This is a genomic window from Corynebacterium sp. KPL4015, from assembly GCF_040225725.1.
GTDB classification, from domain to species: Bacteria; Actinomycetota; Actinomycetes; order Mycobacteriales; family Mycobacteriaceae; genus Corynebacterium; species Corynebacterium rhinophilum.
Window position 1 is genome coordinate 56,157 of sequence record NZ_JBEHGF010000001.1, and the last position, 57,671, is coordinate 113,827.

Annotated in this window: 49 protein-coding genes and 1 tRNA gene (2 of these 50 cut by a window edge); 25 read left to right on the forward strand and 25 right to left on the reverse strand. The window is 59.7% G+C overall.

All coding sequences use genetic code 11. The features are described from left to right. The 4 genes in view from ABRP64_RS00280 to narI are tightly spaced (at most 10 nt apart) and all read left to right on the forward strand, a layout consistent with a single transcriptional unit that may run on beyond the window. Nucleotides 1–217: the 3' portion of a nitrate reductase subunit alpha gene (locus tag ABRP64_RS00280; RefSeq protein ID WP_349865014.1), read on the forward strand. It extends 3,521 nt beyond the left edge of the window; the window shows 217 of its 3,738 coding nt (coding positions 3,522–3,738); its start codon lies beyond the left edge, outside the window; its stop codon occupies nt 215–217. Then, nucleotides 217–1,809: a nitrate reductase subunit beta gene (gene narH / locus ABRP64_RS00285; RefSeq protein WP_126318814.1), complete on the forward strand. Its 1,593-nt coding sequence runs from the start codon at nt 217–219 to the stop codon at nt 1,807–1,809. Before ABRP64_RS00280 ends, narH begins: the two co-directional genes overlap by 1 nt. A gap of 8 nt (nt 1,810–1,817) precedes the next feature. Then, on the forward strand, nt 1,818–2,645 hold the full coding sequence (gene narJ, locus ABRP64_RS00290) for a nitrate reductase molybdenum cofactor assembly chaperone (RefSeq protein ID WP_284769850.1): 828 nt from the start codon (nt 1,818–1,820) through the stop codon (nt 2,643–2,645). A gap of 10 nt (nt 2,646–2,655) precedes the next feature. Next, nucleotides 2,656–3,435 carry a respiratory nitrate reductase subunit gamma gene (gene narI / locus ABRP64_RS00295; protein ID WP_005280178.1) on the forward strand — a complete coding sequence of 260 codons (780 nt, stop codon included), beginning with the start codon at nt 2,656–2,658 and terminating at the stop codon, nt 3,433–3,435. A 291-nt stretch (nt 3,436–3,726) separates the two neighbouring features. Here narI and ABRP64_RS00300 read toward each other — a convergent pair whose 3' ends face one another. Genes ABRP64_RS00300 through ABRP64_RS00310 form a run of 3 tightly spaced genes read right to left on the reverse strand, consistent with a single transcriptional unit; the run spans nt 3,727 to nt 7,375 of the window. Continuing rightward, nucleotides 3,727–5,109, reverse strand: a complete 1,383-nt coding sequence (locus ABRP64_RS00300; protein ID WP_284782555.1) for a multicopper oxidase domain-containing protein — start codon at nt 5,107–5,109, stop codon at nt 3,727–3,729. Continuing rightward, entirely contained in the window at nt 5,110–6,309 is a 1,200-nt protein-coding gene (locus ABRP64_RS00305) for a beta-carotene 15,15'-monooxygenase (RefSeq protein ID WP_349865017.1), read from the reverse strand. Next, nucleotides 6,299–7,375, reverse strand: a complete 1,077-nt coding sequence (locus tag ABRP64_RS00310) for a DUF8744 domain-containing protein (RefSeq protein ID WP_284782554.1) — start codon at nt 7,373–7,375, stop codon at nt 6,299–6,301. The genes ABRP64_RS00305 and ABRP64_RS00310 overlap by 11 nt, the downstream gene beginning before the upstream one ends. Nucleotides 7,376–7,444: 69 nt before the next feature. Here ABRP64_RS00310 and ABRP64_RS00315 point away from each other — a divergent pair, with 69 nt between their 5' ends. The 4 genes from ABRP64_RS00315 to ABRP64_RS00330 all read left to right on the forward strand — a co-directional run bounded on the left by ABRP64_RS00315 (nt 7,445) and on the right by ABRP64_RS00330 (nt 11,075). Beyond that, nucleotides 7,445–7,705: a DUF2249 domain-containing protein gene (locus tag ABRP64_RS00315; protein ID WP_284769854.1), complete on the forward strand. Its 261-nt coding sequence runs from the start codon at nt 7,445–7,447 to the stop codon at nt 7,703–7,705. A gap of 84 nt (nt 7,706–7,789) precedes the next feature. Then, a complete protein-coding gene (gene modA, locus ABRP64_RS00320; RefSeq protein ID WP_284852160.1) occupies nt 7,790–8,551 on the forward strand; it encodes a molybdate ABC transporter substrate-binding protein in 762 nt (253 codons plus the stop codon). A gap of 3 nt (nt 8,552–8,554) precedes the next feature. After that, the gene (locus ABRP64_RS00325) at nt 8,555–10,411 is read left to right on the forward strand and encodes an ATP-binding cassette domain-containing protein (protein WP_349865019.1); all 1,857 of its coding nucleotides are present in this window, start codon (nt 8,555–8,557) and stop codon (nt 10,409–10,411) included. A 4-nt stretch (nt 10,412–10,415) separates the two neighbouring features. Next, nucleotides 10,416–11,075, forward strand: coding sequence for a helix-turn-helix transcriptional regulator (locus ABRP64_RS00330; protein ID WP_284796325.1), 660 nt, complete (start codon nt 10,416–10,418; stop codon nt 11,073–11,075). Here ABRP64_RS00330 and thrB read toward each other — a convergent pair. From thrB to argS, 4 genes are all read right to left on the reverse strand, one after another. Next, nucleotides 11,062–11,991 (reverse strand): homoserine kinase, encoded by a 930-nt coding sequence (thrB, locus tag ABRP64_RS00335; protein WP_284852162.1) that lies wholly within the window; start codon nt 11,989–11,991, stop codon nt 11,062–11,064. The genes ABRP64_RS00330 and thrB overlap by 14 nt on opposite strands. A 23-nt stretch (nt 11,992–12,014) precedes the next feature. After that, the gene (locus tag ABRP64_RS00340) at nt 12,015–13,358 is read right to left on the reverse strand and encodes a homoserine dehydrogenase (RefSeq protein ID WP_284769858.1); all 1,344 of its coding nucleotides are present in this window, start codon (nt 13,356–13,358) and stop codon (nt 12,015–12,017) included. 178 nt (nt 13,359–13,536) lie between these two features. After that, a complete protein-coding gene (gene lysA / locus ABRP64_RS00345; protein ID WP_349865022.1) occupies nt 13,537–14,874 on the reverse strand; it encodes a diaminopimelate decarboxylase in 1,338 nt (445 codons plus the stop codon). Next, nucleotides 14,875–16,527 carry an arginine--tRNA ligase gene (gene argS, locus ABRP64_RS00350; RefSeq protein ID WP_349865024.1) on the reverse strand — a complete coding sequence of 551 codons (1,653 nt, stop codon included), beginning with the start codon at nt 16,525–16,527 and terminating at the stop codon, nt 14,875–14,877. A gap of 224 nt (nt 16,528–16,751) precedes the next feature. Here argS and ABRP64_RS00355 point away from each other — a divergent pair, with 224 nt between their 5' ends. The 6 genes from ABRP64_RS00355 (at nt 16,752) to ABRP64_RS00380 (ending at nt 21,760) form a co-directional block, all read left to right on the forward strand. Next, a complete protein-coding gene (locus ABRP64_RS00355) occupies nt 16,752–17,537 on the forward strand; it encodes a (Fe-S)-binding protein (RefSeq protein WP_023026328.1) in 786 nt (261 codons plus the stop codon). After that, complete coding sequence (locus ABRP64_RS00360) at nt 17,537–19,042, forward strand: lactate utilization protein B (protein ID WP_284784698.1); 1,506 nt, start codon at nt 17,537–17,539, stop codon at nt 19,040–19,042. The genes ABRP64_RS00355 and ABRP64_RS00360 overlap by 1 nt, the downstream gene beginning before the upstream one ends. After that, nucleotides 19,039–19,659, forward strand: coding sequence for a LutC/YkgG family protein (locus tag ABRP64_RS00365; RefSeq protein ID WP_284769862.1), 621 nt, complete (start codon nt 19,039–19,041; stop codon nt 19,657–19,659). Before ABRP64_RS00360 ends, ABRP64_RS00365 begins: the two co-directional genes overlap by 4 nt. A gap of 111 nt (nt 19,660–19,770) precedes the next feature. After that, nucleotides 19,771–21,327, forward strand: a complete 1,557-nt coding sequence (locus ABRP64_RS00370) for an alpha/beta fold hydrolase (RefSeq protein WP_284796323.1) — start codon at nt 19,771–19,773, stop codon at nt 21,325–21,327. Between the two features lie 53 nt (nt 21,328–21,380). After that, nucleotides 21,381–21,454, forward strand: a tRNA-Arg gene (locus ABRP64_RS00375). A 147-nt stretch (nt 21,455–21,601) separates the two neighbouring features. Beyond that, on the forward strand, nt 21,602–21,760 hold the full coding sequence (locus ABRP64_RS00380) for a hypothetical protein (protein ID WP_005282354.1): 159 nt from the start codon (nt 21,602–21,604) through the stop codon (nt 21,758–21,760). 516 nt (nt 21,761–22,276) lie between these two features. On the opposite strand, the gene ABRP64_RS00385 is transcribed toward ABRP64_RS00380, so the two are convergent. Beyond that, the gene (locus ABRP64_RS00385) at nt 22,277–22,726 is read right to left on the reverse strand and encodes a Panacea domain-containing protein (RefSeq protein ID WP_284769864.1); all 450 of its coding nucleotides are present in this window, start codon (nt 22,724–22,726) and stop codon (nt 22,277–22,279) included. 196 nt (nt 22,727–22,922) lie between these two features. On the opposite strand from ABRP64_RS00385, the gene ABRP64_RS00390 reads away from it, so the two are divergent. Both ABRP64_RS00390 and ABRP64_RS00395 read left to right on the forward strand, forming a co-directional pair. Continuing rightward, the gene (locus tag ABRP64_RS00390) at nt 22,923–23,822 is read left to right on the forward strand and encodes an ABC transporter ATP-binding protein (RefSeq protein ID WP_284853510.1); all 900 of its coding nucleotides are present in this window, start codon (nt 22,923–22,925) and stop codon (nt 23,820–23,822) included. A gap of 18 nt (nt 23,823–23,840) precedes the next feature. Continuing rightward, nucleotides 23,841–24,995 carry an ABC transporter permease gene (locus tag ABRP64_RS00395; RefSeq protein WP_349865026.1) on the forward strand — a complete coding sequence of 385 codons (1,155 nt, stop codon included), beginning with the start codon at nt 23,841–23,843 and terminating at the stop codon, nt 24,993–24,995. A gap of 57 nt (nt 24,996–25,052) precedes the next feature. On the opposite strand, the gene ABRP64_RS00400 is transcribed toward ABRP64_RS00395, so the two are convergent. The 7 genes from ABRP64_RS00400 to ABRP64_RS00430 form a co-directional block, all read right to left on the reverse strand. Next, on the reverse strand, nt 25,053–25,256 hold the full coding sequence (locus ABRP64_RS00400) for a hypothetical protein (protein WP_005282344.1): 204 nt from the start codon (nt 25,254–25,256) through the stop codon (nt 25,053–25,055). Nucleotides 25,257–25,328: 72 nt separating this feature from the next. Next, complete coding sequence (locus ABRP64_RS00405) at nt 25,329–25,649, reverse strand: molecular chaperone GrpE (protein WP_284782544.1); 321 nt, start codon at nt 25,647–25,649, stop codon at nt 25,329–25,331. After that, nucleotides 25,636–26,142 (reverse strand): MarR family winged helix-turn-helix transcriptional regulator, encoded by a 507-nt coding sequence (locus ABRP64_RS00410; RefSeq protein WP_023026318.1) that lies wholly within the window; start codon nt 26,140–26,142, stop codon nt 25,636–25,638. Before ABRP64_RS00410 ends, ABRP64_RS00405 begins: the two co-directional genes overlap by 14 nt. 5 nt (nt 26,143–26,147) lie before the next feature. Then, nucleotides 26,148–28,736 carry an AAA family ATPase gene (locus ABRP64_RS00415; protein WP_349865028.1) on the reverse strand — a complete coding sequence of 863 codons (2,589 nt, stop codon included), beginning with the start codon at nt 28,734–28,736 and terminating at the stop codon, nt 26,148–26,150. 5 nt (nt 28,737–28,741) lie between these two features. After that, the gene (locus ABRP64_RS00420; protein WP_284769869.1) at nt 28,742–29,857 is read right to left on the reverse strand and encodes a metallophosphoesterase family protein; all 1,116 of its coding nucleotides are present in this window, start codon (nt 29,855–29,857) and stop codon (nt 28,742–28,744) included. A 2-nt stretch (nt 29,858–29,859) separates the two neighbouring features. Next, nucleotides 29,860–30,681 carry an SWIM zinc finger family protein gene (locus ABRP64_RS00425; RefSeq protein WP_284769870.1) on the reverse strand — a complete coding sequence of 274 codons (822 nt, stop codon included), beginning with the start codon at nt 30,679–30,681 and terminating at the stop codon, nt 29,860–29,862. 4 nt (nt 30,682–30,685) lie between these two features. After that, a complete protein-coding gene (locus tag ABRP64_RS00430) occupies nt 30,686–33,703 on the reverse strand; it encodes a DEAD/DEAH box helicase (protein WP_502880494.1) in 3,018 nt (1,005 codons plus the stop codon). A gap of 180 nt (nt 33,704–33,883) precedes the next feature. On the opposite strand from ABRP64_RS00430, the gene putP reads away from it, so the two are divergent. The 3 genes from putP to ABRP64_RS00445 are packed head-to-tail and all read left to right on the forward strand — an operon-like array spanning nt 33,884 to nt 36,556. After that, a complete protein-coding gene (putP, locus tag ABRP64_RS00435) occupies nt 33,884–35,455 on the forward strand; it encodes a sodium/proline symporter PutP (RefSeq protein WP_349865032.1) in 1,572 nt (523 codons plus the stop codon). 34 nt (nt 35,456–35,489) lie between these two features. After that, nucleotides 35,490–36,056 carry an HNH endonuclease family protein gene (locus tag ABRP64_RS00440; protein ID WP_284769873.1) on the forward strand — a complete coding sequence of 189 codons (567 nt, stop codon included), beginning with the start codon at nt 35,490–35,492 and terminating at the stop codon, nt 36,054–36,056. A 56-nt stretch (nt 36,057–36,112) separates the two neighbouring features. Further along, entirely contained in the window at nt 36,113–36,556 is a 444-nt protein-coding gene (locus tag ABRP64_RS00445) for a DUF2269 domain-containing protein (protein WP_284769874.1), read from the forward strand. A gap of 8 nt (nt 36,557–36,564) precedes the next feature. Here ABRP64_RS00445 and ABRP64_RS00450 read toward each other — a convergent pair whose 3' ends face one another. The 4 genes from ABRP64_RS00450 to hutU all read right to left on the reverse strand — a co-directional run bounded on the left by ABRP64_RS00450 (nt 36,565) and on the right by hutU (nt 42,715). Then, nucleotides 36,565–37,803 (reverse strand): HNH endonuclease signature motif containing protein, encoded by a 1,239-nt coding sequence (locus ABRP64_RS00450; RefSeq protein ID WP_349865034.1) that lies wholly within the window; start codon nt 37,801–37,803, stop codon nt 36,565–36,567. A 147-nt stretch (nt 37,804–37,950) separates the two neighbouring features. Beyond that, nucleotides 37,951–39,822: a DEAD/DEAH box helicase gene (locus ABRP64_RS00455; RefSeq protein ID WP_023017755.1), complete on the reverse strand. Its 1,872-nt coding sequence runs from the start codon at nt 39,820–39,822 to the stop codon at nt 37,951–37,953. Nucleotides 39,823–39,868: 46 nt separating this feature from the next. Further along, a complete protein-coding gene (gene hutI / locus ABRP64_RS00460) occupies nt 39,869–41,038 on the reverse strand; it encodes an imidazolonepropionase (RefSeq protein ID WP_284769877.1) in 1,170 nt (389 codons plus the stop codon). Continuing rightward, complete coding sequence (gene hutU / locus ABRP64_RS00465) at nt 41,039–42,715, reverse strand: urocanate hydratase (RefSeq protein WP_284769878.1); 1,677 nt, start codon at nt 42,713–42,715, stop codon at nt 41,039–41,041. It lies immediately after the preceding gene. A 181-nt stretch (nt 42,716–42,896) separates the two neighbouring features. Here hutU and ABRP64_RS00470 point away from each other — a divergent pair, with 181 nt between their 5' ends. Continuing rightward, nucleotides 42,897–43,697 (forward strand): SGNH/GDSL hydrolase family protein, encoded by an 801-nt coding sequence (locus tag ABRP64_RS00470; RefSeq protein ID WP_349865036.1) that lies wholly within the window; start codon nt 42,897–42,899, stop codon nt 43,695–43,697. Here ABRP64_RS00470 and hutH read toward each other — a convergent pair. Both hutH and ABRP64_RS00480 read right to left on the reverse strand, forming a co-directional pair. Then, nucleotides 43,678–45,228, reverse strand: a complete 1,551-nt coding sequence (gene hutH, locus ABRP64_RS00475) for a histidine ammonia-lyase (RefSeq protein ID WP_349865038.1) — start codon at nt 45,226–45,228, stop codon at nt 43,678–43,680. The two genes, ABRP64_RS00470 and hutH, sit on opposite strands and share 20 nt — an antisense overlap. A 74-nt stretch (nt 45,229–45,302) precedes the next feature. Beyond that, complete coding sequence (locus tag ABRP64_RS00480) at nt 45,303–46,046, reverse strand: IclR family transcriptional regulator (RefSeq protein ID WP_349865040.1); 744 nt, start codon at nt 46,044–46,046, stop codon at nt 45,303–45,305. A gap of 62 nt (nt 46,047–46,108) precedes the next feature. On the opposite strand from ABRP64_RS00480, the gene hutG reads away from it, so the two are divergent. Beyond that, nucleotides 46,109–47,047, forward strand: a complete 939-nt coding sequence (hutG, locus tag ABRP64_RS00485) for a formimidoylglutamase (RefSeq protein WP_349865042.1) — start codon at nt 46,109–46,111, stop codon at nt 47,045–47,047. A 3-nt stretch (nt 47,048–47,050) separates the two neighbouring features. Here hutG and ABRP64_RS00490 read toward each other — a convergent pair whose 3' ends face one another. Further along, nucleotides 47,051–48,397: a YjiH family protein gene (locus ABRP64_RS00490; RefSeq protein WP_349865044.1), complete on the reverse strand. Its 1,347-nt coding sequence runs from the start codon at nt 48,395–48,397 to the stop codon at nt 47,051–47,053. 127 nt (nt 48,398–48,524) lie between these two features. Here ABRP64_RS00490 and ABRP64_RS00495 point away from each other — a divergent pair, with 127 nt between their 5' ends. The 3 genes from ABRP64_RS00495 (at nt 48,525) to ABRP64_RS00505 (ending at nt 53,432) form a co-directional block, all read left to right on the forward strand. Then, nucleotides 48,525–48,911: a (deoxy)nucleoside triphosphate pyrophosphohydrolase gene (locus ABRP64_RS00495; protein WP_284769884.1), complete on the forward strand. Its 387-nt coding sequence runs from the start codon at nt 48,525–48,527 to the stop codon at nt 48,909–48,911. Between the two features lie 12 nt (nt 48,912–48,923). Then, on the forward strand, nt 48,924–52,046 hold the full coding sequence (locus ABRP64_RS00500; protein WP_349838832.1) for a DUF3427 domain-containing protein: 3,123 nt from the start codon (nt 48,924–48,926) through the stop codon (nt 52,044–52,046). Between the two features lie 93 nt (nt 52,047–52,139). Continuing rightward, entirely contained in the window at nt 52,140–53,432 is a 1,293-nt protein-coding gene (locus ABRP64_RS00505) for an Nramp family divalent metal transporter (protein WP_349865046.1), read from the forward strand. Nucleotides 53,433–53,523: 91 nt separating this feature from the next. Here the strand turns inward: ABRP64_RS00505 and ABRP64_RS00510 are convergent, their stop codons facing one another. Further along, a complete protein-coding gene (locus ABRP64_RS00510; RefSeq protein WP_284782518.1) occupies nt 53,524–54,762 on the reverse strand; it encodes an MFS transporter in 1,239 nt (412 codons plus the stop codon). 112 nt (nt 54,763–54,874) lie between these two features. On the opposite strand from ABRP64_RS00510, the gene ABRP64_RS00515 reads away from it, so the two are divergent. Further along, entirely contained in the window at nt 54,875–55,387 is a 513-nt protein-coding gene (locus ABRP64_RS00515) for a hypothetical protein (RefSeq protein ID WP_284782517.1), read from the forward strand. A 4-nt stretch (nt 55,388–55,391) separates the two neighbouring features. Here ABRP64_RS00515 and ABRP64_RS00520 read toward each other — a convergent pair whose 3' ends face one another. After that, entirely contained in the window at nt 55,392–56,246 is an 855-nt protein-coding gene (locus ABRP64_RS00520) for a DNA primase (RefSeq protein WP_284782611.1), read from the reverse strand. A gap of 80 nt (nt 56,247–56,326) precedes the next feature. After that, a protein-coding gene (locus ABRP64_RS00525) for a carboxylesterase/lipase family protein (protein ID WP_349865048.1) crosses the window boundary here: on the reverse strand, nt 56,327–57,671 show its 3' portion. The gene runs 359 nt beyond the window's last position; the window shows 1,345 of its 1,704 coding nt (coding positions 360–1,704); its start codon lies off the right edge, out of view; the stop codon is at nt 56,327–56,329.

Here is a 57,671-nt window from a genome sequence, read left to right on the forward strand (position 1 = left end):
CCACGCACAGGAGCGCACCGTGGGCACGCCGATCAACGAGCACACCGGCCGCCGCGGCGGCACGCACAACTCGCTGACCCGCATTTCCATCAAACCGGTGCACATCGCTGGCGGCTATGGCCAGCTGACCTACCACTTCAACTACATCGGCCCTACCGGCAATAACCGCGATGAAGTCACCCGCGTGCGCCGCCGTTCCCAGGAGGTATCCTACTAATGAAAGTCATGGCCCAAATCTCCATGATCATGAACCTGGACAAGTGCATTGGTTGCCACACGTGTTCAGTTACCTGTAAGCAGGCATGGACCAACCGCGAAGGCACCGAGTACATCTGGTTCAATAACGTCGAAACCCGCCCCGGCCTCGGCTACCCGCGCACCTGGGAGGACCAGGAAAAGTGGAAGGGCGGCTGGGAGCGCACGGCATCCGGCAAGATCAAGCCCAAGGCCGGCGGCCGCCTCAAGAAGCTGGCTACCCTCTTCCACAACCCCAACCTGCCCACCATCCAGGATTACTACGAGCCCTGGACCTACCAGTACGAGGACCTGATGGGCGCCGAGGCGGGCCAGAAGACCCAGCCGACCGCCAAGCCGGTCTCCCAGATCGACGGCCGGGACATCGGCAAGATTGAATGGTCCTCCAACTGGGACGATAACCTGGGTGGCTCTACTGCCACGCTTGACGATGACCCCGTGCTCCACAACATGAACCTCGAGGTCAAGAAGGAAATCGAAGACTCGTTCATGTTCTACCTGCCGCGTATTTGCGAGCACTGCATGAACCCGACCTGCGTATCCTCCTGCCCCTCCGGTGCGATGTACAAGCGCACCGAGGACGGCATCGTCTTGGTGGACCAGGACCGCTGCCGCGGCTGGCGCATGTGCGTATCCGGCTGCCCGTATAAGAAGGTCTACTTCAACCACAAAACTGGCAAGGCCGAAAAGTGCACGCTGTGCTACCCGCGCCTCGAGGTGGGACAGCCCACCGTGTGCTCCGAGACCTGCGTGGGCCGCCTGCGTTACTTGGGCGTCATCCTCTACGATGCCGACCGTGTCGCCGAGGCCGCCTCCACCGAGAATGAGCAGGACCTTTTCGAGGCCCAAAAGTCGATCATGCTCGACCCACACGATCCAGAGGTTGTCCGCGCAGCTCAGGCCGAGGGCATCCCGCACTCCTGGATCGACGCCGCGCAGCAGTCGCCGATTTACGATCTCATCTTCAAGTACGGCGTCGCTCTGCCGCTGCACCCGGAGTATCGCACGCTGCCGATGGTCTGGTACATCCCGCCGCTGTCGCCCATCGTTGACAAGGTGACCGCAACCGGCAACGACGGCGAGGACCACAAGATCCTCTTCTCGGCGCTATCGAATATGCGCATTCCGCTGGAATACTTGGCAGGCCTATTTACCGCCGGCGATACCGTCCCGGTAGAAAAGTCGCTGCGCCGGCTCGTCGCTATGCGCTCGTATATGCGCGATATCAACCTGGGCAACGAACCGCAAGAGGAGATCGCCCAGGCAGTCGGTATGACGGGCAGGGACATGGAAGGCATGTACCGCCTGTTGTCCATCGCTAAATACGATGACCGCTACGTCATTCCCACCGCCTCGCCGGAATCCCCGCGCGGCATTACCGATTTGGATCCGTTTGGCGATGTGGACCCAGCCAAGGCCTCCGAAGACGTCTTCCACGACCTTGGCATGGGCGCGCCCGAGGCCTGCACCCACGGCGCCGAACCGCAAGGTAAGGTCTCGCTGCTCTCCTGGAGCGGCGACCGCCCCGATGCCATGTTCCCGCCGCGGAAGTAGGTGAAGCCGTGAATATCTTCGATAAACTCCGCAAACGCCAGGAATCCCTGCAGCGGCAATCGGCCCAGCAGGGTGGCGATGCCCCCGTGGCAGGATTCGGAACACCCGCTGGCATCGGTTCCATGGGCGGTGCCAAGGACGTCGAAAAGACGCTGCGCACCCACACAGGTCAAGTCCCCAATGAATTTGTCACGCCGGTCGAGGTCACTGAAGACCAGCGGCGAATCGTCGCCATGGCCGTGTCCGTGCTGCTGAATTACCCCGGCGAAGATATCTTTGACCGCCTCTCCGCGGTCGAAGACCAAGTAGATGACCTGCCGCTGGCCATTGCCACCGACTTCATCAACTTCGCCGAATGGGCCCGCAGCATCGGCCCCCGCGGCTTGGAAGAACACTACGTCGAGACCTTTGACCAGCGCCGACGCTGCGCGCTGTACCTGTCCTACTTTGCTGTTGGCGATACCCGCCAGCGTGGAATGGCCATTTTGTCCTTCCGCCAGCAATTAGAATCGCTCGGCTTCGAGATTTCGGATGCAGAGCTACCTGATCACCTCTGCGTCGTCCTCGAAGCCCTCGCCATGAGCGAGGGGGATACGCACGAGCGCGCCGTCGAATTAGTGGCCAGCTACCGCGAAGGAATCGAGGTGCTGCGCGCGGCCCTCGCCCGCGAGCGTTCGCCGTATGTCAGCTTGATCGTCGCGCTGTGCAAGGCCCTTCCAGAAGTCGATTCTGATACCGCGCAAAAGTACGTCGATCTCATCCGCACCGGCCCACCCGCCGAGATGGTCGGCATTGCAGACCTTCCCTTCCCCACTACCCAACCAGACCTCGTCTAGGAGCCACATCATGTTTGATAACTTCCTCTGGGGTGCCTTCCCGTGGTTAGCCATCGCGGCGTTCTTTGTGGGCATCTTCTGGCGGTGGCGTTCCGACCAATTCGGCTGGACCACCCACTCCTCCCAAATCTATGAATCCAAGCTGCTGCGTTTATCCTCGCCGCTTTTCCACTGGGGCATGGTCTTCGTGGTCATTGGCCACCTAATGGGCTTGGCATTCCCCAAATCTTGGACCCAGGCCGTTGGCATCAGCGACCACGCCTACCATCTCTTGGCCACCATCCCCGGCTCCATCGCCGCTCTGGCGGTCCTGCTGGGCTTTGCCGGTTTGCTGTACCGCAGGCTAAAGAACCGCTCCGTATTCTTGTCCACCTCCACCTCGGATAAGGTCATGTACGCGCTGCTCGGCCTCGCACTGGTATCGGGTTCTTTTGCCACCTTTACCCTGCAGCTTTTTGACCTCGCCGGCACCGGCGGGTACGACTACCGCGAAACCATTTCCCCGTGGCTGCGCCAGCTGTTGATCTTCAACATCCAGCCAGACCTCATGGCCAGTGCCCCGTGGCAATTTAAGGTCCACGTCCTCTGCGGATTCACCATCATCGCCGTGTGGCCCTTTACCCGCCTTGTCCACGCGTTCTCGGCGCCGGTCGGCTACGTTACCCGCCCGTACGTGGTCTACCGTTCCCGCGATGAGCGCACCACCCCGATGCGCTCCAATACCGCGTGGGAGCCTATCCGCTCCAACCGGAAGCAATTGGAAGGAGAAACCCCGGGCCACGGTGCCTAGGTAGTTCCTCGGTCCTTTCACCGCTGCGCGCTGTCCAATATTTGGATGGCCCGCGGCGGTTTCCTTATGTCTACGTTTACTCCGGCGCTCCCCATGCACCCACCACTCGCCTCCCACGCGCCCTTCGCGCTCACCGGCAAGGCGGTGCGCCCGTAGATACTTCCACCCAGTGAGCGCCAAGGAGAGGCTAGCAATAAAGAACCCCGCCCCTTCGCGCTCACGGGGAGAGGTGGAACTACCTATCGGCAGTGCCCTGGTGAGCGCGAAGGACGGGGTGGGGTTGGCAACGCTTTATTCGGTAACGACGAACTTGCCGTGCTGTCCCTTTTCCGCGTTGGTCATGATGTGGTTGACAAAGGAATAGGTTCCGGGCTCGTTGAAGGTCATTTCCACAAACCCGCCTTGCGCGGGAAGTAGGTCGAAGGCCTGCGAACCGGTCTTATCCTCGTCCTTGATGAGGTAAGCACCTTCCTTATAGGCGGTATCAAATTGCTCGCCCACCACGTGGAAGCTAAGCGGCTGATCGGGGCCCACGTTCAGGATCCACAGGCGGACGGTATCGCCTACCTTGGCCTTGATGGGGTCGACGTCGTACTGGCTGGGGTAGTAATTAAAGGCCATGAGGTCGAAGTCGCCGTCGGCCACGCGCTGGGCGTCAGCGCCGGTCTTTTCCTCACCGAGGAATACATCGTTGGCGATGAAGTTGTACTCGGCATCCACGTCCTTGAGATCTGGTGGATCGATGATGACGTTGCCGGCCATGCCGTTGGCGATGTGCAGGGACATCGGGGCGGTTGAGCAGTGGTACATCCAAATGCCGGAGCGATTCGCGGTGAATTCGTAGGTTAGTTCTTCCCCGGGCTGGATGGACTTCATGTTTTCATCCGGGTTGACCTCACCGGCGTGGAAGTCGATGGAATGGGCCATGCTGCCCTCGTTCTTGATGGTGATCTTGAACTTATCGCCCACCTTGCCGCGCAGCGTCGGCCCTGGCGCCTGGCCATTAAAAAGCCATTGCATCTGCTTAACTCCTGGGGCTACCTCAACGATTTCCTCGGTCATCGACCAGGTTTCTTCATGCGTGGTGGTATTAGCCGCCGGCGCCAGGGAGGCGTCATAGGCGCTAAAACCTTCGCGGGAGGCACCGAGTTCGGCGGCGCTCGGAACATCAACGTGCGGGTTGGATGCCCCTGCCACGGCATGGTGGTGATCGTGCCCGCCGGTGCTTGGCGCGGAATCGTCCACGTTGACGTCAAAGGTCATACCTTGCAGGCGGTGACCGGCAATGGTGCAGTAGCCTTCGATGCTGGATTCGATGACACCGGCATCGAGCTGCACGGTATCGCCGGGATCGACGCGGCCGGTTTCGGCATCACCAATCTTTAGATCGTGGACTTGGTCCCCGGTATTGGTGAAGTTAACCACCAAGTGGGTGCCGGGATCGATATCAACGTGGTTGGGGACGAAGGCCATACCATCGACTTCTACGTCAATGGTGTGGGTTTCACCTTCGGCAACAGAGCTTGATGGCTGGGAGTCCTTAGAGGTGGTATTGACTAGGGCGAGCGCGATTACCGCGGCCAGCGCGATACCGATAAGTAACCACGAGGCCCATTGGGAGTTGCCGGACTCCGGCGGCTTATCCTGTGGCTGTGGGGAAGAAACACTAAGCATTTAATTCTCCAGATTCTGTTGTTGGTAGACGGCGCGGCCCACGGCAAGCACGTTTAATGCTAAGCCCATCCCCATGAGGATAAGCCCAGCAGGCAGGGCGTTGACAAGGCTCAGCAGGGCGCCGAGGTTGATGAGAACGAGTCGGGCAAAACCGGCGCGGTCCGCGGTATCCCGGCCGTGGTGCACCTTGGCAGGACCGCCTCCCACCAGCGTGGGCAAGAGGTGGTGCAAGACGCCGGTGACCAGCTGCAAAATGCCGCCGCCGATGAAGGCCGGAACCAAAAACAGCGTGATGACGCGCGGGTAAGCGCCGAGCGCTGCGGCGACGGCATCGCCGGCGCACAGGGCCACCATCCACAGCAGTCCTGCGATAACGGATACCGATGCTGTGGTGAGCCGAGGGTTGCGCCCCAGCACGGTGGCCAGGACGGGTTGGATGATCATGATGGCGGCGAGCACGACGAGCAGCTGGGCGATGCCCGCCGCGCGCGTCCACCCCACCGCGCCGCAGACCATGGTCAGGGCTAGCCCGGTGCAGTGGACGATGAGCCCGCGCGTACACCTGGTGCGCGCGGTGGGCGAAATCGCGGTGCTGGACAAGGTGGGAAGGAGCGTCACGATGGTGCCCACGATGGTCAGCCACGCAAACCCCCACACCATGCCGCGCGAGTGGGCGGCCACCAGGAAGGAATAGTTGCCTACGCCATTGCCGCTTAAGATCACCAGCACCACGGAGGCAATCATGAAGATGGATGCGGCCGCATAAAACGGCACCGTCACCGCAAACGATCCGGAAAGCGAGCCGCGCAAGCGCGTGTAGATAAAGACGAGCTGCCAGGCAAGGGCGGCGATGATGAGGAGGGAGGCGGCATCGGCAAGCAGGCCCCAGTCATATCCGGCGCGATCGATAATGAGCAGGACAAGGCCCACCTGGATGAGTACCACGCGTGCGCCCACGCCCCGGTATCCGTTATTGGCGGTGCGTGTAAGCGCCTCGGTGAAGTGGGTGGAAAATACAACGATGGCCGTGGTCAGCGCGCCGATGGTCAGCGGGTGGATGAGGTCCCACCACACCACGGGCGCGCCCAGGTGACCCGCCACGTTGATGCCGATGCCGATAAGCACCCACGCGCCGATAAGGGCTGCGGTCACGATGTGCCAGCGGCTGCGGGCGGCCAGGGAAATGTCATTAATGTGCACGGTGGGCCTCCTTCACCGACAAAGTAATGCCGCAGGCGAGGAAAACCAAGATGGCGGCGATGGTAGTCAGCCCGCCTACTTGGTAGGCGACGGTGTGGCGGGCGACATCGGCAAGAATGCGCAGCGCCAGCCCGCCGTGCAGGACCGCTACGGGGAGGAACAGCACCGGATGGTAGGGCAAGTGGCGGCGGATGACAGAGGTAATAATGATGGGGGCATGGGCGAAAATCATGGACATGACAAAGCCCAAAAAGATGGCGTGCACCGAGGCGTCGTAGGCAAAGCCGGAGCTTTCGCCATAGAGCAGCCAGAAATAGCCGCCGAGGGCCAACCAAAAATACCCGGCGAGCATGCACGCGGCGGAATAGCGCGGCAGCCCGCGCGAGCGCACTAGGTTCTTCGCCACGTCCACGCGCACGGTAGAAACCGCAACGCCGATAAGCGCCGCGCCCATCGCGCGATAGCCCACTGCCGGGGAGAGGATATAGACCACGCTGAGCGCCGCCAACCCCAAAACCCACAGCGTAATCCGCTTTTCCGCCTGCGTGCCGGCCATGGTGATGCGGGCCAGCTCCATGCGCTCGCCGATGATCGTCGCTACCACGTAGAGCACGCACAGCGGCATCGCGGTAGAAAACGCTGGCTCCATGGCCCACAGCAGTGCCGCCGCTACCCCGCCGATGACGCCGGTGGCCTGCACAATGATGGACAGGGCGGGCTGGCGCCGGTGGATGGTGGCATAGATAAACCCCAGCACGATGAAGCCGGCGGCAAAACACAACGCCGGAACCTGCCGCGGCAGGCCGGCCACGATGCCCACAAAACCGGCGGCGTGGAAGATGGGGCCTGCCCAGGCCCACCGCGTACGCACGGCGACGGCGCGCTCCAGCCCGATAGCGCCGCCGACAAAGCCAAAGACCATCAAGGGACCATGATCTGCGGCGACGGAGGCAGCCGGCGAGAACCCCACGCCGAGCAGGGATGCTCCCGCGGCGAGCCCAACCAGCAAGGACAGCCCGGCGCAGGCGAGGAAGAAGAAGCGGTGCGCGAGCCTATTATTTATCACGGTTTTAATCGTACTAATATTGGTGGCAAGGTAAAACCTCACCCCACCTCCGAAAGGATGATCCTCACCATGGAACTTCCCATCACCGATTCTTCCCAGCAGAACTCCATCCCCACGCTCAACGCGACCGAAATCCCCCACGCCGTGCGTCACGGTGCCATCCACGGCGCTTTGGGCACCCTGAACGTGGGCCAAGCCATGATCCTCATCGCCCCACACAACCCCCTCCCCCTACTCAAGGAAGTAGAAGAGCGCGCGGAGAAATTTGAGCTGTCGTACCTCAAGGAAGAAGAAAACGACTATCACATCAAGTTCACGCGAATTTCGTAGTGTATTTCCGTGCCAATCGATAGGCTATGTGCTGATAACTTCATCTCTCATACTAAGTTGCCTACATAACACGGAACATTCACTATGAATAAGAAATTTGCCGCAGCCGCCGTGGCTGCGACCGGGCTGGCGCTCTCCGCCTGCTCTCCCGATACCTCCACTACCTCCGATGCGGAGGAGACCAGCTTGAACCTACTGGCTGCATCGTCCACCCGCGTCATCAACGATGAACTGGAAAAGCGCGCTTCCGAGTTCGACGCCCCGGTAAACCTCGAGTTCCAAAATGGCGGCTCTTCCGACTTGGTCAATAAGCTCAGCGAGGGCGCTCCTGCGGACTTGCTGCTTACCGCGTCCAAAAAGACCATGGACAAGGCAATCAATGACGGAACCGTCAAGGACCCGAAGGTGCTTGCCACCAACGTCATGGTGATGGTCGTGCCGAAGGGCAACCCGGGCAATATCCACTCCATCGAGGATCTGCAGAACGAAGACCGCTTCGTCATCTGTGACCCGCAGGTTCCCTGCGGAGATATCTCTTCCCAGATCATCGAAGAAAACAACCTGGACGTAAAGCCCGCCTCCCAGGAGCAGCAGGTCGCTGACGTTTTGGGCAAGGTCGTCTCCGGTGAGGCCAATGCCGGCTGGGTCTACTCCACCGACGCCGCAGCCGCTGGCGATGATGTAGAGGTTATCGAGATTCCGGATGCTGATAAGTTTGCCAACCAAATCCTAGGCGCAGTCTCCGCCGAGGCTGAGCACCCAGAAGAGGCACAAAAGGTCCTCGACCTATTGGCCGATGACTTTGATAAGGCCTGGGAAGAGTACGGCTTTAACCCAGCAGATTAATCAATGACCCCTCCCCAGCCCATCCGCCTTAGGTATCCCCTCGTTATCGGCCTTATCGGCCTCATCGCGGTCGTTGTCATCCTCGTTCCCGTAGCCTCCTTGGGGCTGCGCGTACCGTGGGACCGCCTCGGCGAATACCTCGCCAAACCGGAGATTTGGGACATGCTCAAGCTGTCTTTCACCGCGGCATTCCAATCAATGCTGCTGGCGATGGTGCTGGGGACCGGCCTTGCCCTTTGGGTCCAACAGCTTGGCCGGGGCAGCGGCGTTATCCGCCTGTTCATCTATTTGCCCTTGGCCATGCCACCCGTGGTGGGCGGTTTGGCGCTGACCGCCGCCATCGGTCGCCGGGGCTATTTGTCCCCGCTTCTTGACGCCGTAGACTTCCATTTTGCTTTTGCTTTTCCCGGCGTCATCGCCGCGCAGTGCTTCGTCGCCTTGCCCTTCGTCGTGGTGGCGGTCGATTCCGCTCTGCGCCAATTGGATCAGGAGATTTTGGCCTCTGCCGCCAGCGTGGGGCTTTCCCGTTGGGAGGTACTGCGCAAAATCACCATCCCCTCCATCGCCCCTGCCTTGGCCACCGGCGCCGGCCTTGCCTTTGCGCGGTCCCTCGGCGAGTTCGGCACCACGCTGACCTTCGCGGGATCCCAGCCGGGCGTGACCCGCACGATGCCGCTCGGCATTTACTTGGAACGCGAGGTCGATACCGATGGCGCCTACGTCTTGTCCGCCATCCTCATCGCGATGGCGATTGTCTGCCTCGCCCTCGCAGGGCTGCCCTCGCTCCTCCAGCGTTCCTATCAGGCGCAGGCGCGCGAGCTGCACAGCATGGACTACGAAAAGCTCAGCGCCCTGACGGCCCCGGAAAAGGCCCCCACCCTAAACGTCACGGCGGACGGGGAAACCACGGAATTTACCCCGCGCGCGATCACGGCCATCGTCGGTTCCAATGGCTCGGGCAAGACCACACTCATGGGGCGCATCGCCGGGCGGCTGACCGGCGCGGAGATTACCGCCGATCCAGATGAGATCGTCCTGCTTACCCAGCGCCCCGGCCTGCCGCCGCGGGCCACCGCCAACCAGGCCATTGCGATGGTCACCCGCGATAAGCACCGCGCCACGGAATTACTGGAGGCAGCAGGATTACGGGAGCTTAACGATGTCCCCGTGCCCGCCCTCTCTGGCGGCCAGGCCGCCCAAGTGGCCCTCGTCCGCGCGCTTGCCGCACGGCCCACCATCCTGATTCTGGATGAGCCCTTGGCGGCCATCGATGTGGAATCCGCCAGCAAGTGGCGCCGCTTCCTGCGCGCTACCCGCCGCGACCGCACCACCTTGCTGGTGACCCACAATGCGTTGGATATTGCCGGGCTTGCCGATGACATGGTGGTCATGAATTCCGGCCGCGTCACCGCCCACGGGCCTGCCGCAGACCTCCTCGATGTCCCACCCACCGGCTTCGTGGCTAATATCGCAGGCCTCAACCGCGTGGAAGGCACCGTCACAGAGGCGACTGCTACCGAGACCGTCATTACCTGCGGGAATGCCACCATCACTGGCGGGCCCGCCGATCTCCGCGCCGGCGATAAGGTAGCGGTCACCTTTAAACCCAGCGACGTGCACCTTACGGCTGAAGCCTCTACCGGGGTCAATCACTGGTCCACCAAGGTCATCGCGGTAGAAGCTGCCAGCATGGCTGATGCTCGATTAAGCCTAGATATGGACGGGCACACCATCACTGTGCCGGTGAGTAGGCAGGTAGCTTTAGGTATTGATACGGACGATACCGTATCCTATAGCGTGGCTAAAGATAAGATTTCTGTTAATCAAGCCCCTCATCAGCACTCAGAGATACGAAGTTAATCGCATGCCTAATTCGCTCCCCCGCCCCAGCACCGAACTCTTCCCAGAAGCACTCAAGCTTTCCCCTAAGCAGCGCGAGGTGCTCACGCAGCTCCAGCACTACCCGCGAGGAGCCCGTGCGGCGGAGGTAGCAAAAGATTTAGGCATGCACGTCAATACCGCGCGCGGGCATATCGATGAGCTCATTCATGTCGGTGCCGTCACCGCCGTTCCAGAGCACAGCACCGGTCGCGGACGCCCGTCCCTGATTTTCCAGGCGCGCGTGCCAGATAACCGCGCCATCGCAGACGAATACGTCAGCCTCATTAGCGTGCTGACCTCGATGCTCGCGGGCAAAGAAGAGCTCGATGATTTCTCTTCCCCACAGGCCCGGGAGCTGGGACGCCAATGGGCGCGCGCCACGGGCGCGGACATTCACAGCGGGGCGCTCGATACCCTTTTTGCCACCCTACGCGATATGGGTTTTGATCCTTCGCAGGGCGCAGATCCTTCCGAAATCGAGTTGAATGCCTGCCCGTTCGTCTCCTCCGGAACCACCCCGAGCCCCTTTGTCTGCGCCATACACGCTGGCTTTTTGCAGGAAGCCAGCGGTACGGACGCGGACATCGCCTTAACGCCGATGCAGCGCCCCGAAGTGTGCCAGATCGAGATTAAGCCTGTGTAACTTCCACGCGAACCGGGCCCGCGACCTTGAGATCGAAGACGCGCAGGCCCTGCTCGCGGGCATCATCGAGAATACTCTCGTCGATGTCCTCCGTGTGCAGCACCATCACCGTTGGCCCCGCTCCGGAAAGATAGGCGGCGTACCCGCGGTTGCGCAGGCGGTTCACCCACTCCGCGGTCACGGGAAGCACGTCGGCGCGATACGGCTGGTGTAAGCGGTCGCGGGTGCCTTCCCACAGTAACTCCGGGTAGTTCTGCAATGCGGCTACCTGGACGGCGGTGCGGGAGACGTTAAAGGCGGCATCGGAATGCGTCACGTGCGAAGGCAGAACGCGACGCACCGCCTGGGTGGAGGCGTGGGAATCCGGCACCAGCGCGGTCGCCCGAATATCGGGATGCACGTTGATGGTAGCGGCCTTGTATTCCGGTAAGGATCGGCCATCGACAGGAACCGTCGTCCACGAGACCACGGCACTGCCCAGTACCGAGGCGGCGGCATTATCCGGGTGGCCCTCAAACGCCGAGGACAATTGCACGAGCTGATCTTGGGTCAGCGGGCTGCCCGCCAAGGCATTGCCCGCGGCCACGCCGGCGACCGCTGTAGACGCCGAAGAACCCAGGCCGCGCGATTGGGGAATCGTATTATGCGAAACCACGCGCAGCCCCGGCACCGTAGCTTCGGCCGCAGATAGGGCGGACCGGATGGCCTTAACCATCAGGTGCGAGCCATCGCGCGGGAGGTCTTCTGCCCCCTCGCCAAAAATCTCCACCTCAAGGCCGGAGGGAATGACCTCCACCTCGGCGGTGTCATACATGCTCAGTGACATGCCCAGGGTGTCATAGCCCGGCCCCAGGTTCGCCGTGGAGGCGGGGACGGTGACTATCGCTTTGGTGCCGACTTCAACTTCGATGCTCATGGTGACTAATATATCGAACCGGTTTAGCTGCCCAGGCGGATGACCGAGTGAACGGCCTTGACCTCATCGAGCTCGCCCAAGGCGGAGACGATGTTTTCCAGGGTCGCTTCCTTGGCAGCGTGGGTGACCACGATAAGGCGCGCGGTGTCCTCGCCGTCTTCCTGGCGCACGGTGCGCAGGGATACCCCATGCTGTGCGAAAAGCGCGGAAATAGCCTCCAAGACGCCAGCGCGGTCCTGGACTTCCATATCGATGTGGAAACGGGTATCAACCTCGCCGAAGTCCGCAATCGGCAAGTTAGCGTAGGTATTCTCGCCAGGCGCGCGGCCGCCGTGGACGATATTGCGGGCGGCACCGACGACATCGCCAAGCACGGCCGAAGCAGTGGGGTTGCCGCCAGCACCATTGCCGTAGAACATGAGCGATCCGGCTGCCTCAGCCTCGACGAAGATGGCGTTATAGGACTCGCTGACGGTAGCCAGCGGGTGCTCCTTGGCCACCAAGGTCGGGTGCACGCGCGCGTTGACCACTTCGGATCCATCCTCGCGGCGCAGGCGCTCACAAATGGCCAGCAGCTTGATGGAATAGCCGGCATCGTTTGCCGCGGCAATATCGTCTGCCGTGATATCGGTAATTCCCTCGCAGTGCACGTCCTCGAACTTCACGCGGGTGTGGAAACCGATGGAGGCCATGATGGCGGCCTTGGACGCCGCGTCATGCCCCTCCACGTCCGCGGTGGGATCCGCCTCGGCATAGCCCAAGCGGGTGGCTTCTGCCAGGGCCTCGTCATAAGTGGCGCCGGTGGATTCCATGGCATCCAAGATGTAGTTGGTCGTGCCGTTGACGATGCCAGAGATGCGCTCAATCTGGTCACCTGCCAGGGAGCGACGCAGCATACCCACGACGGGGATGGCGGCGGCCACGGCGGCCTCAAAGTAGAGGTCAACGCCGGAGCGTTCCGCTGCCTGGGCCAATTCATCAGCATGCGCAGCAACGAGCGCCTTATTCGCCGTCACCACGGACTTGCCGGAATTAAGCGCGGTCAACACCAACTCGCGCGGGAAATCTATCCCACCGATGACCTCCACCACCAAGTCAATATCATCGCGGGAGATCAGGGCCTTGGCATCATCGGTCAACAATTCGCTGGGCACGCCCGGGCGCAGCTTATTCTTGTTCTGGATGGCGATGCCACGGATCTCTGCTGGCCCACCGATGCGATGAGCAAAGGCATCCGCATTCTCATCTAAGAGGCGGAAAACTTCCGCGCCCACGGTGCCGAATCCAAGCAGCGCGATGCCAACGGTTTCGCCTTCACCCTTGCCGGTACGCGAATGTAGCTGTAGCTCACTGTTTGAAGCATCCATAGTCCGTCTCCATGTCGATTTAGTGGTGGAAAATGTCTCCCGCTGTATGCGGCTACAGGTCACTATACAGAACGAGCTGTCTATATTGCGACATGCGGGGGATAATATTCGTTTAGCTACAGAAAACCCCCGCCGCACGGGCCGAATGTGGCCCCTGCGTTGCGGGGGTAGTACTGGCTTAATCCACTTCCAAGGACAAAAGATCCTCGATGGTTTCGCGCCGCAACATGGGCTTGGTATTTCCCACGCGCGTGGCAACCACGGCTGGGCGCACCGCGCCGTTGTACCGAGAGGACATCATGTACTGATACCCGCCGGTGGCCGCGAAAGCGAGCAAGTCCCCCGGCTGGATATCATCGGGCAATTCGCCTTCCTCCAACAGAATATCGCCGGATTCGCAGTGGAAACCCACGATGCGCGAGGGCACCATCTCGCCGTCGCTAAAGCGGTTAACCAGGCGCACATCGTATTCGGAACCGTAGAGGGCGGGGCGAATATTATCGGACATTCCCCCATCGATGGAGATATACCGGCGCACCGGCAAATCGGCCTTGCCGGTTTCCACGTCCTTGACCGTACCCACGCGGTAGACGGTCACGGCAGACCCGGCCACCAAGGAGCGCCCCGGCTCCACGAGGAGGAACGGCGCCTTAATGTCGAGTTCTTCCGCAGTCTGGTCAACGGCCCGCAGCATGTCCTGGGCCACGCGGTCAATATTCAGGGCTTCCTCATAGGGCATATACGGAATACCAAAGCCGCCGCCCAAGTCCAGCTCGGCTAAGTCAACGCCCAGCTCGGTGTGGATTTGACGGTAGAGCTCCAGCACGCGCTCGGCGGCGAGTTTGAAACCCTCGGCATTGAAAACCTGGGAGCCTACATGGCAGTGCAGGCCGCTCAAGTGGAGGTTGTTCACCTCAAGGCAGCGCTTCGCGGCGGCGAAAGCCGCGCCCGTGGCCAGGGAAATACCGAATTTCTGGTCCTCGTGCGAGGTAGCAATGAATTCGTGGGTATGCGCATCCACACCCGGCTTGACGCGAATCATTACCGGCTGCACCACGCCTGCCTCGCCGGCGATGCGGTTGAGCTCTTCGAGCTCCTGCTCATTATCGATGACCACGTGGCCCACGCCCGCATCCACGCACAGGCGCAGGTATTTCTCGTCTTTATTATTGCCGTGCGCCGTAATGCGCGCTGCCGGGAACTCTGCGGCGAGCGCAATCTTTAGCTCATTGAGCGCGGCAGCATCGAGGCACAGGCCTTCTTCGTTGACCCACTGCACGACCTTTTTGGAAATGAATGCCTTGGAGGCATAGTGCACGTGATCGGGTCCACCGAAAGCGCGAGCCATGTCTTGGCAGCGCGAGCGGAAGTCATCTTCATCGAAGACGTACAGCGGGGTCTGGAATTCCTCTGCCAAATCCGGCAAGGGGACTTCCGCCACGGTAACTACGCCATCTTCCTGGCGGCTCGCATTCCGCGGCCACACGTGGGCGGGAAGCTCATTGAAATCAGTCATTTACATCTTCTCCGGTGCGCTCACGCCAACCATGGTCAAGGCATTGGACAGGACGACGCGGGATGCTTCCGCCAATGCGAGGCGTGCGCTGTGAATGGGCTGCTCTTCCTCCCCTGCCTTGGGCAAAACCTGGCAGGTGTCATAGAAACGGTGGAATACGCCAGCCAACTCTTCGGCATAGCGCGCCACGCGGTGCGGCTCGCGCAGTTCCGCGGCATCTGCCACTACGGCAGGGAACTCACCCAGGGTGCGGATGAGGTCGCCTTCGCGCTCATGCTCCAGCAGGGAGAGGTCCGCCCCCTCGGAGCTCACTCCTAGCTCCGCGGCCTTGCGCCCAATCGAGCACAACCGGGCGTGCCCGTATTGCACGTAGTAGACAGGGTTATCCGAAGACTGCGACTCCCACAGGCCCAGGTCGATATCGATGGACTGATCCACGGACGAGCGCACCAGCGAATACCGCGATGCATCGATACCGATGGCGGCGACCAAATCCTCAATGGTGATCACGGTGCCCGCGCGCTTAGACATGCGCACCGGCTTGCCATCGCGCAGCAGGTTGACCATCTGGCCAATGAGCACCTCGACGCCATCGGCGTCATAGCCCAGGGCGGCTGCTGCCGCCTTCAAGCGCGGGACATAACCGTGGTGGTCAGCACCCAACATGTAGATATTGAGATCGTGACCGCGGTCGAATTTATCGGCCACATAGGCGATATCGCCCGCGATATAGGCCGCATTACCGTCCGATTTCACCGCGACGCGATCCTTTGAATCGCCATAATCGGTGGACTTTAGCCACCACGCATTGTCCGCCTCATAGAGGTGGCCTTCAGACTTCAGGGTCTCAAGCGCCTTGTCTACCGCCCCAGATTCAAAAAGCGAATTTTCGTGGAAGTAGACATCAAAATCCACGCCGAATTCATGCAGGGACTGCTTAATCTGCGCAAACATCATCTCCACGCCATCGGCGCGGAAGGCCTCTTGTACCTGCGCAGCATCGCCCTCGAGCGCGCTTGGATTCTTTTCCACAACCGCGTTTGCGATGTCGTGGATATAATCTCCGCCGTAGCCGTCCTCCGGCGTGGGCTCGCCCTTTGCGGCAGCAACAAGGGAGCGGGAGAAGCGGTCAATCTGGCCGCCGTGGTCGTTGAAGTAGTACTCGCGGGTGACCTCTGCACCGGAAGCCGTGAGCACCCTACCCAGCGAATCGCCGACCGCGGCCCAGCGCGTACCGCCCAAGTGAATCGGGCCGGTGGGATTGGCAGATACGAATTCCAGGTTAATCTTCTTGCCCGCAAAGGAATCATTGGAACCGTAGTCCGCGCCTGCCTGCAGAATCTGGGCAACAATCTCGCCCTGCGCAGCGGCGGCTAAGCGAATATTAATAAAGCCAGGACCGGCAATATCGGCCTCCGCGATAGCATCGTGCTGGGCCAATTTTTGTGCTAACCAGCCACCAAATTCGCGCGGATTCGCGCCGGCCTTCTTGGCCACCTGCAGTGCAAGGTTGGTGGCGTAGTCACCGTGTTCTGGGTTGCGGGGTCGCTCTACCGTGACAGATTCCGGCAATACGGACGCGTCTAGGTCATGTTCTGCCATGACCTCGGTGGCGGATTCTTTAACTAAGGTGGCCAAATCAGCTGGAGTCATGTGGCAAGAGTCTAGTTCACTGCCCCGGCACGTGCGAAAAGAAGCACTGGCTAACATTTCAGAGGGCAAAATTTACTCATTTTCTAGACCTCTTAGGCAAACCTATATTGCGATATATATTACAAAATATATGCTGGTAGAACGTGATTCACACTACATTTCACGTGATGAATGTGTAGGGTTAGTTGCACCTCCATGACTTAAAAACTAATAAGGAGCACCGTATGCGCATTGCGCTTTTTTCTACTTGCATTGGTGACACCCTTTTCCCGGACGTCCAAAAGGCGACGGCATTGGTTCTCTCGCGGTTAGGTCACGAAGTTGTCCTTCCGGAGGAGCAAACCTGCTGCGGCCAGATGCACATCAACACCGGCTACCAAAAGGAAACGCTGGGGATGATCCGCTCTTATGCGGATGCCTTCGCGGATCCTTCCATTGACTACGTCGTGGCAGCCTCCGGTTCCTGCGTGGCAGCGGTTCGCGACCGCCACGAAAGCATTGCTGACCGCTTCGGCACGTCCGCCGATGTCGATGGCGCGCAAAAGACCGCACAAAAGACCTACGATCTCACCGAATTTTTGGTCGATATTGAAGGCGTGACCAACGTCGGCGCTTTCTTCCCACACCGCGTGACTTACCACTCCGCTTGCCACGGCCTGCGCTTCCTCAAGCTGGAAGACCGCCCCTACAAGCTTTTGCAAGAAGTCGAGGGCATCGACTTGGCACCGCTAGCCAATAGCGAAGAGTGCTGCGGCTTCGGTGGCACCTTTGCCCTGAAGAATGCGGAGGTCTCACAGGCCATGGTCTCCGATAAGACTCGCCACATTAAAGACACCAAGGCTGAGTACGTGACCGCCGGTGACTCCTCCTGCCTGATGAATATCGGCGGCGCCCTGCACCGCCAGCGCTCCGGCATTCGCGCCCTACATATGGCAGAGATTTTGGCCTCCACGAAGGAACACCCGTGGCAGCCAGACTCCGCCGCTTACTCCAAGGAGACGATGCTCTAATGACCTCTTTCCTCGACACCACCCCACCACGCGCCCCTGAAGGCTACGGCAACCTGCGTGGCAGCAAGGCCTTCGTCCCGCTCGCGCACGTCGGGCTGAATAACGCTACCCAGCGTCACAACCTGCAGCACGCGACCACCACCATCCGCCAAAAGCGCGCCAACACCGTGCAGGAAGTAGATGACTGGCAGCAGCTCCGCAACGCCGGGTCTGCCCTCAAAGAGGACGTCACCGCCCGCATGCCGGAATTGCTCGAGCAATTTGAAAAGGCAGTGTCTGACCGCGGCGGCATCGTCCACTGGGCCCGCGATGCCAAGGAAGCCAACGAGATCATTGAAGGTCTCATCCGCGAAACGGGTGAAACCGACGTGGTCAAGGTGAAATCCATGGCTACCCAAGAAATCGGCTTAAACGAGCACCTCGAAGAGGCCGGAATCCACGCCCAGGAAACCGACTTGGCAGAGCTCATCGTCCAGCTTGGTGACGATATGCCATCGCACATTCTGGTGCCCGCAATTCACCGCAACCGCGCGGAAATTCGCGATATCTTCGTCGATAAGATGCCCAACACGGATGACTCGCTGAAGGCCGAGCCCGCCGAGTTGGCCGAGGCATCCCGCCAGTTCCTGCGCCAGCAGTTCATGAAGGCCAAGGTCGCCATTTCCGGCGCCAACTTCGGCGTTGCTGAAACCGGCACCGTCAACGTCGTGGAATCTGAGGGCAATGGCCGCATGTGCCTGACGCTGCCGGAAACGCTGATTACCGTCATGGGCATCGAAAAGCTCGTGCCTACCTTCCAGGACCTGGAAGTCTTCCTGCAGCTGCTCCCCCGTTCCTCCACCGCGGAGCGCATGAACCCGTATACCTCCATGTGGTCCGGTGTGACAGAGGGCGATGGCCCGCAGAACTTCCACATCGTCTTGCTGGATAATGGGCGCACCGCAGCGTTGTCTTCGCCCGTTGGCCACCAAGCACTGAAGTGCATCCGTTGCTCGGCCTGCCTCAATGTCTGCCCCGTGTACGAGCGCGCCGGCGGACACGCCTACGGCTCCGTGTACCCGGGCCCCATCGGTATCTCCCTGACCCCGCAGCTAACTGGCATGAAGGACCACAACGATCCATCGGCTAGCTTGCCGTACGCCTGCTCGCTGTGCGGGCGCTGCGACGACGTGTGCCCGGTGAAGATTCCGCTTTCTGATGTCATCTTAGAAAACCGCCACCAGAAGGTCACCCATGCTGCCTCGCCGATCGAGCCAAAGCTGTTCAAGACGGTGCAGCTGCTCTGGGACAACCCGAAGATGTGGGATAAGGTCACCCACCTCGTGGCACTTGGCCGCGTGATGGGCGGATTCAACGGCACCATCGAGTCGCTGCCGCTGTTCATGTCCGGTTGGTCCGATGGCCGCGATACCGCGATTCCGCCAAAGAAATCCTTCCGCCAATGGTTCGACTCCGAAGAAGGCAAAGAGCTGCTGTCCAATGCCCGTAAGGAGGCCTCCAAGTGAGCGCAAAGCAAGACATCCTAAACCGCATTCGCTCGGCACAGAAGCAGGCTGGGCTGCCAGATCACGTCGATGTGCCCCGCGAATACCAGCGCGAAGGCACGCTGAATGATGATGAACTGCGCGAGATGCTGGTCGATCGCCTCGAGGACTACAAGGCGGAAGTCCACGTCACGGAGGAAAGCGATCTCAAAAAGACGCTGGATTCCATCGTCAACGATCGCAACTGTAAGGACATCCGCTACGCCCCGGGCATGAATGCCGATCTTTTTGATGGCCTTCCGGCCCGCCCGGACGACGAGGAAGCGGATCCGCGCGAGCTTGACGATGCCGATGCCGTCGTCACCGAGTCCCTTGTGTCTTCTGCGCAGACCGGCACCATCGTATTGCAGTCCGATTCCCGCTGCGGCCGCCGCGCCTTGACGCTGGTACCGGACCGTCACATCTGTATCGTCCGCCGCGACGAGGTTGTCTACGGCATCACTGAGGTCATTTCCCGGATGAACCCAGATAAGCCCGCAACGTGGATTTCTGGCCCTTCCGCGACCTCCGATATCGAGCTCTCGCGCGTTGAGGGTGTGCACGGCCCGCGCGATCTCATCGTGATTATTGTGAAGTAACGAGGCTAGGGTGCCGAGTTAGGGCACCCGCCGCGTGGCAATTACTGCCACGAACCTGAAAGAAGCATAAGCTAACTCTGACGAACGTTATAGGAGTCGGAGCTTTAGCTTATGCTTTCTTTTTCTCGAAAAATTTCTACCGTAGTCTGCGCTAGCGCCCTCGCACTGGGCGTGGCAGCCCCCACCGCCGCCGCGGCGGATCCAGAAATCACCTGGGAGGATTGCCCCGCACAGGTCAATCTGGATGGCGCCGAGTGCGGCCGGATAGAGGTACCTACCTACTACGATAACCCCGAGGCCGGAACCATTAGCGTTGGTTTTGTCCGCGTACCTGCGGCACAACCAGACGCACGCCGTGGCGCGCTCTTTACCAACCCAGGTGGCCCTGGCGGTGACGCCTATTCTTGGGCTGGCAACGATGCCGTCGAATGGCCCGAAGAAATTCGCAACGAATGGGATCTGATCGGCGTCCAACCGCGCGGGCTGCCCGGTTCCACCCCGGTAGACTGCGCCGCCACCCCGAATTTCAATCCCATCGAGGCCACTACGCAGATCGGCAAGGCCACCCGCGATGCCTGCGAGCAGAATACCCCTGGCTATACCAACTCTTTGACCACCTCAAATACCGCCCAAGACTGGGAGAAGGTGCGCCAAGCGCTGGGTGAGGAGGTCATCGACATCGCCGGCATTTCCTACGGCACCTATCTTGGCTCCGCCTACGCCACCCAGTATCCGCAGCACACCGGCAAGGTGCTGCTCGATTCCGGCATGAGCCCGCAGCTGGCATGGAACGGCATCTTCACCTCGCAGCAACAAGGGTACGAAAATGCGCTGCACGATCTTTTCCAGTTCATCGCGGATAATGACGCCACCTACCATTTGGGCACTACTGCACTCCAGGTCTATGAAAAGTGGTCGCAGAAAGTCGCCATGGAAGCCGGCGCCCGCCCTACGGTCTTGCCACCGGATGCGAAAATCGGTGACCTTCCCCCAGGACTCGAATTCGCCGGCCAGCCGGGCGCGGACATCATGACCGCCACGGGTGAGCTGCGCGTGCAGGCAGAATTCCTCGCCAACAAGGCGCTTAACCCACAAGCGGATCAGCGCGCCTCTGTGACCTTAGGCAAGACCCGCGAGGTCGTTCCCATGCCCGCGCACTGGGATGAGTTTGCCAAGTACTTAAACGGCAGTAAGCCTCTCGAGGTCGTCGATGATCCGGAGCTTGCCCGCGCGGTGCAACAGCAAACAATCCAGATGATGAATATGCAGAATCTCATCGTCTGCAACGAGAACACCGTCGCTGGTAACCCGTGGCTCTTCCCCACCTACCTGTGGTCCAACTTTGTCACCGGCGATATTTTCTCCCTGGTTAATTCCATGTACGGATCTGGCGCCGGGTGCGGCGGACGCGGACCCGTTACCGGCGGGGCGCCACTCGATGGGTCGCACCTTGCCACAAAGCCGCTGCAAATCCAAGGCACGGGCGATCCGCAGACCCCGTACCAGTACCACGCGGCCCTCTCCCAGCCCATGCAATCGCACGTCGTCACCGTCCACGGCCCCGGCCACGGGCACTTTGCGCTGGGTAATAAGGCCGTCGATGAGATTGGCGTGCACTATCTGCGCACCGGTGAGGTAACCACCGCTGACGCACCGGGCCTGATTTAGTTCCCGAGCGGGAGATGCGCTAGAATCACATCGTTGGGAATTTTCCCAGCGATGTCTCCGTAGCTCAGCGGATTAGAGCATCGGTTTCCGGTACCGAAGGTCGCAGGTTCGATCCCTGTCGGGGACACAAATTTTTAGCCCCTTCGCTTTTGCCAGCGAGGGGGTTTCAATATACGCCCCGTTTGCGGATTAAGTAGCCACCGGAGGTTCAGGAAGCCCTTACCATCCTGAACCTCCGGGCTACCCCTCCAATTCTAAACGGAAGGATAAACCCATGACCACACGAACTCTCTACTTCATCGCCCTGGCCCTACTAGCCATATCTTTGATCATCAACGTCATCAACGGGTTCGCTATCTTCAGCACCATCCTCACCGGCGTTGCGGTGGCTACACTTGGCTGTGCCACCTACAAGAAAGTGTGGAAAAAATAAGCCCGCGAATCACGGACGCAAAAGCCGAGCGAAAATTGTGAGACGGGGCTAGGGCCAGCGCGTGGCAGGTGTCGCGGGCCCCGCTTTAATGTGAGTAAAGATCCCCATACTTAGTCTCTATCCATAGAACGTAGAAAATTCCACCGTCTTTCCAGCCAACGAATGGAAGGTTCTCTTGGTGCCGGAACACGCGGAATTTGGTTAGCTCTTGGAACTGCCTAGGTATTTGAGCTTTGATTTCGTTTTTTGGGATAAATTCCGAGCCGAGCCCGTGCCTGTGGTGATTAACGAGATCTGTCCAAGAAATTAGTGAGCGTTTGTGCCATTTATCGAGGAATTCGCGGCGCATCCTATCGGTCATTTGCCCGAATCCCCATCCGCTCTGCAGAAACCTAGTGGACAGGAGCGGGTATTCGTTTGATGCCGCTCGTATTGCGCTCAAGACGCCTGTATCTGCACCACTGTGATTCTTCGAAACCGGGCGCGTGCCACGTCTCTTACTTTTCTTTGCCATACCTAGTCGAAGTACTCTTTAAGGTCGGCATCAGAAATCTCAAGCCCCCGTTTTTCTTCAACGAAGTTTTTCTTCCAAGGTGACTCCGTATGGGTTTTATTACGTAAAGCCCACGCCGAATAGGGGCCATACTTATTCCATACGTCAATCAGGGTATCTTCTACAGGCCGATAATCATCCCAATTGAAGTCATCAGAAATAAAAGTATCGGGGTCGATCGGGCTCTTACCGTACTTTTTAAGTTCGCGGTAGATGTCTACAACGACAGGTCCGTGGGCCCATGCTTCCATCCGTTCATTGAAGAGCGGCACCCCTCCGGAGGCTCGCATGTAAAGGCCCTTTGCGTAGTAAAGAAGCTTTTGAATTTTCAGCGGTGTGAGCTCGGCTTCTTCGGTTTCTTCAGCCCAAGCTACGAGCCATTCTGCGATTTGATGAGCAGTGTATTGCTTCATTGTGCACCTCCTTCCTGCTTGTTTTAAACGCTACAGCACGTGGAGAGCACTTTCTATTCCTACCTACTCGGTGGGGCTTGACCCATGCAACCTGGCTTTCAATGGATTCCATAGCCAAACTGTTAGGTTTATGAAATACTAAGGTATCTAGAACCACGAAAGTTATGCAGTATAGGCGAGCCATGGAGGATCCCCCTTGCCCACCTTAGAAATCGACCATCTCAATAAATCCTTTGGCAGTGTCCGAGCGCTGCGGGATATGACCTTTAGCGTGCAGGAGGGCGAAATCTTCGGCTTCGTCGGTTCCAATGGTGCGGGCAAGTCCACCACCATGCGCATCGCGCTGGGAGTGCTCGCGAAAGACTCCGGCGAAGTTTATTTCGATGGCTCCCCCATTAATGACGATAACCGCCGCCGCATTGGCTATATGCCCGAAGAGCGCGGACTCTACGGCAAGGAACCGCTGCTTAGCCAGCTGACGTTCCTGGGCACCCTGCACGGCATGAGCAAGCAGGCCGCCCAGAAATCCGGCACGGAGCTACTGGAGCAGCTAGGGCTAGGTGAACGCCAGAAAGACAAGCTGGATGACTTGTCCTTGGGCAACCAGCAGCGCGTGCAGCTGGCCGCCTCCCTCATCCATGACCCCGATATGTTGATCCTGGATGAGCCCTTTTCCGGCTTGGACCCCGTTGCGGTCAATGTCATGTCTGACATGCTGCGCGAGCGCGCCGCCCGCGGGGTGCCGGTGGTCTTTTCCTCCCACCAGCTGGACTTGGTGCAGCGCCTGTGCGATCACGTGGGCATCGTCACGCAAGGCCGCATGGTGGCAGAAGGCACGGTAGACGAGCTGCGCACCCAAGGCGCCTCGCGCTATGCGGTGGAAACCCCTGCGCGCGGGTGGTACCCGGAGGGCACTCACTTGGTTGAGGAAACTGACCAGGGCGTGGTGCTCGAGGCCGATGACGGCACCGATGACCAAGCCATCTTGCGCGCTGCCATGGCCGCTGGCCCTGTTCACTCCTTCGGCCTCAAGGTCCCAGACCTTACCGAGCTTTTCCAAGACGTCGTCACCAGCACCACCACCGAGGAGGCCTAGCCCACGCAGTATTCGGCAATGAAGACCATAGGGACCGTCGCCAAGCGCGAAATGGCGGTTGCTCTTAAGACCAAATCCGTTGTCATCATGATGCTGCTGCTTATCATTGGTGCCATCGCCACCCCCATTATCATTGACTTGCTCTCCGGTGGTGACGATGAACCAGATTCCGTCGCCGTGGTGGGCATGGAGGCAGACGCATTCGCTGATTCCGGGCTGGAGGCCCAGGCCGCCGATGACCGGGATGGCGCGGTGCAGCTTATCGATGCCGGCGATGTCGACGCCGCGCTCGTGCCCGCCGGCGACGAGGGGTGGGAGCTTTTGGCCAACGGCACTGCCTCCACCACCATCTCCACCACGGTCAATCAGGTGGTCGCAGCGCAGGCGCAGGCAGAGGCCTTAAATACGCTGAATATTGATGCCCAAGAGCTTGCCGCCGCCACCCCATCAGCCGAAGTGACCGCGGTCGATCTGGAAGCCGATGAGACTTCCGAGGCCCAGATGGGCACCGTTGCCATTGTCCTTATCGCCTCCATGGTGGTGGTCTTTTCCATCATGACCTTCGCCGGGCTCATCGGTGGGCGCGTTACAGAAGAGAAGTCTTCGCGCGTGGTCGAAATCATCCTTTCCACGGTGCGCCCGGTGGATTTCTTGGCCGGCAAGGTCATTGGCAATACCATCATCGGGCTGCTCGGCACCTTCCTCATCCTGGCCGGCGGCGTGGCTTCCCTGGCATTTACTGGCGCAGCGAGCGAAATCCAGCTCGATTATGGTCTAATCGCTGCCCTGCTCGTCGGGGAAATCCTCGGCCTCTTGTTCTTCGGCAGCCTCTATGCCGCAGCTGGCTCCATGGTGCAGCGCACCGAGGATCTGCAATCGACGCAGACGCCCATCCTGCTCCTCGTCTTTGCCACCATGTATATCACCATGTTTGGCTGGACGAACTTGGATGCCACCTGGATGCAGGTCATGGGCTGGGTGCCGCCAGTCTCCATGTTGGTCGCTCCCCTCCAAGTCGCGAGCGGCAATATGAGCTGGCTGGGCTTAACGGGAAGCTATGCGGTCCTCGCTGTAGTTACCGTGCTGATTCTCATCGTTGTTGCGCGCATCTACCGCCGCGCCATCTTGAATAATGGCAAGAAGATGACCTGGCGCCAGGTGCTCAAGAAATAAAAATAAGTCCGGCCTCCCACTTTCTAAGGGGAGGCCGGATTGTTCTACTGCGCAGGATTACTCAACGATGAATTCGTTGGTGATCGGCTGGGTGATATCCAAGGTGCCGTGCTCGATGTAGTACATGCCAAAGAACATGGCGCCAACCAGCACTAGGGCTAGCAGCATGCAGGGGATCCACTGGACAAAAACGGAAACCCAGCCCTCGGATTGCTGGCGGGCCGCCGCCTCGCGTTGTTCTTGAGCCTCGCGCTCGTTCATAATGATAAAACCTCTCGCTTCACCGAAGATTAACTAAAAGTATCTTAACAGTTTATGGTCTCCGCGGTGGCATTAGATCCCTGGATCTTCATCATTCAATAAAGCCTCGAGGAACGCCTCGCGGTCCGCGAACATTTTCTCGATGTCCTCTTCCGCGCCCATGATCCAGGCATCGGCATCCTCATCAAAGGTCACCGCGGAATCGGGATAGGCTTCTAAGGCTTCTTCCATCGCGGCAATCTGATCGGCATCGGCGCGATCCTCGGCAAAGGCCTCCGGATCACCAATGCGCTGGCCCAGCTCGCCCAAGGCCGTCAAGCCATACGTTTTATACTGCTTTTTAGGGTGCTCGAAAAGTTCTTGTCCCATCATGGCGGTATTATTTTCCTCCATTCAATAAAGAATCCGGGACGAATCCCGAATAGCCGGGGATGTTATTGACCTGCAATACCCCATGGAAAAAGCGCTTGAGTGCGGGAACGTCATCCTCGTGGAGGTGGTCGAAGACCAAACGGCGGACGGATTCCACGTGCTCGGGGGCCGCGCGCTCGAGGTGGTGGAGCCCTGCCTCCGTGATATGCACGTTGACCCCGCGGCCATCATCGGTGGTTTTTTCTTTAACCAAGAGCCCGCGCTTTTCCATGCGGGTGACCTGGTGGGAGGCGCGCGAGCGATCCCAGGCGAGCTCCGTGCACAGGTCGCGCAAACGCAGGTGCTGATCTGGGGCTTCCGAAAGGGATACCAAGACCGCGAACTCGGAGACGGAGATCTCCCCGCCAGCCTTGAGCGTCTCGTCCATGCCCCTATCTATCTTGCGGGTCGCGGCCAGTAATAGGCGCCATAGCTCCTGTTCATCATCGTTTAACCAGCGGGTTTGTTCAGACATAAGGACTAGATTACCTCCTTCAGCGTGGCGATGTCGCGCTCGCTGCGCCCAGGCACCCGGGAATAGCGCTGCGGCATGCAGGTAAAGACCAAAACCTGGTTCTCGCGGCCTACCTGTGAGAACAAAGTGGACATGAGTTGCAGGCGGTGCGCGTCGGTAGAACCCAGCGCGTCATCGACGATGACCGGCACGGTTTCCTCCCCCGCCACCAAGCGCGCGATGGCAAAGCGGGTAAGGATGGCCAGCTGCTCGCGCGCGCCTCCAGACAGGCTGGTCATGGCCACCGTTTCATTATCGCGGGTGCGTGCGGTGACGGAAAGATCATCTGCCAGTTCAAAGCTGATGTCCCCGCCGTAGATGGTGCGGGCCAGCTGGGCGAGTGCCGCCACGAAGGGCTCGGCATAACGCTGGCGCGCGGCATCGCGGTGTTTGAGCAGCAGCTCGCGCAGGTAGCGTGCCGCCAGCGCGCGCTTTTTCACGCTTTCTAGCACTGCCTGCGCCATTTCTGCTTCCGCTTGCGCCTGCTGCTCGCGCTCTGCCGCGCCGGAGTGATAATTAATCTCGCTCGACAGCTTGCCCAGTTCCACCTTGGAATCTTGCACCTGATTTTGCAGGTACTCCAGGTGCGATTGCGCGCCCTCCACCAAGCTCTGAGCGGTGGCTAGGTCCACGGCCTCCATCTCAGATAGCTGTTCCTGCATTCGGGTTACCAGCGCACCCAGCCGCTCCGCTTCTCCTTCCAAACCAGCATCGGAGGTTTTCTCCCGCGCTTCGGTCAGCTCGCGCTCGGCGCGCTCGGCCTTCTCGGTGGCGGCCGCGAGCTCGGCCTCCAAGCGCACCACGTCGTGGGCGATGCGGCTATCGCGGAAGGGAATAAGCTCGCGGTCGAGGGCATCGACAAGCTCGCGCGCCTCTTCCTCCGTTTCTTCTGCAGCGGATAAATCCATGACCGGGGCATCATCGAGCCCGGCGACCTTCTCCTTCAGCGCCGCGTGTTGGGCGCGCAGTTCGCCCAAATCATCCGGCCCCAACTCGCTCTCGAGCTTGCGCGTGGCGGCATCCAACCCGGCATTCTGCTCGCTGTGTGCCTTGTACAGAGCTTCGGCGGCGGCGATGGATGCCACGCCGGTGGCATCGAAAAGCTCCTGCAGGCGCGTCTCGGCCTGATCCACCTCGCGCTGGGTCTTATCGGAAGAGTACGCACCGGCCACAAAGCGGGCGGTGATATCGCCGATGGTGATCTCGCGGCCATCGACAAGCTCAACTGCAGGCTGCTTGCCGATGTCCACCAGCTTCCCATCCACCCCAATCTCCGCGCCCTCGGGCCCGGAAAATTCCACCTTGGCGGCGGTGGCATCGTGCAGGCGCTTGGCCAAGCCGAGATCGGCATCCGCCTTGCGGAGTTCCTCGACATCCGCGGCGGTCATCTCGCGCCCGCGTTGGGCGATCTCCGCCTGAGCCTTCCCCACGCCACGTGCCAGTTCCTCTACCTTGAGCAGGCGCTTATCCAGGCGCTGAAAGGTCTCCTTGTCCTGATGCAGCCGCGCCTGCTTGAGCGTTGTGCGCGCGGTGGCGTAGTCCTCTTTGGCGGTAGCCAGCTTCTTTTCCACCGCCTCTTTATTCTCGTTTTCCTCCGCGGCCTTCTCGCGGGCGGTCGCAAGCTTATCCGCAGCGCTCGACTGTGCGGTGCCTGCGTCCTCGAGTGCCTCGGCCATCTCCTGGCGCTTAGATTGCGCGTCCTTAGCGCGTTGGAAATCCTCCTTGGCGCGGATGAGCTCGGCCTTGTGCGCATCCACCTGGTGCTGGGCCTGCACGGCTTCGTCCGCGGCGGCTTGTTTCTCGGCGAGGTCCTGGCGAGCCGCGGGTAGCTGCGCTTCGGCTTCTTCTTGTTGGCGTTCCAGGTGCTCGTAGCGCTCCACCACGGAATCGAGCCCGCGCACCGCAGCGGAAGCTTCCTCCAACTCCTGCTCGGCACGCTCCACAGTCTCCTGGGCCTTTTTATACTCGCCGGCTGCCTTGCCCGTCTTTTCGGTGTAGTAGCGCTTGTATTCCTTATCTACCTTGCCCAAAAGCTGGGAATCATCGCCGGATACCTCGTCCTCTGCCAGGCCGGACTCCTGCTCGAGGGCCTGCGTTAAGGAGGGAATGCCCACTGCTGAGATAGCGTCATTGGAGTCATCTTGGCGCATAAAGAGGACATCAAGAAGCTGGCGATCCATGTTCTCGCTTAAGATCCGTTCCAGCTCGTCATCGGCCTGGCGGCCTGTATATTGTGCGTGGCGCGGGGACGAGATGGCCAGCTCACAGTACTTCTTCTGCAGCCAGCGCTTGGCAATGCGAAAGCGGTATTCCCCCACGGAAATATCCGCAATGACCTCCGGCGATACGTCCTTGCCCACCGGCTGCAGATCCCGGATACCGCTGGGGCGCGCCGTGTGCTTTTCCGTCAGCACCACATCGAGGGCCTCCACGATGGTGGATTTACCGGCCTCGTTCTCGCCGTGAATGACCACCACCCCGGTTTCTGGAAGGTCATCCAACACTAAATGCTCGATGCCGCGGACATTTTTAATTTCTAAGCTGTGGATGCGCATGTGGTTTATCCTTCCAAGCGAAATAGCAGGTTGGCGGCGTCGCGGGCCACCGGATCCTCGCGGTTTTCCAGCAGCTCTTGCAGGGCGTCGGCGGCATAGCCGGAAATGTCCAGGTTGGCTAGTTCGTCTTCGCTAGGCTCCAAGAACAGGTCCATGGTTCGCTCGCGCGGGCGCAGCGAGGCAAAGACCGCCTCCAACTCATCCAGCCCGCGCTGCAGCTGGGCGTGCGCCGCAATGCCAAGGGTCCCTTGCAGGCTGTATTTAATCGCCGTGCGCACCTTATCCGGGTACTCTTCCAAGCTGCGCAGGAAGCGCTCGACATCCTCGGTGGAATTGACGGAGGCATCGAGGGCTTCAAACGTCCAGCGCCCGATGCTGCGCTTATCGATGTCTATGTCTTCCCCCTCAATCCTTACCACCAGCGCGTTCCCGGAATCGGCCTCGCCGCCACCGGTGGAGCATTCCTTAAAGTCCGTGGTCTCCGGGCTCCCAGAGAACCAGACGCGGCCGGTCTTTCCCAGGCTGGCCGTCGAGTGGGTATCGCCCAGCGCCAAGTAATTGATCACCCCACGCTCCAAGCACTGCTCTACGAATTCCAGGTCGATGGTATCGGCATCTCCCCCGCTAGTACGCGAATCCACCTGTCCATGGCCCACAGCAATCCGGATTCCCTCCGTGGGTTCGAGCGGCTCCAAGGCCTGGCGCACCAAGTCGTGGTTGGCGCGTTTGGACAAGTACGGCGCCCCCACCAATTCCACGCCCTTGCCCACCGCGATGGGTTCTGAATCCGCGATGACGTGCACGTTATCCGCGCTGGTGCGATAAAATACCGAGTCCGCGACCAGCGGATCGTGGTTTCCCGGCAGCACATACACCGGCACGGGCAAGCGCTTAAACATCTCGGTAGCGCGGGCCAAAATTTCTCGGGAGAGCGCATTGTGTTCAAATACATCGCCCGCCACGACGATGAACTGCGCGCCGACCTCCTCCGCGAGCTGGCCTAGGTGCATGATGGCGGACTCGCGGTCATCGTTGAAACGACCTTGCGCCTCCCCCTTCAAGAACCAGCGGGTCATTCCCAGCTGGAAGTCGGACGTGTGGATAAAGGTCGTTGCAATCATAATCAGTGCGTTAAGTGGTAGTAGAGGTCTTCAATATCGGACACGGCCCGCAAGAGGTCAATATTGGTATGCGATACGGCCCGCAGGGCCTTGCGCAAGAGGTCCGGATCGGAATCTTCCAGCGCTGGGGCAACCTTGGGGTGCGGCAGTTTAGGCATCTCGCGGCCATTCCAGAACACGTCGTTCTTTTCTTCCGCGGATAAATCGCTAGCTCCAAAGCTTTCTCGAGAGACCTGCTGCGATTGCTCCATGACGGCCTTTTCCAAGCGCGCAAAGTCCAGCCCGCGCATATTGAAAATCACGGCGGGATCCGCATCCGCGCGGGTGGCGAGCCTATCTCCCACCGCCACGATGTGCTTGCAGGCATACGCGGAATCCGGGCAGGTGCAGGATAGCCGCAGATCTTCGACCTCGCTGGCAAACAAGGTATCCAGCGCTTCCTCAGACAACAGGCCCTTGCGCGCATTCGCTACGGAATTCGGCGTGCGCGCGAATTGGCCGGCGAGTGCCGCAATATCGTCATTATCGCGGTACGGCAGCTGGATGAGTACGGAAAAAGGCTCGTTCTGGGAACCGGCCACGCGCCCATGGATGGCACCGTTGCGGATCTCCAAGCCAACGACGTGACCGCCTTCGGCGTACTGGCGCCCGCGGGTAATCCGTCCCCGGTCCGCATCATGGCTGGTAAAGGAAGAAATCCGGGCTGCGGTCTTGGACAGTAGCCGCCCGCTGCGGTCAACATGGTTGACCTCATCCGGGGTGCTCACGCGCTTGCGGGTACCAAAGTTTGCGTAGATGACATTGTCATCGCCCTTAACGGCCATCCGCTTACTCCTTTCCCCGGTAACTCATGAGCTCTGCCAGCTGGTCCGGCTCCAATTCCGTGAGCCAGCCCTCGCCTTCGCCGACGACGGAACCAGCCAGCTGCGTCTTTCCATCCAAAATGTCTTGAATGGATTCTTCCAACGTGCCAGCGGTAATCATCTTATACACCTGCACGTTACGGCGCTGACCAATACGGAAGGCGCGGTCCGTGGCTTGGTTTTCCACCGCGGGGTTCCACCAGCGGTCCATGTGCACCACGATCGATGCCGCAGTTAGGTTGAGGCCCGTGCCGCCCGCCTTGAGCGAAAGGATCATCGCCTGTGGGCCATCATCGGCTTGGAAGTCCTCCACCATCTGGTCGCGCTTATTCTTCGTCACCCCGCCGTGCAGGAAGGGAATCTCATGGCCCAGCTGCCCGCTCAGGTAGGGCTGCAGGATAGCCCCGAAGGCCTTGTATTGCGTAAAGATCAGCAGGCGCTCGCCGGATTCGGTAGCGGCATCGACAATCCGCATCAGCTCCTTCACCTTGCCCGAGCGGTGCTTGCCCTTGATAACCACCGGTGAATCATCCCCCAGGTAATGCGCCGGGTGATTGCAGATCTGCTTAATGCGCGTCAGCGAGGCCAAGACGATGCCGCGCTTGCTGATGCCCGTAGCATCCTCCAAGCTCTTCTTCACCTCATTGACCAGCGCTTTGTACAGCGCGGCCTGCTCGGTGGTCATGGATACGGTAAGAATCTGCTCGGACTTTTCCGGCAGATCATCGATGATATTGGGATCGGTCTTGACGCGGCGCAGGATGAGAGGCGCGGTCAGCGCGCGCAGGCGCTCGGACATCTCCTCATCATTATTGCGCTCGATGGCCTTGGCAAAGTGATTGCGGAAAAAGGACGCCGTGCCCAAAATCCCTGGGTTACAAAAGTCCAAGATGGACCGCATCTCGGACAGGCGGTTTTCCACCGGCGTACCGGTCAGCGCCACGCGGTGTTCAGACGGCAGCGATCGCACCGCCTTGGAGGAACGTGTGGCCGAATTCTTAATGGCCTGCGCCTCATCGAGGACCACGCGTTGCCAAGACACCTCGCCCAAGAGGTTAAAGTCCCGGCTCACGGTGCCATAGGTAGTAATGACGAGATCTGCTTTTCCTGCGGCCTCGAGGAACTTCTCCCCGCTCGGACGCCCCGCGCCGTGTTGCACCATGACCTCGAAATCCGGCACGAAGCGACGCGCCTCGCGAGCCCAGTTACCCACCACGGAAGTCGGTGCGACTACTAAGGTGGGTCCGGTTTGTTCACCGCGCTCCTTCTCCACCGCCAAAAGGGACAGTAGTTGGAGTGTTTTGCCGAGCCCCATGTCATCGGCAAGCACGGCACCGATGTTATTGCGCGACATCCAATACAGCCAGTCCACGCCAGTACGCTGATACTCGCGCAGCTCAGCATGCACGGTCTCCGGAATGTCCACGCGCTTAGGCGCAACCGTATCCATGCCGCCGAGCAACGCGGTATGCCATGTGCTGCCGGTAAATTCGATGGGCTCTTGGGCCATCGACTCAAGCGCCAGCTCCCGCAGCTCCGCCACCGTGACCTGGTGCTCACTCTTCTCATTGAACTCCGCGCGGCGACGCTCGACCTCCGCCATGAGCTGCTGCCATCCCGGCTCATTGAGTTTTTTGGCCATCTCCGCCGAGGCCGCCAGCTGCTCGAGCTCTTTCTTGGCGCGCTCGCGGGACTTATCCGCCAGCTCCTCCATATAGGACGAGACCTTGGATACGACCTGGGTATCGGCCATGACCCACTTGCCGCGCAGCTGAATGAGCCCGGACTTGGAATTGACCAGCTCGTCCATCTCGGACTCGGTAAGCTCCACATCGCCCACGGACATGCGCCAGTTATAGTCCACGAGCTGATTCATGCCGATGTGCTTCTTCGTGGCGGCCTCGGCCGGGTCCCTGGCCTCACGGGTTTCCAGCTTGGCCTTGGTATCCATCTGCGCCCACGATTTGGGCAGCATGACGGTAATGCCCCGCTTTTTCAGCTCGGGCACCTCGTGCGCAATAAACTGCGTGAGCTGTTCCGTGTCCAGGTAGACATCCCAATCGCCGTCGCCGGGCTGGGGCAATTGCGTACTCTGGCCCAGGCTCGGTGCCGCATGCACGGCCTTGCGGTGGTTTTCGCGCAGCTTCTCGATGCTCGCCCTATCCAGCTCCTCCGCCGATACCGGCCGCGGCGAATCCGTTCCAGAGCGCACCCGCACACGAATCGGCCACGCTGCGTCTTCTGGATCCTGTTCCTCCGGTTCCTCCACGATGTAGACGAGTTGGAGTTCCACCTGGTAAATGGAATTTTTCCATTCATTGAGCCCACGCAGCAGTTGCGCGCGGCCGCGGCGGATAGGGGCCGTCGTCAGCAATGCGCGGGCGAAGTCGTGCCAAGGCATGGGCCGGGGCTCATTAAGCAGTGGCTGCAATTCCCGGTTGGCAATCCAATGCGTCAGTTCATCCGCGAGGTCATCTGAAAGGGCTCTATTATTTATATGGAGAATCCCGGGGGCCGCGGCCATCATTTCTGCTAGCCAACCGCGCTCACCCAAACCTGAGGCCAGCTGCCACATGGGAAACCACTCGTTGGCCTGGTACGCCAACCGGAACGTCACCCTGCCCGCGCGGACAAACTTGCTCAGGCCACTATATGCGTGAATGAGCCAGTGCAGATCCGGGGCAATCGATGCCGGTGGATGATGGTCTAGGTATTCCAGCTGGGCTAGGGCTTCTACTGCTTCTTCTGGGGCAAACATGGCCATGGGCACCATGAGCGAGACGTCTTTGCCCTTTGGAGTCCGTAGTGATACGCGCGCCCGGTTCCGGAAGGATTTCTTAGCCAGGATGGCATCAATTGCCTGCGGAAACGTCCCTTCTGGCACGGCCGAAGGCATAACAATCTTGTGTCCTTCTACCTGCTCAATCCATAGACCAAGCCCCGAAACCGGCAGCCAAAGGCCATGCACAAGGTAAGAAGCCATAACGGCCAGCATAGCAGCCCTGTATAGTTTTGTTACAAGCTCGTTATATTCACGTCTTTACGCAGTTAGACGGTGAAAAACATCACCGGAGATCTATGCCACAGCTGAATTTTAGCTTGGGTGAACCTTAAGTCACCGTTAACGTAACAATGTCCGATAAATCACTACAAGGAGTGAAACGTGCAAGAATCAACTTGGTACGTCATTGCGATGATTGTGTACTTCCTCGTAATGGCAGCCATTGGCTACTGGAGCTACAAACAAACCGACGAATACGACGATTATGTTTTGGGCGGCCGTGGCCTGCACCCATTCGTAGCTGCTCTCTCCGCCGGCGCATCTGATATGTCCGGCTGGCTGCTCATGGGCCTGCCTGGCGCGCTCTTCCTTTCCGGTTTTTCCGAGCTGTGGATGCCTATCGGCCTCCTTATCGGTGCATGGGCAAACTGGAAGTGGATTGCGCCGCGTCTGCGCGCTTACTCGGAGGTTGCGGGCGATTCCATTACGGTCCCCTCCTTCTTCGAGAACCGTCTGCGCGATAAGTCGCGCATGCTGCGTATTATCTCCGCAGTTATCATTATCTTCTTCTTTACCTTCTACGTCTCTTCCGGCATGGTCTCCGGTGGTCGTTACTTCGAGTCCACCTTCGGTGGCGACTACATCACCGGTATGTTGATCATCGCCGCAGTGACCATTTTCTACACCTTCATCGGTGGCTTCTTGGCAGTGTCCTACACCGACGCTATGCAGGGCATGCTGATGTTCGTCGCCCTGCTGATCGTGCCAATCATGGCGCTTTTCGCTCTTGACGATGCCAGCGCGATCTTCTCCTTCGCTACCGAAAACAGCTACGCCACCGATGGCGCACTCGAGCCAAACGATAACTACTTCTCTCTCTTCGCTGGCGTTTCTGCTGGTGTTATCGTTGGTAACGCCGCTTGGGGCCTTGGCTACTTTGGTCAGCCGCACATCATCGTGCGCTTCATGGCACTGCGTAAGCCTTCCGACGCCAAGCAGGGCCGTTTCTACGGCATCACCTGGATGGGTCTTTCCGTCATCGGCGCTATCTTCGTTGCGCTTACCGGTACCGTGTACTTCACCCAGTTCGGTGAAACCATTACTGACCAAGAGAACTTCGAGACCATCTTCTTGGATATGGCTCAGGCCATGATGCACCCATTGCCTGCTGGTTTCATCTTGACCGCAGTCTTGGCAGCGATCATGTCCACCATGTCCTCCCAGATGCTCGTGGTTTCCTCTTCCCTGATTGAGGACCTCTACCTCATCATCGCAAAGCGCAAGCCTGACGAGCGCATCCTGATTAACCTGTCCCGTACCGCCGTCGTGGCCATCGCGGTCATCGCCGCAATCTTGGCCATCAACCCGTCCGATTCCATCCTTGGCCTGGTCGGCTTCGCATGGGCTGGTTTCGGTTCCGCATTCGGTCCGCTCGTCATCCTGGCTCTGTACTGGAAGCGCCTCAACGCAACCGGTGCAATCGCCGGTATGGTTACCGGTGCAGTCGTCGCCATCGGCTGGGGCATGTCCCCGCTTGGCGATTCCCTCTACGAGATGGTTCCGGGCTTCTTCTCCGCACTCCTCGTTACCGTTCTGGTCACCTTGGCTACCAAGCAGCCAGACCAGGAGGTCTTGGACGAGTTCGAGGAAGCCGAGAAGCTTGCCAAGCTCGTTGAGAAGGACGACTCCCTGGACTTCGAGGAAGCAGCAGAAAAGGTTTCCGATAACAAGTAGGAACCTTCCCGCACCTCGCGGAGTCCAATAGGGCATGAAGTCCTATTATCTGGCCGCGCTATCATGCATAACCGCTCTCGTTATCGCATGGTATGCGTGGCCTTTTCCGCGTTTTGATGTCTCCACAGTGCCGGCTCGCGCGGAATTGCCGGGCTACGACCGCGACGAGTTCGGCGGCTGGCAGCCCAACGGCGCATGCACCACGCGTGAGGCCATCATGGAGAACCAAGCCAGCGAGGACTTCGCTGACTGCCGGCCACAATCCGGCACGATTTATGACCCCTACGCGGGTGAGATGATTTCAGCGACCTCCCCCATCGAGGTCGACCACATCTTCCCGCTTTCCGCCGCCTTTGACCTGGGGGCTGCAGAATGGGACCAAGACACCAAGATCCGCTTTGCTAACGATCCCCTCAATCTGGTGGCGACCAGCCGGGAGCTCAATCAGGAAAAGTCCGATTCCCTCCCCTCTGAGTGGCTCCCGCCCGCCAACCGCTGCGATTACTCGCGGCGCCTCGCAGAAATCGCCCGGAACTACGAGTTACCGTTGCCCCGCGCAGACGTGCGTGCAATGAGAAGGCAATGTCGGTTCGATTTCTAGCAGGGAAATTGATTAGGGTGAACAAGGCAACTTTTCTTAACTGAAGGGCATCCTCCATGACTACTTTTTTCATTTTCCTGCACGTGGCGGCGGCCATTGTTCTGCTTGGCCCCGTGTGCATTTCCACGTCCATCTACCAGACGCAGCTGCAGGGCGCAGCACAGGGCGATAAGACAGCCCTCGGTGCCGCCCGTAACCTGCACAACATCACCAATACTTACGGCTACATTTCCGCGCTCGTGCCGGTCCTTGGCCTTGCTGTCTTCCTGTCTGATATCGAAACCTTCAAGAGCCAGGTCAACTTCCACATCGCCATCCTCGTGGCCATCATCGCGTGGTGCCTGCTCTTCTTCCTCATCCTTCCTAAGCAGCGCACGGCGCAGGCAGCCCTAGAGTCCGGCGATACAGCCAACCTGGGCTCCATTAAGAAGTCCTTGTCCGCTTTCGGCGGCGTCTTCAACCTCCTGTGGATCATCTGTCTTATCTTGATGTACATCTAGGAAGCCATTTACTCTTCGGGGACAGTGTCATCGCTGTCCCCTTTTTCATGGGTGGACTCTTCCCGAAGTTCTTCTTTTAGTTGCTGCGCATCTGCATGCGCATTCTCCCTCCGTTTTTTCGTCGCCTGTGCAACCGTCTGCGCCCACCTGCGGTTCTTGGGGGCCAGCGGCCCACTCGCGGAGTCATAGACCCACGTAGAGTCATCAAAGAGCCAGACGATGTCCCCGCTTATCGGGTCCTTGATATAAAAGGCCCTGCCATCGGTCTTTATATTGTGATGGTGTTGGCATAAGCACGTAAGGTTTGCCGCCGAGGTCGGACCGCCATCCGCAAAGTCGTGCCGATGGTCCATCTGCGAAACCACGGCCGGCCGCGTGCAGCCTGGCCACCGGCACGTGCCATCCAAGCCCTCTACAAACGCCCGGATATCTGGCGGCGTCACATAGTTGGGGCTCTCCGCCTGACCGGCTTTCTCCATATCCCTTGTCGTTGTCGCGCGAGCCTGTAGGTCATCCGCGGTCTCCGGGGATACCCAGCCCAAGTGCTGTACAAACGCGGGCGCATCCGGCAGGTCGCAGCGATACATATTCAACACGACCTTGGCCTTCGCCTGCGCCTTTCCAGTCAGCAGCTCCACTGCGGCCTCAGCCATCGTGAGGTCCTTGTCCGTAGCGATATCCCGAATATTGCGGTCGATTATCTCCGCGGTTTCTAACCCGACGTCCAGGCAAACCGCGGCCCACTCCCCGCCTGTAGGTTCAACGCTATAGGCTTGCTTGCGGCGCGGATCCCGCGCGGCAATAGAGGGATCGAGGCGCACGATGAGCTCGCGCAGCTTTCGGCGGAGATTGCGGTGCGAGGGCAGCTTTTGATTGGGACGGGTTGGGGTCAAGTAGTTGGTCAGGGCGTCATCGATAGTGAATTTCTTCTCCGCATCAATGGCGCCGAGTTTGGCTAGGGTTTGGTCAATCGTAATGAGTCGGTCTAAATCTAAATGGAAATGCTGTTCTTGCCGAGCGCGCAGCCGCGGCAGCTCTTTTAATCGCTCGAAGGCGAAAATAATATTCCTAATTCGGGACTGACGCGCCCCAGTTAAGTTAGACAGGGATTGGCTAATAATTTCGATATCGTCATCCGGGCCAGGATGAAGCCTTTCCCAAAACTGGTATTCGGCCTTCCTAATCTCCGTAGCTGCACGGGAGGTAGAATTTTCTGGATTGGTATTGGCATAATATGGCGCATTCATGGACTTTCTTTCGAGAGATTTACTAGAACATGATTTCGCCATACACCATACAAGACCACCCTGACACACTACCCCCGTTTATAGTAAAAGCGCAGGTCACAGGGCATGAAAAAAGGGCCTCTAAAAAGAGGCCCTTTGGAGGTTTAATTAGTCGCGGAAGCGACCACCGTGCTTGCGGCCACCGCCGCCGCCATCACGGCGAGGCGGGCGACCGGTATCCTTCTGAATCTTGATGAGCTGCCCAGAAATCCGGGTATCCTTCAGGCGGTCAAGCACAGCCGGGTCCATGTTCTTCGGCAGATCCACGAGCGTGTGCCCCACCGCAATGGTGATGCGCCCGAAGTCCTTGGCAGACAGGCCACCTTCGTTGGCGATAGCACCGACGATGGCACCAGGGCGGACATTCTGGCGCTTGCCGACGTCCAACCGGTACGTCTCAAAGTCACCATCCGGCCGCTTGGAACCGCCGCGGTTCTTGCCGCCACCCTTGAAGTCACGGTCGCGCTTGCGGTCATCGCGATCGCGGCGGTCTTTCTTTGGCTTGGGCAAAGGCTTGTCTTCCAATAGGAAGTTCTTGCCACCCTGATGCATGACGGCCAACGCAGCCGCGATGTCGTCCATGGCAACGTCGTTGTCTTCCGAGTACTTGCGTACCAAGTTGCGGAAGAAATCGGCCTGCTTGTTGTCCATGGACTGGGTAATGGCCTGCGCAAACTTTTCCTTACGCTTCTCATTGACCTCATCGACGGACGGCAGGTCCATCTCTTCGAGGCGAGCATTGGTCACGCGTTCGATGGAGCGCAGCATGCGGCGCTCGCGCGGGGTGACGAACAAGATTGCCTCGCCGGAGCGGCCGGCACGGCCAGTACGGCCGATGCGGTGCACGTAGGACTCGGTATCGTTCGGGATATCGAAGTTCACCACGTGGGTGATGCGCTCGACGTCAAGGCCACGCGCGGCGACGTCGGTAGCGACGAGGATGTCCAGGCGGCCATCCTTGAGCTGGTCGACGGTGCGCTCGCGCTGCGCCTGGGCGATGTCGCCGTTAATGGCAGCGGCGCTGTAGCCGCGATCGCGCAGGGCCTCGGCCACCTCTTCGGTCTCGTGCTTGGTACGGCAGAAGACGATGATGGCGTCATAGGTAATGACTTCGAGGATGCGGGTGAAGGCATCCATCTTTGCGCGGTGCGGAATCAGCAGGAAACGCTGCTTAATGTTGTCGTTGGTGCGGCGCTCCGACTTAACGGTTACTTCCGCCGGGTTGTGCAGGTACTGCTTGGACAGGCGGCGGATGGCATTAGGCATGGTGGCGGAGAAAAGCGCCACCTGCTTGCGGTCCGGGGTACTTTCCAGGATGCGCTCGACGTCTTCCTGGAAGCCCATGTTCAGCATTTCATCGGCCTCATCGAGGACGAGGAACTGCAGCTGGGACAGGTCAAGCGAACCCTTTTCCAGGTGGTCGATGACGCGACCCGGGGTACCCACGATGACCTGGGCGCCGCGACGCAGGCCAGACAGCTGGATGCCGTAGGCCTGACCACCGTAGATGGGAAGAACCTCGATTCCCTTCAGGGTTTCCGCGAAGGATTGGAAGGCGTCTGCAACCTGCAGGGCCAGCTCGCGGGTAGGCGCAAGGACGAGCGCCTGCGGGTGGCGCGCCTGCGGGTCAAGCTGGGACAAGACCGGCAGCGCGAAGGCTGCGGTTTTGCCGGTACCGGTCTGTGCAAGGCCCACGACGTCGCGGCCTTCCATCAGGATCGGGATGGTTTCTGCTTGGATGGGGGACGGCGTGGTGAAGCCTACTTTCGCAACGGCTTGCAGAATTTTATCTGGCAAGCCGAGGTGCTCGAACCCCTGGGAGTTGTCGTTGGCCGAATCTTTGGACTCAGCGCCGGTGCCCTCAGAAGTATTCGCAGCCCTGGTGTCCTGGTTGACACCTTGCGAGTTGTCCTGAGATTCCGACTTATTAAAATCTTCCGGCTCGTTTACGCCGCCGGTGGCGTTATCGGTAATGCTCATTGCTCGTCCAACCCTACGCGATACCGGCGGCAAACTCCATTCCTCGCTATACCCCCGCCACGAACGTGCGATAGCTCAGCGGCATACCCGGCCGGTAGGCCAAGTGCACCGCGCTAGGAGCATCGAGCACGTGCAGGTCAGCGGCAGCGCCCTCCACCAGGGTTCCCTTCGCGGGGCGGCCCTTCGGATCAAGGCCGTTGCCCACATTATGGCGGCGCAGCGCCGTGGCACCGCCGGTAGTGGCGGCATGGATGGCCTCGTCGACGGATAGGTGCTGCTGCAGGACGGCCGTGGTCACGCAGTAGTTCATCGACGAAGTATAGGAGGTACCTGGGTTGAGGTTGGAGGCGATGGCGAGGGTGGCGCCGGCATCGAGAAGCGCACGGCCAGGCGCCAGGGGCTCGCGCGTGGAAAGATCGCAGGCTGGGAGCATGGTGGCCACGGTCTCAGATGCTGCGAGCTTTTCGATGTCACTATCGCTCAGGTAGTTCACGTGATCAACCGAGGCGGCGCCGAGATCGACCGCGAGGCTGACACCCGGGCCCTCGCCAAGCTGGTTGCCGTGCACGCGCAGGCCAAGGCCCAACTTTTTACCGGCTTCTAAAACCCGGCGCGACTGCTCTTCATTGAACGCGCCGCGCTCGCAGAAGACGTCGATCCACTGGACGTATTCGGCAACGCCGTCCAGCATCGGGCCGACGACCTCATCGAGGTAGTCTTCCGCATCCGCTCCCGGCGGCACGAGGTGGGCGCCCAGGAACGTGACGTCATCGACGTGCTGGGATGCTACGCGGGCGGCTTCCACTTCAGATTCCGTGTTGAGGCCATAGCCGGTCTTGGTCTCGAAGGTGGTGGTGCCACCGCGGCGGCCGGCGGCCACGCGCTCGGCGACGAGCTTATCCAAGCGGTCCGCCCCCGCCTCCCGGGTGGCGTCCATGGTCACCGCGATGCCACCTGCCTCGTAGGAACCGCCGGACATGCGGGCCTCGAACTCGGCGGAGCGGTCACCGTCGAAGACCATGTGGGTGTGCGAATCCACCCAACCAGGAAGGACGGCGCGCCCGCCCAAGTCCACCTGGTCATCGGCGGCGGGCGCCTGAGATGCAGGGCCAATCCAGGCGATGGTGCCGTGGTCAGCGATAAGGGCGGCATCGTTAAGCGTGCCGTGCTCGCTGACCGTGCGGAGTTCAGAAATTCCGGTAAAAAGTGTGCTCATTTAATCCCTTGCCTTAAATTCCATGGGAACGCGAACGCCGCGTTCTTTGGCTACTTCCTCTGCGCGAGAGTACCCGGCATCGACGTGGCGGATAACACCCATCCCTGGGTCATTGGTCAGTACGGCGCGCAGCTTGGCGGCGGCGAGATCGGTGCCATCGGCAACCGTGACCTGGCCGGCGTGGATGGAGCGACCCATGCCCACTCCGCCGCCGTGGTGGAGGGAGACCCAGGTAGCGCCGGAGGATACAGCGGTCATGGCGTTGAGCAGCGGCCAGTCAGCGACGGCGTCGGTGCCATCGAGCATGGCTTCGGTCTCGCGGTACGGGGAGGCAACCGAGCCGGAATCGAGGTGGTCGCGGCCGATGACGATGGGGGCCTTAATCTTGCCCTCGCGCACTAGGTCATTGAAGAGCAGGCCGGCCTTGTGGCGCTCGTTGTAGCCGAGCCAGCAGATGCGGGCGGGCAGGCCCTCGAACTCGACGTATTCTTCGGCGGCGTCCAGCCAGTTATGCAGGTGCTCGTTCTCCGGGAATAGTTCCTTCAGGGCTTGGTCGGTAACCTTGATGTCTTCTGGGTCGCCGGACAGAGCTGCCCAACGGAATGGGCCCATTCCCTCGCAGAACAGCGGGCGGATATAGGCGGGAACGAAGCCTGGGAACTCGAATGCGCGCTGGTAGCCGGCGTGGCGTGCCTCATCGCGGATGGAGTTGCCGTAGTCAAAGACCTCAGCACCCTCGTCCTGGAATTCCACCATCGCTTGGACCTGTGCGGCCATGGATTCGCGGGCCTTTTTGGTAAAGGTCGTGGGATCGGCCTTGGCCTCGGACTGCCAGTCATCCACGGTGATTTCGGTGGGCAGGTAGGACAGTGGGTCGTGCGCGGAGGTCTGGTCGGTGACGATGTCTACCTTGAACTCCCCGGCGCGCTGGCGGCGCAGCACCTCTGGGAAGACCTCGGCGGCGTTGCCCACGAGGCCGACGGAAAGGGCCTTCTTGTTTTCCTTGGCATCGAGGACCAAGCGCAGGGCCTCGTCCAAGTCGGTGACCACTTCGTCGAGGTAACGCTTGTGCTGGCGGCGGCGCAGGCGGTGCTCATCCACGTCCACGATGAGTACTGCTCCCCCGTTGAGCGTCACGGCGAGCGGTTGGGCACCGCCCATGCCGCCACATCCACCGGTCAGGGTCAGGGTGCCGGCCAGGCTGTCCTCGAAGCGCTTCTTGGCCACGGCCGCGAAGGTCTCGTAGGTGCCCTGCAGGATGCCCTGGGTGGCGATGTAGATCCAGGAACCGGCCGTCATCTGGCCGTACATCATCAGGCCCTCGTCCTCGAGCTTGCGGAAGTGCTCCCAGTTAGCCCAGTCGCCCACGAGGTTGGAGTTGGCGATGAGCACACGCGGTGCCCATTCATTGGTCTTCCAGATGCCCACCGGCTTGCCGGATTGGACGAGGAGGGTTTCATCGCTTTCCAGGTCCTTCAGCGATTCCACAATGGCATCGAATGCCTCCCAGCTGCGGGCTGCGCGGCCGGTGCCGCCGTAGACCACGAGGTCCTCGGGGCGCTCTGCCACCTCTGGGTCGAGGTTATTCATCAGCATGCGCAATGGCGCTTCAGTTTGCCAGGATTTTGCGTTGAGTTCGGTGCCGCGGGGTGCGCGGACTTCGCGTGGTTCAGACATGGCTTCCTTTCGCTCGTGCTTATCGACGCCGTGCCCTACCCCAAGGCCGGTTTCCCGGGGCTGTCTCCCGGGGGCTTGGCGAGCGTCACAGATATCAATTTAGTGTGATGCACAACGTATTTAGAGCTTGCTTAGTCACCAACTGTCTGGCATTTCAGACTCTGCGGCTACGATGGCATTCATGCGCCACGTATTGCCCGCCCTCGCCGCCACCTGCCTGCTTGCAGGATGTTCCAACCAGCCAGAGGAAGTTCCAGAAGACCCCGAAAACTATGTGGCCCTCGGGGATTCCTACGCGGCAATGGGCTCGACGACACTCCCGCTCGATCCGCCCGATTCCTGCGCCAGAGCACAAGATTCCTATCCAGAACTCGCCGCGCAGGAAATCAGCACGAGTTCTTTCCGCAACGTCGCCTGCCAGGGCGCGAGCACGCTGGATGTCTTATCCTCCGCGGGCGAGCACCCCGCCCAGGTGGACGCACTGGCCGCGGATACGTCCCTTGTCTCCTTGAGCATCGGCGGCAACGATGCCAGCTTTGTGCGCCTGACCCAATGCGCAACGGACGATATTTGCCAAGACGAATCGGGGGCGCAGATAGAACTGGAACTGCACGATCTGCCCCAACGCCTAGACAAGGTCTACGAGGAAATCGCCCACCGCTCACCTGAGGCAAAGGTCATTGCCACCGGCTATATCCCCCTCATCAATCCCGGCGAGACTTGCCCCTTCATAGAAAAAATCCCGGCCACAGACCGGGAGTGGTTGGCAGATACCATCCAGCGCATCAACAAAGCGGTACGCGAGGCCGCCGAACGCAACGGCGGCACCTACGTGCTGCCTGACGATGCCCCGCAACACTCCGCCTGCTCGGATGAGCCGTGGGTGGACTTTACGGGGCAGGATACCGATTCCTTCCCCATGCACCCCACCCACGCGGGCCAGGTGGCGATGGCCGAGGCGGTTAGCGCAGCTCGCTCGTAGCGGCCTCGACGGCATCGATCAGCGCGCCAGACTTGACTAGGCGCACGGTCTCCTCGATTTCCGGCGATAGGTAGCGGTCGGTGCCGGGACCAGGAACGGTCTCGCGCAGGGCGGCAATGACCGCGCCGGTGCCGCCAGCGGGCGTGCCCTCGCGCATGTCAATGGCGCGCGCCGCGGTGAGGATCTCCACTGCCAGCACGCGCTGGAGGCCATCGACTGCCTTGCGCAGCTTGCGGGCGGCGGACCAGCCCATGGACACGTGGTCTTCCTGCATGGCAGAGGAAGGAATGGAATCGGCCGAGGCCGGGGTGGCCAGGCGCTTTAATTCGCTGACGATGCCAGCCTGGGCGTATTGGGCGATCATGTGGCCGGAGTCGACACCGGGGTCATCGGCAAGAAAGGCGTTCAAGCCGCGGTTGCGGGCCGGATCCAGGAAGCGGTCGGTGCGGCGCTCAGAAATGGACGCCAGGTCCGCGGTGACGATGGAGAGGAAATCAAGCGCATAGGCCACCGGCGCGCCGTGGAAGTTGCCGTTAGAGACCACGCGGCCGTCCTTGGCCACCACTGGGTTATCCACGGCGGCGGCGAGCTCGCGCTCAGCTACCTGCGCGGTATGCGCCAAGGTATCGCGGAAACCGCCGGCTACCTGCGGCGCGCAACGCACGGAGTAAGCGTCCTGGACCTGGTTCTTCTTGAACTCCTCCAGCGCTGCCGCGAGGATCTCGGAGCCGTCCGCCACCTGGCGGATATTGGCGGCAGAATCGGCCTGGCCTGGGTGCGGGCGCAGCTGCTGCAGGTCATCGGCAAAGACCACGAGGGTGCCAAGCAGGCCTTCTACCGTCATCGCGGTGGCGATATCGGCGGTCTTGGCGGCCGCGCGCAGGTCAGTGATGGCCAGGCAGAGCTGGCCCAGCATGCCATCGGTGCCGTTGATAAGGGCGAGACCTTCCTTCTCGCGCAACTCCAGCGGCTCGATGCCGGCGGCAGCAAGGGCCTCGCCGGCGTCCTTGAGCTCGCCTGCCACGCGGACCTCGCCCGCGCCCAAGAGCGCTAGGGCGCAGTGGGCCAGCGGGGCCAGGTCGCCGGAGCAGCCAAGCGAACCATATTCGCGCACCACAGGCACGATGCCAGCGTTAAGAGCCTTCGCGTAGGTTTCTACCACCACGGGGCGCACGCCGGTACGGCCGGTGCACAGGGTGGATAGGCGCAGCAGCATGAGCGCGCGGATGACTTCTTCTTCCACCTCAGGGCCGGTGCCGGCCGCGTGGGAGCGCACCAGGGATAGCTGCAGCTGCGCGCGCATCTCTTCTGGAATGTGGCGGCGAGCAAGCGCGCCGAAACCGGTGGAAATGCCGTAGACCGGCGTGGGATCCTGGGCCAGTTCTTCGACCCGGTCGCGCGTGGAGGCGACCTCTTGCAAAGCCTCCGTGGAGATTTCTACCGTGGCGCCGTAACGGGCAACGGCCACGACTTCCTCAATGGTCAGCGCTCCGACGCCGACGGTAACGGTGGATGGGTATGCATTAGGCATGATGACTCCTAGTGTCTTTAGGGCAGCAAAATATAGCTCACGTCACAGCCTAACGCGCTAGCCCGCATGGTACCTCACTTTTCGCGCTGGCGATACATTTTCCCCGCAACTTTCTCCGCGGCCTGGCCCAGCGCCGCGATGAGTGCCTCCACCCTATCGCCCGGCGTGGACACGGGATAGGTCACCGCAATGGCCGCCGCGGGCCGCTCCAGGTGGTCCAGGATGGGCACCGCCACCGAGGCCTGTCCCCGCGAGATTTCTTCTATCTCTTGGTCCCATCCGCGCGCACGGGCCCGGTCCAGCTGCTTTTTAAGGAGACCAAAATTTTCCCCGCCCGCGGTATCAAATGCGGCCTTGACCTCCCATTCCGGCAGGTGTGCCAGCATCACCCTGCCCGATGCCGTCTTATGCGCCTGCAGGCGCACTCCCACCTCCGTAACCAACGAGGTAGCGCCCGGCGCGCGGACTTCCTGCAGGTATAAAATCTCCGAGCCCGCCATGCGCGAAAGGTGGCCGGATCCGCCAACGAGCCGTGCGCATTCCTCCAGATCGCGCGTAGCCATGCGCACCAGCGGCTGCTGGGTTACATACGCAGAGGCCATCGAGTACGCGGCCAGCCCCAGGCCGTAGGTCTTGTGCTCCGGCAGGTGGGCAACGAACCCGGCATCGACCATTTCCGCGAGCAGGTGGTACGTGGTCGAGCGCGGCAGGCCGAGCTCGCCTTGGATGCGGGCGGCGGAAATCGGGACATCGATAGTCGATAGCAGCTTGAGGATGTCCAGGGCATGGCGCGCGGCGGGGACTCGGTTAGCACTCACAGCGCCCAATTATATTCCGCTACTGCCAGACAAATTCACCGCACGCTTCTAGTATCGGCACTATGAATACCGAATCAGCCCCACTTTTTACTCCCGCCCCCGAGTGGTCCGGCCGCTCCGATGGCCCCGGCCCCGAGCACGCGCGCTGGCATAGCGTTATCAACCAGGCCGAATCCGCGCCCGTGACCCTGCTGGGCTTTGCCTCTGATGAGGGCGTGCTGCGCAACGGCGGCCGCCAAGGTGCCGCCGCCGGCCCCGCCGCCCTGCGCACAGCCCTTGGCTCCCTGGCGGTCCACCACGGCCATGCGCTTGCCGATGCCGGAACCATCACCACCCAAGCCGACGATCTCGACGGCGCCCACGAGGCCCTATCTGACAAGGTCGAAGAACTCGTCCGCAGCGCTACCCTGCCCATCATCTTGGGCGGCGGGCACGAAACCGCCTTCGGCTCCCACCGCGGCCTGTTCCGCGCGCGCGGTGCCACCTCGATCATCAACTTGGACGCCCACTTCGATCTCCGCCACGCGGACCACGCCACCTCGGGCACGCCCTTTACCCAGATTTCCCAGCTCACCGATGACTTTGATTACACCGTCTTCGGTATTTCCCGCCCCAATAACACCGCGGTGCTCTTCAACGACGCCGATAAGCTCGGCGTTAACTACACCCTGGATGAGGAGCTGCTAAACCTCACCCCGGCCGAATGCGGCGCGCTCGCCACCCAGGCCACCGCCAGTGCGGACAAGGTCCACCTATCCATCGACCTGGACGTGCTTCCCGCCTCCACCGCGCCGGGTGTATCCGCCCCGGCCAGCCTCGGCGTTGCCTACGAGCGCATCCGCGCCCTGGCGGTCGCCATCGCGGCGACGGGCAAGCTCGCGCTTGTCGATGTCGTCGAGCTCAACCCCACCTTCGACATAGACAACCGCACCGCCAAGGCGGCGGCGCGGCTTATCGATGACATCGTTAATGCTCACCTCACTGCGGTAAACGGGCAGTAAGACTCAGAACAAGAGGTGCGCAATCGGGGTCGCAATCACGATGGTAAGCGCGACGCGCTCAAACCAGATGATGACCAGGTGGGATAGCTTCACCGGAATCTTGGTGGCCAGAATGCACGGCACCAAGGCGGAGAAGAAGATGATGGCAGAGACCGCCACGACCCCGATGACGAATTTCAGCACCATGGAGTCACTGCCTGCCACCGCTGTGGCGGGTAGAAACATCTCCGCAATGCCCATCGCCGCGGCTTTGCCGCCAAGCGCCGGCTCCGGCAGCTGCACTATCCAGGCAAAGGGATAAAACAGGTACCCAATCCATTCAAAAATCGGGGTAAACCGCGCAAGCAGCAAGCCAATAAGGCCTACCGACATAATGGACGGAACGATCGCCGCGGCCATACGCACGCCATCGCGCAGATTATCCCAAATGGCCTGCGGCAGCGACGGCGCACGCTGCAGAGCCAGCATCGCCTCGCGCCACGCATTCTTAAAGCGCGATCCTTCCACCGGCTTTTCCGGGTCTGGCTCTGCATCCTCGCAGTATTCATCCGGAATCGTCCGCAGCGGCGGGATGCGCACGGTAATGGCCGTAACCAGGAACGTCACCAGCAGCGTGACGGCAAAGTAGGTGCCCCAGATATTCATCAGGTCCAATTGCTTGGCCACGATGACCATAAACGCCGCCGATACCGTGGAGAACCCCGTGGCAATAACGGCAGCCTCCCTGCCGGTGTACCCGCCCTTTTGATAGACGCGGTCCGTCACCAAAATGCCCAGCGAATACGAACCGACGAAGGATGCCACCGCATCAATGGCGGAGCGCCCCGGCGTCTTCCATAGCGGGCGCATGATGGGCTGCATCAGCACCCCAACAAATTCCAAGAGCCCAAAGCCAATAAGAAATGCCAGGAAGGTACCGCCGATGGGCACGATAAGCCCCACCGGCGTGGCAATGGAGTTCCACAAGAAGGGAACCAAATCTTCATCACCTAGTACCCACGGCAGCGCGTCAATAACCATGAGGAAGGAAATGATGGCACCGGCGATATTGAAGACCGCAAAGACCGCCTGCAGCGCGCTTTCCTTAAACGCCCCCGTACTAAAGCTACGCACCGTTCCATACACTGCGAGCGCAAAAATAAACCACGGCACCACCGCCGGAATGCTATCGCGCACGATGGTGACCATGTGGTCCAAAGGAATGGAGTTCTTTTCCTTATACGTCACAGGAAAGAAGAACACGAACCCGCCAATGGCGCTATAAACAAAGAGTTTCCACCGTCCCCCAGGCCGCGGGACTTCCCCGTCATGGCTCTGGGTGGAGGAATTAACTGAATCAGTAGAAGTCACGATAGACCGCCCCTCAAGCTTGCATGATGATCAAGCCCGCGCGACAGCCTGACGCGAACATTGCGATTATGTTATCTAAATAACACGTTATTGTCTAGCGTTTCCTAGCTCAAGGCACAATGGAACTATGTCTAACCCCATCCGCGTCGTCGGCGCCGTCTTTCACGATGGCAACCGATTCCTCGCCTGCCGCAAGAAACCCGGAAAACCCTTGGAAGGACATTGGGAATTTCCAGGCGGAAAAATCGAACCGGGCGAATCACCCGAACAGGCTTTAGCTCGCGAAATTCGCGAGGAACTCAACCTCATCGCGCGCGTAGGCGGCAAGCTCACGACGACCATCTACGAATACGACTTTGCCACCATCGAACTAACCACCTTTTATTGCACGCTTATCAGCGGCGAACTTCGCCTCAGCGATCATGACGCAACCAGATGGGTTACCCCCGCAGAAGCAATGGAACTGACCTGGGCGCCAGCAGATATTCCAGCCGTGGAAAAGCTTTGCCCTTAGAATCTTGTAGCTATGAGCCATTCCTTGGATTCCTCGCTCCCCTTCGGCGTTTACGAAACCCCGGTGACCTCACGCATCCGTGAGCGAATGGAAGAAACGCAAAGCCGACACCCATCGGCCGGGTTTGGGGTCGGAAGCGGCACAGATGATAACGCTCGCGGGCGCTACACATCCGCCATGTCTCAACACATCGGCGATCTACTAGAACAGCGCCTCATGGGACTCAAATCCTCAACAGACCGCGTAGCACTTATCAATACAATCGCTGGGCTGCTTGGCGAGGACGAAGATATCGATGCCGAGCAACTCCTCTACGCCGTCTACAACACTTCTTTAGCCGAGCCTCCGCTGCTTCCCGATGTATCGCTAACTAAGAGCGCGCTTTTTACCAATGCCCAAGGCGAAGCCAGCTTGACCAGTGAAATTGAGCGGGAAATAAAGACGGCTGATTCCGTCGACTTGCTGTGCGCATTCATCAAAAGCTCCGGAATCAGTGTCCTTGACCAGCACCTACAGTACCTGCGCGACAACCAGATTCCGTTCCGCCTATTGACCTCTACTTACTGTGGTGCTTCCGATGCGGCGGCTCTTAAACGCCTGGTAGAAAAATATCGCGCCGATGTGAAGATTTGTTATGAGCATAAATCCACACGCCTGCATGCCAAAGCATGGCTCTTCCGACGAAATTCTGGTTTCGACACTGCCTTTATTGGAAGCTCGAATCTTTCGCGGTCTGCTCTTATCGATGGCTGGGAGTGGAATGTGCGCGGCTCTGCTACGGCGACGCCTGAGGTCATTGAAAAGTTTATAAAAACCTTTGACAGCTACTGGCACGATAGCCACTTCAAAACTTTTGATCCGGCGCGGGACATGGATCGCCTGCAGGAATCCCTGCGCATCGCCAAAGGCGCGGAGTCCCCACAAGCGTTGCGCCAATTAGAGCTTTCTGGCCTGGAAGTTACTCCCTACCCTTATCAAGAAGAAATGCTCGAGGCACTGCGGTCCGAACGTGAGGTAAAGGATCGCCACAAAAATCTACTCGTTGCAGCCACAGGCACTGGCAAGACCGTCGTCGCCGCCCTGGATTACCTTAATCTTTGCCGGCAGTGGAAGCGTCGTCCTCGCTTACTCTTCGTCGCACACCGCAAGGAAATTCTTCACCAGGCGCGCCGTACGTACCGCGAGGTACTTAAGGATGCCGACTTTGGCGAGTTGCTTGTCGATGGCACCGAGCCACGGCGCTGGGACTTCGTCTTTGCGAGCGTTCAGTCGCTTAATTCCACCCGATTGGAAAAGCTCGCGCCCGATCAATTCGATGTTGTGGTCATCGATGAATTTCACCATGCCGAAGCACCAACCTATAACGCACTTCTAAGTCATTTTGAACCAGACGAATTACTTGGACTGACCGCAACACCAGAGCGCGGTGATGGCAAAAATGTCCAACAATATTTCGACTACCGCATTGCCCATGAACTACGCCTCTGGGATGCCTTGCGCCTCCAGCTGTTGGTTCCAATGCACTATTACGGAATCGCAGACGGCACGGATCTTTCCTCACTCACGTGGAACAGAGGAAAGAAGGATTACAACACCACCGAGTTATCAGAGTTCTATATCAAGTCTGGCGAAAAGCGGACGCGATTTATTCTGAATGAACTGGACAAACGGATTTTCGATCTTTCTGAGATGAAGGCGATCGGCTTTTGTGTTTCCATCGCCCACGCAGAGCACATGGCGCAGCAATTTCAGCATTTTGGCATTCCAGCCCAAGCGGTGACCAGTAAACTGACTTCCTCTGAACGCGCGGAAGCCATTAAACAGCTAGAAACCGGCGCCATCAAGGCTCTCTTCTCCGTTGATATTTTCAATGAGGGCGTCGACATCCCTGCGGTTAATACGCTGCTCCTACTCCGGCCGACCCAAAGCCCGGTTATCTTCCTACAACAACTCGGCCGCGGTCTTCGCCTTGCTCCCGGCAAAGATTCTTGTACCGTATTCGATTTCATTGGCCAACAACATGTTGAATACGATTTTGAGCGTAAATTCAACGCGCTAACGAGAAAACGTGGCAAACGATTACTCACCGAAATAGAGCAGGGCTTTCCCACCACGCCACCAGGAACGCACATCCAATTCGATGAGTCGACGACGGAACAGGTCCTCAACAACGTCAAGAAGACGGCACGCAGCAATTTGCGGAAAGTGCGTGCGCTGGTAGCGGAAATACGAACTACCGATCTCAAAAAGTTCCTTGACGAGGCAAACCTCGAATTGGAGGATATTTACCGGCCGAATAAGTACTCGTGGACCCGTCTTCTGCGGGAGGAAAACCTCCTCGAGCCATGTGACGATGAGATGGAAAACTTCTTGCTCAACCGGATTAAAGTTTTCCTTCATGTCAATGATACGACGCGCATTGAAGCCTATCTTCGAATCCTAAAATCCGCTACCTCGCAATTCGGCGATATGACGCCCACTGATCAAGCCTTTGCACGGATGCTGGTCTTGGGGTTTTGGGCTAATTCCAATGCACCCAGCCCGTCATCTTTTGACGAGGCGCTGGGAATATTGCGGGAGCACCCACGAGTTATTTGGGAACTCGAGCAGGTTATGCTGCTACAAAATGATGCTTCGCGTATTATCCCACAGCCGAGCGACGACACCGTTTTGGAAACCCACGCCGATTACTCCTTGGCAGAATTAGTGGGTGCCCTGCAAGCAGGAGAATTAGAAAAACTAGTCAGCCTTCCGCGCGAGGGAGTGAAATACTTCCCTGATATGAACATGGACTTGTTCTTGGTGACCTTCCAAAAAGACGATCAGGTGAGCGCTACCACGAATTACCGTGATTACCCGATTTCACCGGATCTTCTCCACTGGGAGTCGCAATCTACTACAACTTTAAAATCGAAGGCCGCACGCCGTTATATTCAGCACGAGGAGCTCGGCGGGAGGATTTTTATCGCATCTCGCTTCACTAAGAAGAACTCAGTGGGCACCGCGAGCGCCTATACATTTTTAGGCGCTGTGGATTATGTTTCCCACCACGGAGAAAAGCCCATTCAGTTTCAATGGAAGCTCCAAAGAACCATGCCAAAGGCGCTGTACGCTGCCGGTCGGACCGTCGCTTAGCACGCATGGTTGAATAATTAGGCTGCACTTTACCCACCAAGAGTGATACATTTCCCTTAAGTGATTCACACCACAGCCACTTAAGGAAGTGTCATGAGGCAATCAGATAACCACACCGGCGCACCTTTCGCCGCAGGCCAACAGACACACGACTCTGAGCCACAAGCAAAGGTGAAATGGACTCTTGTTGGTCCGGGTTTGGTCGCCGCAGCCACTGGCGTCGGTGCCGCTGACCTGGTGGCAACCATGATTGCTGGCCAGCGCTACGGTTACGCACTGTTATGGGCCGTCATCGTCGGTACGATTATGAAAATCGTGCTGGTGGAAGGCGTCGGCCGCTACAGCTTGGCCACCGGAAACACCATGTTCCACGGCTGGCGGGAGCTAGGACGCTGGACCTCGTGGTATTTCGCACCCTACATCGTCATCTGGGGGTTGGTTTATGGCGCCGCCGCCATGTCCGGCACCGGCTTGGCGTTAAGCGCACTCTTCCCCGGTACTAGCTTGACTATGTGGGCCATCCTGACCGGCGTGTTGTGCTTTGTCCTTACGTGGCTGGGGCAATACCAGCTCTTTGAAAAACTGGCCGCCATCTTGGTTGGCATCATGTTTGTCACTGTGGTGGGCATCGCCGCAATTACCGCACCTAATTTGCCAGAGATTCTGCGCGGCCTTGTCCCCACCATCCCGGATGGTTCTTTTGTCTACGTGCTCTCCATCGCCGGTGGTGTCGGCGGCACCATTACGCTTGCCGCCTATGGCTACTGGCTGCGAGAAAAGAAATGGTTCACGCCCAAGTGGATGAAGGTCATGCGCATGGATAACTCGGTGGCTTATGCCGTCACCGGTATCTTCGTGCTCGCTACACTTGTCCTTGGTGCCGAGCTTTTGTACAGCGCTAATGTCGCTGTCTCCGATAATGACCAGGGCTTGGTGGACATGGCGGACGTGCTGGAGGCTCGCTACGGAACCTTTATTTCTAAGTGGTTCATCGTCGGATTCTTCTCTGCCGCATTCTCTTCCTGCTTAGGCGTGTGGAACGGTGTGTCTCTCATGTTTGCGGACTACGTGGGCCACCTGAAGAACCTTCCACAGGGCCACCCCAGCACCAGCACGGGCGGTAAGTACTACCGCGCTTACCTCATCTGGTTGACCTTCCCACCGATGCTTCTCCTACTGCTGGGCAAGCCCACTGGATTAATCATTGGCTACGGCGTCTTGGGCGCATTCTTCATGCCGTTCCTGGGCCTTACGCTCTTGGTACTGCTTAATACCAAGCACCCCCCGAAAGAATGGCGCAATGGTTGGTTCATCAACACCTTGATGGGCATCATTTCGGCAGCCTTTGTCTACCTGTGCGTGTCCCAGGTTGCCGGGCTCTTCTAACTTTGTTGCTCGTAATCTTCAAGGTACGCGCCAATTACCCTTAGGCTCTCGACCTCGTGGAGCGGGATGCACCGGCCCTCAGCGGTTGCCGTCAACTATTTTTCGGCATCCGCTCTACTTCCACCGTGGACTCCTCGCGGGGCTCTCGCCCGAAGAGCCAGGCGATGATGCCGAAAATGGCAATGGCACCGCAGACGGTGAAGGCTGTGGGGAAGCCATAGACATCGGCAAGCAGCCCAATGAGCATGGGGCCCACGATCTGGCCGAAGTCTCCTGACATCTGGAAGGCGGACAATACCTTGCCGCCGGAGCGCTCGTTGCCCACGATGTCTGCCACCGCGGCGGTCTGGGAAGGATTGATAAGGCCCGATGCTGCGCCCGCAAGCGCGGATACGAGCAAGAGGAACCACACGCTGGTGGCCAGTCCCATGAGCACCATGAAGATGGCAGAACCCACCAAGCCAATAAGGATCAGCGGTTTGCGGCCGTGGAGATCAGACCACCGGCCGGAGAATTGAAGAATAATCGCATTGCCTGCGGCGAAGGCCGCGAGAGCCAAGCCCGAGGCCGCGGCGCCATTGTGGAAAATAGCCGCGGCGAAAAGTGGCAGGACGGACACACGCACGCCCATATTGATCCAACCGTGGGCAAAGTTGGAGGTGAGAACCGCACGGAATGCGGTATCACCCCAGGCTTCCTGCAGGCGCATGGGAGGCAGCTCCGAGGTGGTGGTTTGGGCGTGGTTGACCCGCGGCATCTGCCACCAGACAACGAACGCAGCAAGCATCACGCCGATGCCGTAAATGAAAAATGGCCAGCGAAAACCCAAGAAGGACAGGCTGGCGCCGAGCACTGGGCCGGCGACATTGCCCAGCAGGAATGCCGTGGCATAGGTGGCGGAGCACTTACCGCGAATCGACGGTGGAGACAGGCGCACGATAAGGCCCATCGCGGAGACGGTAAACATGGTCGAGCCAAGACCTGCCAGGGCGCGCAGCACCACGATGTGCCAATACTCCTGAGCAATGGCGACCAATCCCGTGGTCACGGCAACGGTCATCAAGCCCACCAGGTAGACGCGGCGCGAACCGACGCGATCCACCAATGAACCAGACACCGGCGCGAAGATCAGCCGGGAGGCGGCGAAGATGGATACCACGAGGCCGGCGGCGGCCATCGATACATCAAAGCTGACCACGAACTGCGGCAAAAGCGGGGCGATAAGGCCATAACCTAAGGCGATAATGAACGCCGCCGTTACCATTACCCAGATTTCCCGCGGCACCTTGGGCTTTTCGTAGGGCGCCGGTTCGGCATTAGCACTCTTCATAGCACGTGCAACCTTATGCCTTTGAAGGTCTGAAAGCTATTTAGCCCACTTATTCGAACACGTGTTTGTATTCTTCGAACTCGTGTCGGCCCTGCGGTTTAGAGTAAGTGCCATGCACAACGTAGATAAGAACTTTTCGCACACAGTACCCAGTCAACCCAATGCCATGGCTACGGAAATCGCCGCCGACTTGGCCTACCACCACTATGAGACCGTCAGCTCTATTTCCGCCATCATGCACCACCCACGGTCCTTGGCTCGCCCCACCCCGACGTGGCGTCCGCCCATAAAACAGCTGCCACCCACGCCAGGTGGCGCGGACTACAGCATGAGCATTACCCGCCACCGCGTGGGAGCACGAGTGAAGGCGAGGATCCGCGGGTTCGGTGAAAGCCGCATCCCCGCCTACCTCATTACTATTCGGATCACCGATAACTTTGGGCAGTTAGTCGATCCCGCCACGGCGGAAGGATGGGTGCGCACGCTTGTCCCCGCAGAATTAGCTGGTGCCGTCCACGAGATCTCTCGCGGACCGAATGCCACCTACGTATGGCTCGTGGATAGCGCCTTTAAGCCCGTTCGTTCGCCGGAATCCCTGTTCGCGGGATTCCAGCAAGCGGCTTAGGGGCTTAGTTGTTGTCGCCCTCGTCATCAGCGTCAGCGTCGTCTTCTTCGGTGAAGGTGTCGAAGAACTCAAGGTCCTCGTCATCGTCATCATCGGCATCTTCGCAAAAAATGTCGTAGACGTCTGGTTCCTCGAAGTCATCCTCATCGAAGTTGACGAGCTGCGCCTCCCAATCAAGGGCCTGTTCCGAGACCAACCCGAGCACGTCAAAGAGGCGGTCGAAATCGGTGTAGGTGCCCAGTTCTAGGGCCTCAGCGGGGACTTCTACGATGGGGATGTCATCAGAATCGGTGTTGCCAAAGAGGGCAAGGCGCTCGTTTTCATCGAGGTCTTCGCCATCCTCATCCACCTGCCATAGCTCCGTGACGGCCTCATCCTCGAGCTCTTCCATATCTTCTTCATCGAAGTCGAAGGCCAAGAAGCGCACGATGGCAGAGGGCACGCCGTCGATGGTTTCTACTAATACGCGCAGCTCTGAATCGTTGCCTACTTCCGCCACCACGAGGTGCGGGTTGAGTTCATCCTGGTCAAACTCCAATTCCGCGATGCGCTCATCGGTACCTTCCAGGAGGTCACGCAGGACGGTAACAACCTGGTCGGTGGCGATGTGGCGGGAGACGGCTTCTACGGCGTCTTCGACGGAAAAGGCAACGGAGACCAAGACGGCCTCGAATTCTTCATCGTCTTCATCCACATCCGCCGCAGCGATGTACACGTTGGCGGCAGGCAAGAGAGGATCGATTTCAACAAACTGGATTTCCAAATCAGAGGTGATTGGAACGAACATGACGTCTTCGTTGACGCGGGACTCGATGCCCTCGGCGTCCAATGCGGAAGCGATATCTTCGAAAAAGCTCATGGTGGTGAAAATCCATCCTTCGGAAGCAGAGGTCTCCGCGGTGGGCAAGACGCCGCCCGCGGTCACTCTGGATTCTACCGCTAATCCCGCCTGTGTGGTTGGAAACCAAGGGAGCGCACGAGCTCTGGGCGCCCACTTCCCCACTCCACCATGTGGTAATCCTCCCACGCTTTGCGGCGACCGTCATTGGGGGCGTGCACGATATAGGCCTGTTCATCAAAAATCATGGTCGCGCGATCGCCGCCGTCATAGCGCGGCCACTGCGCCTTGGGGCTGCCGCCGTGGATGAACGCGGCCCAGTGATCTTGCATGGTGGAGGTCAATTCCTCCATCTCAGCGCGCGAGCCCCAGCCGGTTAGCAGGGAAGCGCGCGAGGATTGGGGATCGCCAAAGACATTGCCCAATTCCATCGAGTGCATGGCGCCTAGCCCCAGCCACTTTAAGACGGCAGAAGCGAAGTCGAAGCGGTACATCCAGGTATCGGCTACTTCAGAGTGGGCGCTGGCGATGCGGGTGGAGGGTGCCCAGAAGAGGGCATCGGCAAGCAGGTGCGCAAAGTCCTCCCGTCGGACCGCACCGCGATAGGCGGCGACGACCTCAGGGGCGTGGTGGGGATCGTAGGAGGCCAAGAGCCGGAGGGCTGCGCGCTCCCGGGCGCTTTGGCGCTGAAAGAGGAACTTGCCAAAGCTGGCTTCATCCGAATTCGTGCCAATCAGCAACGGAATTTTGTGTTGATGGCCCTGCTCAAAGGCGGTGATAGGGTGCTCGGGCAAAAGTTCGCCGTCCACCGTGGGCGCGTAGCAGGAGTTTAAGTGCAGTAGCTCGCCGGCGCGCCACATCATGGATTGGCCGGAGCGCACCACATCCGCACAGTCTTCTTGGCGCAGATCATCCACGCTCACCCGACGCGGCAGGCCCACTCGGCGGGCAAGTTCGCGGGCCCACAAGGTGGATTGGGCGCGGGAATGCACCAGCGCGATGGGTGGAGATTGGGCAATGGCGCGGTGGAAGAGCCCCTCGGCCGGCGGGCTGGTCATCAGCGCCAGCACCGCGGCACCACCCGCGGATTCGCCCATGAGAGTAACGGAGTCTGGGTCACCGCCAAAGGCAGCGATATTATCTCGCACCCAATTAAGGGCCAGAATCTGATCCGCCACGGCGGGGTTAGCGCTGCACTCGCCGCCAAGGCTGCGCAGATCGAGATATCCCAAGGCGTTGAGGCGAAAGTTGATGGAAACGTAGACCACGTCCATACGGGTGGCGAGCTCAAATCCGCGCAACATAAGCATGTGGGACGAGCCCATGATGAAGCTGCCACCGTGCAGATACACCACGACGGGCAGCTTGTCCTCCGTGCGGGGGCGCACGATGTCGAGGTACAGGCAATCCTCGAAGCCGACGATGCGGTCGGTCCAGGAGTACGTG

Coding starts and splice junctions, on each gene's coding strand:
- narH (WP_126318814.1), top strand. CDS start 217: ATGAAAGTCATGGCCCAAATCTCCATGATCATGAACCTGGACAAGTGC.
- narI (WP_005280178.1), top strand. CDS start 2,656: ATGTTTGATAACTTCCTCTGGGGTGCCTTCCCGTGGTTAGCCATCGCG.
- ABRP64_RS00300 (WP_284782555.1), bottom strand. CDS start 5,109: ATGCTTAGTGTTTCTTCCCCACAGCCACAGGATAAGCCGCCGGAGTCC.
- ABRP64_RS00315 (WP_284769854.1), top strand. CDS start 7,445: ATGGAACTTCCCATCACCGATTCTTCCCAGCAGAACTCCATCCCCACG.
- modA (WP_284852160.1), top strand. CDS start 7,790: ATGAATAAGAAATTTGCCGCAGCCGCCGTGGCTGCGACCGGGCTGGCG.
- ABRP64_RS00325 (WP_349865019.1), top strand. CDS start 8,555: ATGACCCCTCCCCAGCCCATCCGCCTTAGGTATCCCCTCGTTATCGGC.
- ABRP64_RS00330 (WP_284796325.1), top strand. CDS start 10,416: ATGCCTAATTCGCTCCCCCGCCCCAGCACCGAACTCTTCCCAGAAGCA.
- thrB (WP_284852162.1), bottom strand. CDS start 11,991: ATGAGCATCGAAGTTGAAGTCGGCACCAAAGCGATAGTCACCGTCCCC.
- ABRP64_RS00340 (WP_284769858.1), bottom strand. CDS start 13,358: ATGGATGCTTCAAACAGTGAGCTACAGCTACATTCGCGTACCGGCAAG.
- lysA (WP_349865022.1), bottom strand. CDS start 14,874: ATGACTGATTTCAATGAGCTTCCCGCCCACGTGTGGCCGCGGAATGCG.
- argS (WP_349865024.1), bottom strand. CDS start 16,527: ATGACTCCAGCTGATTTGGCCACCTTAGTTAAAGAATCCGCCACCGAG.
- ABRP64_RS00355 (WP_023026328.1), top strand. CDS start 16,752: ATGCGCATTGCGCTTTTTTCTACTTGCATTGGTGACACCCTTTTCCCG.
- ABRP64_RS00360 (WP_284784698.1), top strand. CDS start 17,537: ATGACCTCTTTCCTCGACACCACCCCACCACGCGCCCCTGAAGGCTAC.
- ABRP64_RS00370 (WP_284796323.1), top strand. CDS start 19,771: ATGCTTTCTTTTTCTCGAAAAATTTCTACCGTAGTCTGCGCTAGCGCC.
- ABRP64_RS00380 (WP_005282354.1), top strand. CDS start 21,602: ATGACCACACGAACTCTCTACTTCATCGCCCTGGCCCTACTAGCCATA.
- ABRP64_RS00385 (WP_284769864.1), bottom strand. CDS start 22,726: ATGAAGCAATACACTGCTCATCAAATCGCAGAATGGCTCGTAGCTTGG.
- ABRP64_RS00395 (WP_349865026.1), top strand. CDS start 23,841: ATGAAGACCATAGGGACCGTCGCCAAGCGCGAAATGGCGGTTGCTCTT.
- ABRP64_RS00400 (WP_005282344.1), bottom strand. CDS start 25,256: ATGAACGAGCGCGAGGCTCAAGAACAACGCGAGGCGGCGGCCCGCCAG.
- ABRP64_RS00405 (WP_284782544.1), bottom strand. CDS start 25,649: ATGGAGGAAAATAATACCGCCATGATGGGACAAGAACTTTTCGAGCAC.
- ABRP64_RS00410 (WP_023026318.1), bottom strand. CDS start 26,142: ATGTCTGAACAAACCCGCTGGTTAAACGATGATGAACAGGAGCTATGG.
- ABRP64_RS00415 (WP_349865028.1), bottom strand. CDS start 28,736: ATGCGCATCCACAGCTTAGAAATTAAAAATGTCCGCGGCATCGAGCAT.
- ABRP64_RS00420 (WP_284769869.1), bottom strand. CDS start 29,857: ATGATTGCAACGACCTTTATCCACACGTCCGACTTCCAGCTGGGAATG.
- ABRP64_RS00425 (WP_284769870.1), bottom strand. CDS start 30,681: ATGGCCGTTAAGGGCGATGACAATGTCATCTACGCAAACTTTGGTACC.
- ABRP64_RS00430 (WP_502880494.1), bottom strand. CDS start 33,703: ATGGCTTCTTACCTTGTGCATGGCCTTTGGCTGCCGGTTTCGGGGCTT.
- ABRP64_RS00440 (WP_284769873.1), top strand. CDS start 35,490: ATGAAGTCCTATTATCTGGCCGCGCTATCATGCATAACCGCTCTCGTT.
- ABRP64_RS00445 (WP_284769874.1), top strand. CDS start 36,113: ATGACTACTTTTTTCATTTTCCTGCACGTGGCGGCGGCCATTGTTCTG.
- ABRP64_RS00450 (WP_349865034.1), bottom strand. CDS start 37,803: ATGAATGCGCCATATTATGCCAATACCAATCCAGAAAATTCTACCTCC.
- ABRP64_RS00455 (WP_023017755.1), bottom strand. CDS start 39,822: ATGAGCATTACCGATAACGCCACCGGCGGCGTAAACGAGCCGGAAGAT.
- hutI (WP_284769877.1), bottom strand. CDS start 41,038: ATGAGCACACTTTTTACCGGAATTTCTGAACTCCGCACGGTCAGCGAG.
- hutU (WP_284769878.1), bottom strand. CDS start 42,715: ATGTCTGAACCACGCGAAGTCCGCGCACCCCGCGGCACCGAACTCAAC.
- ABRP64_RS00470 (WP_349865036.1), top strand. CDS start 42,897: ATGCGCCACGTATTGCCCGCCCTCGCCGCCACCTGCCTGCTTGCAGGA.
- hutH (WP_349865038.1), bottom strand. CDS start 45,228: ATGCCTAATGCATACCCATCCACCGTTACCGTCGGCGTCGGAGCGCTG.
- hutG (WP_349865042.1), top strand. CDS start 46,109: ATGAATACCGAATCAGCCCCACTTTTTACTCCCGCCCCCGAGTGGTCC.
- ABRP64_RS00495 (WP_284769884.1), top strand. CDS start 48,525: ATGTCTAACCCCATCCGCGTCGTCGGCGCCGTCTTTCACGATGGCAAC.
- ABRP64_RS00500 (WP_349838832.1), top strand. CDS start 48,924: ATGAGCCATTCCTTGGATTCCTCGCTCCCCTTCGGCGTTTACGAAACC.
- ABRP64_RS00505 (WP_349865046.1), top strand. CDS start 52,140: ATGAGGCAATCAGATAACCACACCGGCGCACCTTTCGCCGCAGGCCAA.
- ABRP64_RS00510 (WP_284782518.1), bottom strand. CDS start 54,762: ATGAAGAGTGCTAATGCCGAACCGGCGCCCTACGAAAAGCCCAAGGTG.
- ABRP64_RS00515 (WP_284782517.1), top strand. CDS start 54,875: ATGCACAACGTAGATAAGAACTTTTCGCACACAGTACCCAGTCAACCC.
- ABRP64_RS00520 (WP_284782611.1), bottom strand. CDS start 56,246: ATGAGCTTTTTCGAAGATATCGCTTCCGCATTGGACGCCGAGGGCATC.